Origin of the sequence: uncultured Clostridium sp., assembly GCF_963527835.1 — a bacterium.
Lineage (GTDB): Bacteria > Bacillota > Clostridia > Clostridiales > Clostridiaceae > Clostridium.
Genome location: NZ_CAURTC010000003.1, coordinates 173,015 through 219,456 on the forward strand (window position 1 = coordinate 173,015; position 46,442 = coordinate 219,456).

Below are 46,442 nucleotides of genomic sequence, written 5' to 3' on the forward strand. Positions count from 1 at the left end.
AAAGAAGAAATGATGAATCTTGTTAAATATTCTTTTGATAACATAGATGAGAATTTAAGATATGAATATGAAACAATGATTGAAAATAAGTTTGCTGAATTAAGAAATTTATTTTTAATGCCAGATGGAAATGCAATATGGGCAAATAGTGTTATTGATAAGATTGAGAAAAAAATTAATATTAATGAGATTGATGTTTTATTCACGACTTCTGCACCTTATTCATCACATTTAATAGGTTTATATTTAAAAGATAAATATGGAATACCATTAGTATGTGATTTCAGAGATGAGTGGACTAATAATCCATATATATCATTAGATAATAAGTCATTACGATATAAGATAGAGAGAAGTTTGGAAGCAAATATTTTAAATAAGGCAGATAGAGTTATAACTATAACATCAATTTCAAGTGAAAATTATATTAAGGATTTTTCAATTGATGAAGAAAAGGTGAATCTAATAACTAATGGGTATGATGAAGAAGATTTTAAGTTTAATAGGAATAATAAATGTAAGTCTAGAAAATTTAAAATTGTTTATAATGGGTCATTGTATACAAGTATAAATCCATATACATTTATTCAAGCTATTATGAATTTGATTAGAGATGATGAACTAAAAACAGAGGATTTGGAAATTATATTTAATGGGAAAATTGAAAGTGAAATATTAAATAATATTTTAAATATGTCTAATAGTATTAATAAGAATGTAATTATTAACGGATATCTTTCTCATGAAGAATCTTTAAAAATATCATCAACTGCAGATGTGTTGTTGTTAATAATTGGAGATGGTGAAAAAGCAAAATCTGTATATACAGGCAAGGTTTTTGAATATCTAAGATTAGGTATACCAATAATAGCACTTTCTCCTAAAAATAGTCTTATAGATAAGTTGCTGGTTGAAACTAATAGTGGAGTTAATGTTGAGTATGATAATATTTTTAATATACAGAAGGAAATAAAAGTTTATTATGAAAAATGGAAAAATGGGTATATTGTGAAAATAAATAGGAATAAAATTAATAAATATGAAAGAAAAGAATTAACTAAAAAGCTTGTAAATATATTTAGGGAGATTAGTTGTTAGTGTTTGGGGTGAATTATGTATAATGTAGTTGTTTTTGGTACAGGAAGTGTTGCTAATGAAGTGACGAAAAATGTTAATAATAATACTAATATTTTATGTTATTTAGATAATGATAAAGAGAAATGGAATAAGATATTACATAATAAAAATATTTGTTCACCTGAGAAGATAGAATGTTTAGATTATGATTTTATAATAATAGCAAGCCAATACACTGAAGAAATTTACAATCAGTTAATAAAACTTGATATTAATTCAGAAAAAATATTTGAGTATATTAATTTTTTCAATATGGCTAATGATAGATTTGAACATAAAATGATTAATTACAAAAGCCATTCATTAGATTATGATACCATAATAACAGGAATATCTTATTTTGTAAGTGGTATTTCAGAAGATAATTTAAATAGAAGGGGAATAAATTTTTCATATGATAGTCAGGATTTATATTATGATTATTATATTGTAAAATACATATTAGAAAATTGTAATAATAATTTAAAATATTGTATTATTGGATTGAATTATTACAGCTTTGAATATGATTTATCATTATCTGCTATGAAAAATAATGTATATCTTTATTTAAAAAAATTAAAGAAAAGTCATCATTTAGAAATTGATAAATATTTTGAAAAGAGGATAGATATAAATAAAAAAATAGCTAATAAGATATTAAATTTAATTAAAGGTAAGTCGACTTATGGGGTTGATCAAAAGGAAAAACAATTAATTGAAGCAGTTAATAGGAAGGAAATGGGAAGAGTTCAAGCGACTTTGGATTGCAATAAGAATTATCCTGTAACTGTTAGTGAAAATAAGCAAATATTAAAAGAATATTTAGAATTACTTAAGAGCTATAATATTAAACCTATTATAGTAGTATGTCCTACTTCAAAATATTATTATGAAAACTTTTCGGATAGAATAGAAAAAGAATTTTTTTCTATAATAAAAGAAATTTCTCATGAGTATGATTTTCAATATATAGATTATTTTAGAAATGATAGTTTTTATGATGAAGATTTTAAAGATGTTTCTCATTTAAATATTAAAGGGGGAATAAAATTTACTAAAATATTAAATGAAAAGATAAAGTGGTAGAAATACTCGAATATTTCTTTAATAATGTTAATATATAGCTTTGTTTATAATACCATTATATAATAATTTGAGCATACAGAGGAGTAATAAAAAATGTTTTGAATCAAACTTATAGAAAAAATTTTTGTTGATAAAAATTTTAAGTCTGTAAATACATTAAATGAGTGATTGATATAGAGTTGCAATATAGTTATTAATAATATATTGAGGTGGGGTAACTTGGTTAGTATTATAGTACCAACATATAATAATGAGAAATATATAGAAAGTGCATTACAAAGCATCTTTAATCAAACATATAAAGATATAGAAATAATAGTTGTAGATGATGGGTCAACAGACAATACCTCAGAAGTTCTTAAGAAATACACAAATAAAATTATATATATAAAAAAAGAAAATGGAGGGGTAGCTTCTGCAAGAAATTTGGGGTTAAATATTGCAAATGGAGAATATATTGCTTTTTTAGATGCTGATGATTTATATGATAAAAATAAAATTGAAAAGCAAGTAAAAATACTGAAAAAATGTAGAGATATTGATGTAATATATAATAATGCTGATGTTATAGATGAAAACTCTAAGTATATTAACACTTTAAGAAGTGAAGGAGTTTATAAAAATAAAAATAATTTTTTATGTATGATGCTTACAAGACAATTAATACCGGCACCAGCTTCTATTATGTTAAGAAAAAAATGTTTAGAAGATGGAATTAGGTATAATGATAATTATTTAAATGCAGAAGACTATGATTTTATATTAAAGCTTGCAGAGAGATATAAATATGAATATATAGATGAATCGCTTTATTTATATAGAAGACATAAGAAAAATCTTACTAATAATCATAATAATCAGTTAAAAAGTGAAATAGATATAATTAAAGCATTAGGTATAGAAAAAATTAAATTTTTTATTAATTCATCTACTTTTAGAAAAACAGAAAAAAAAATAATATTGGCTAAAATTTATATGAAGATGGAAATGTGGAATGAAGCTAAGAAAGTTTTAGAAATTATAAAATTGAAGAGAAAAAATAAGCTTATATATTTCTATTTAGGAAACTGTTGCTATGTATTGCAAAAATATAATACTGCAAGATATAATTATCTAAAAGCTATAAGATTAGATTATAGAATGGCTGAGGCACATAATAATTTAGGGTGCACTTATGGTATTTTAGGAAATATTAAGAAAGCCAAAAATGAGTTTAATAAAGCAGCTAATATAAGAAAGAATTATAATGATGCTAGAGTAAATATTGAGTTCATTAATAATCTTACTAATTTTAAGTTGACAACTAGAGAATTAAGAAAAGAATTAACAATTTATTAGTACATTAAATTGTTTAAAGTAGGAGGCTATCATGAAAATAGCTATAATAGGAGGTTCCATAACAGAAGGAGCAGGTGCAAGCAAGTATAAAAATTCTTATGTATATAAATTCGAACAGTATTTTAATGAAAAATACAAACATTCTGTAATTAAAAATTTAGGAGCTGGAGGCACAGCTTCTCAATTTGGATTATTTAGATTAAAAAGAGATTTAAATGATTTTAAACCAGATTTAATTTTTATTGAGTTTGCAGTAAATGATAGAATTTATAGTGTTGATGATATAGGAATATATTTTGAAGGGTTAATTAGAGAATGTTGTAAGATAACTAATAAAATAATAATAATTGATTTTCCTACGGGTATGGCAGATAGTTATACAAGTATTCATAAGAAATTTGCTTATTTTTATAATATCCCAGTTATTGATGTTCAAGATGAAATATTTAAAATAATAGGAAACCAAGAGATAACATGGTCAAAAATATCTATTGATAATTTACATCCTAATGATATTGGACATAATATATATTTTAAAATTATAAAAGATAATGTAGAGAAGATTAATTTAGAAGAACTTGATGTTAAGTTAAACAATAAAGTTTTAAGTAAATATAATTTTAGAAATCCTAAAATAAAATCTTATGAAGAATGCACTTTTTATGGACACTGGGAAGAAAAAGAAGTTAGTTTAAATAATAAATTTAAATTTGGAGCTAAGACTAATACAATTGGTGATTGCATGGAAGTAAATTTTAAAGGTAATTATTTAGCCATGATGTGTATATTATCAAATAAATCGGGAATTTTAGAATGTATTTTAGATGATAAATTTACTTTTACTTTAGATTTATATATGGATAATGATGCATGCTTTTCTACTTTAATTAATTTAAAAGACATTGGAAATGGTGAACATAGTCTTTTAATAAAATTAAGTCAGAATAAAAATGAAAAATCTTTAGGTAATGAAGTTATAATAGGTGGTTTTCTAGTTGATGAAGATTAGTTTTAAATTAAAGCTAATCTTTTTTGTTTAAAGAATTTATAATAAAACACGATAAATATAACATTGATACATAAAAATATATTTAAGAAAAAGTTATAATCGTATTTTATTAGTTAAAAAGTATTTTTTAGAAGGAGATAATAATGAATAAATCATTTAAAATAGATAATATAAAAATAGGCGAAAATGAAAAAACTTTTATAATAGCCGAAATGTCAGCTAATCATCTTCAAAATTATGATAGAGCAGTGGAGATTATAAAAAAAGCTAAATGGGCAGGTGCAGATGCAATTAAGCTTCAAACATACACTCCAGATACAATAACAATTGATTGTGATAATGAATATTTTCAAATAAAACAAGGGACAATTTGGGATGGAACTACTTTACATAAACTTTATCAAACAGCATATACTCCTTGGGAATGGCAGCCAAAATTAAAAAAAGTAGCTGAAGAAGAAGGGTTAATATTTTTTTCATCACCATTTGATTTTACATCAGTTGATTTTTTAGAAGAAATAGATGTTCAAGCCTATAAAATAGCTTCATTTGAAATTAATGATATTCCGTTTATTGAGTATATTGCATCAAAAGGTAAACCTATAATTATGTCTACTGGAATTGCAAGAATGAAGGATATTGAAGGAGCATTAGATGCATGTAAAAGGATGGGAAATGAAAAAGTCGCATTACTTAAGTGTACGTCATCATATCCAGCACCGGTAGAGGAAGCTAATTTGAATACTATACCTAATATGAAGGAAACATTTAATGTAATTGCAGGTCTTTCAGATCATACTATGGGCAATGCAGTGTCCGTTGGAGGAGTAGCTCTTGGTGCAAAAATAATTGAAAAGCATATGACTCTTAGAAGAAGTGATGGAGGGGCAGATAGTAAGTTTTCAATGGAACCAGAAGAGTTTAAAGAAATGGTAGATAATATAAGAATTGTAGAAAAAGCTTTAGGTAAAGTTACTTATGATTTAACAGATAAGCAAAAAAAATCCAGAGAACATTCTAGGAGTCTATTTATAGTTAAAGATATAAAAAAAGGTGAAGTATTTGATTGTAATAATATAAAAAGTATCAGACCGGGATTTGGAATTGAGACAAAAAATATAAATAATATATTAGGAAAAAAAGCTAGTAAGGATATAGAAAAAGGTACTCCAATGAATTGGGAATTAGTTGATTAGAAAGTTGGTGAAAAGTATAAAAATTTTTATCAGGGCTGATGGCGGAAAAGATATAGGTCTAGGTCATATAATGAGAATGATTGTATTAGCTAAGGCATTAAATAAAGAGCATAATGTAATTTTTATATGTAAAAAATCAAGAAATGATATTACAAAGTTTCAATCTGGAATTGAAAAAATAAAAGCAAGTGATTTTAATGTTTTGTTAATAAATGAGGATAATGTTGTAGCTAAAATAATAAGTTTACAAAAAATATATAATGCAGATATGTTAATTACTGATAGTTATGATGTCGATAAAGAATATTTTGAAAAATTAAAACCTTATTTTAAATTGACAGGATATATGTATGATATTAATAAATGCAAAATGAATGTTGATTTTATAATTAATCAAAATTTTAATGCCGAATATATGGATTATTCTAAAAATGTAAATAAAGAAACTAAACTTTTTTTAGGAAGCAAATATTGTTTATTGAGAGATGAATTTAAAAATATAAAGAGTAAGACTATAAAGAGTAAGGTTTTTGATATAATTATAACTTTAGGTGGATCAGATCCTAATGGTATTATGAATATATTATGTGATTATATAAAAAAACTAGATTTTATATTTCACATAGTAATAGGGCCTTCTTTTAATATGAAAAACATAAAAGCGATAAAGAAATTAAATGAAACCCAAGAAAACATTAATTTATATTTTAATGCTAATATGCTTGAATTAATGAAAAAATGTGATATGGCTATATCATCATGTGGAAGTACTTTATATGAATTATCAGCATGTGGTGTTCCGACTATAGGAGTAATAATTGCTGACAATCAAAGAGATATTGCTATAAATCTAGATAATAAAGGAATTATAAAAAACTTGGGCTGGTACAGTAGTATTAATGAAAAAGATTTATGCAAGTCAATTTTAGAATTAGATGAGGATATTTATAAAAGAATAGAAATGAGCAAAAAATCAGTATCTTTGATAGATGGAAGGGGTGCTGAACGAATATTAAATGTTTTAACAAACATTTAATAATATTGAGTTAAAACATAAAGTTTTTCACAAAAACTTCGATAACTTTATTAGAATGTTTAAATAAAAACGGTGGTGATAAAATGAGATTAAGTCATAATATGTTTTCGGCAAATATATATAGTAACTATAAAAAACAACTTACTAGTAATTCTTCAGCTATCAATAATATAAGTTCAGGTCTTAAGCTTAATTCAGCAAAAGATAATCCTAATAAAATAACTCAAAGTCAAATGCTTAAGATACAAGTTCTTAGCAATTCTGCAGCTAGAAGGAATATTGAGGATACTAATTCTATGCTTCAAACATTTGATGGGGCAATGCAAGAGATGAATGATAGTTTGTGTAGGATTAAAGAATTAACTGTTCAAGCAGGTGGTGGAAGTCTAACTGATGAAGATAGAAATGTAATTCAAAATGAAATTGATCAGTTAACAGAACATTTGGATCATATGTCTAAAAATACTGAATTTAATGGCGTTAAGCTTATAAATGGTGTTAAAGATGGAGAAGCAAAAGTAGTAACTTCTATGACAGGAAGTTTACAAGATGAACTTACAGTGCTTCCTAAGTTTGATCTTACTGCTGTAGGCTTAGGATTTAAAAGTGATACTGGAAATAAGATTTTAGATATAACAAGTCAAAATAATATAGGTAATTCTTTAGATATAGTAGATGCTGCTATACAGTCTGTATCAAGTGCTAGAAGCAAGTATGGAGCAATACAATTAAGATTAGAAGATACGGATAATGCTATGTCTGAAAATAACCTTTCGTTAGAGAAATCTCAAAGTAATATTGCTGATGCGGATATTGCATTTGAAATGCTTAAGTTTTCAGAAAGTCAAATATTAATACAATCATCTATTTCGCTAATTGCTCAAAGTAATAATTTCCCTCAAGATGCGTTGAACGTTTTAAAGAATATTAGATAAGTAAATATTTTATTTGTGTGCTTTACTTAATAGTAAATCTAATTTTATGTTGATTTTAATATTAAGTAAGGCATTTTTAATTAAAATTAAAAAGAAAATGTTATTGTTGGAAAATTTATTAAAAATTTTTTAAAAAAATTTTGTTTTATTTTGACAAAACATGGGAAATAGATTATAATATAGTTATAATATGTAAGATAACTGAATAGGCAAAACTAACTAAAGTTAGTGACGCAAAGCTATAGGGGCTAAGGAGCAATCTAAGCCAGCCAGTTGCCGAAGGGTATAATATACTTTTTGTTTTAATTAATTATATTTAAAAGCAATTAATTTAATTAATGTGTTTTTTTGTATGCAATTAATTTGATGATGTAACTACTCTTTAGGGGGTAGTTTTTTGTTTTAAATGAATTAATTAAATACTAGATAAAAAATCTAAATTATATGTCTTATATTAAGTAAAAATAGATGTGACAAAAAAAGTGAAAAATAATATATATTTTTTAAAAAAACATAGTACAATATAAGATTTTTATAAAACGTTTAATTGTTTCAAAAAAATAGTTAAAAACAATTGGATATATAGTATAATAAAATATGGATTTATTGAGATATAAGAGATATATAATAAAACAATACATTAAATGTAATTATTTGGATAAAAAATAGAAAATTTGTAGCATAAACATAGTTATTATTTTATAATTATATTATAAATTAATTTATATATTTAATTCGCTAAAATATAACTTTTTATATTATTAAAGAAATTATTATGGGGGGAAACATATGCCTATAAATTCAATTAAATCATATGATACATATAGTTTACTTAAAGATGGACTTAAAGCATCAAATGCAAGATCAAAAGCCATAGCTAATAATATGGCAAATATAAACACAAAGGGATATAAAAAATTCAATGTAATTTTTGAAGAAAATTTAAAAAATAACTCAGATACAAAGGATTTATCACTAAAAACTACAAATTCTAGACATTTAAGAGGAAATAACGATTTAAATGGAGATATAGAAGTTGTAAGAGAACAAAATACTAGTATGAGAACTGATGATAACAATGTAGATTTAGAGCTTGAAAAAGTTAACCAGGCTGCTAACACATTAAAATATAATGCTTTAATTACTAAATTAAATGGAAAATTTAATAATCTAAAAACTGTTATAAAATAAAGGAGGGATAATTTATGAACGCATTTACATCTATGCAAATAAGTGCTACAGGTATTTCGGCAGAAAGATTACGAATGGATACAATAACATCTAATATGACTAATGCAAGTACAACAAGAAGTGCAGATGGTAGTGGACCTTATGTTAGAAAAATAGCGGTATTTCAAGAAGCGCTTGATGAAAATAGAAAAATGGCAGGAGTTAAACCAGCAAAAATAGTAGAAGATAAATCTCCCCTTAGAAGGGTTTATAATCCTACTCATCCTGATGCGGATGAAACTGGATATGTAACTATGCCTAATGTTAATGTGTTAAATGAAATGGCTGATATGATGGTATCTACAAGATCATATGAAGCTAATGTAGAGACATTAAATGCACTTAAAGGGATGTTTTCAAAAGCTTTAGAAATTGGTAAATAAGGAGTAATTAAAAATGAAGATTATAAATGGGTTTGATGAAAAACAAGTATTATTTAATAATAAATTTGACGCTTTAAATAATAAAGGTGGACAAGATATTACACTTAACAAAGAAAACAATGTGAGCTTTGGTGAAACATTGAAGAATTGTATAGATGAAGTAAATACAAAACAAGTACAATCAGATAATTATACAAATGCTTTTGTTAAAGGCGATGATGTAAATATAGATGAGGTTATGATAAAAGGAGAAGAAGCAAGCTTAGCATTACAATTTTTAGTTAAAACTAGAGATAATTTAGTTGAATCATATAAAGAATTAATAAAAATGCAGTTGTAACTGAAGTGAGGAGTGCTATGATAAATGAATAAACTTTTAGAAAAGGTCAAAGGGCTGTGGGAAAAGTTTAAAACTCAAAGCAAGAAAATAAAAATTGCTATATTTATATCCTGTGTTGCTGTGATTATTGCTGTTGCAAGTACAGTAATTTACACATCATCAAATAAATATCAAGTTTTGTTTTCAAATCTTGATCCCAAAGATGCACAGACTATACTCGCTAAGTTAAATGAACAAAAAGTTACAACCAAAATACAAGGTGATACTATTTTAGTACCTAATGATAAGGTAGATCAATTAAGATTGGAGCTAGCTCCTGAATTGAAATCAGGAAGTAGTGGATATGAATTAATGGATAGTGGAAGTTCTTTTGGAATGACGGACGAGGAGTTTAAAGTTAAAAAATTAAGAATGCAAGAAGGAGAACTTGAAAAAACAATAAAAAGTTTTTCTCAAATAGAAAGTGCAAGGGTTCATATTACACCATCTACAGACTCAGTTTTTGTTAAGGAAAGTACGCCAGGAAAGGCTGCTGTATATTTGGAATTAAAAACAGGAAGTGAAATTACTAAAGATCAAGTAAAATCAATAGTTGCACTTGTTTCAGGTAGTACAGAAAATGTTCCTAAAGAGAATATTGAGGTTATAGATGATAAGATGAATTTACTTACTGCTAATTTAAATGATGATGAAAATGAGATGATGAGTTCAGAATCATTAGATAAGCAATATTCTTTAGAAAAGAATTATGAAAGTAAATTACAAAAGGAAATAGTAAGCTTATTAGAACCTGTTATTGGTAAAGATAAGGTTAAGGCCACTGTTAATGTGGATTTAGATTTTGATTCTAAACAACAAACACAAACAGTTCTTGATCCTAATAAAGTAGTTGTAAGTCAACAAACAATTAAAGAAGTTAATAATACTGGTGCTGATGGGAATATTAGTGAGAGTCCTGTTGACAATAATATAAGTAACACTATAGACGATACAAATAATACAAATTCTAATTCATCAAGAGAAGAACAAAAAAATAACTATGAAATTGGAAAGACTGAAACTAAGGTAATTAGTGCACCAGGAGAAGTTAAGAGAATGACAGCTTCAGTTGTAGTTGATGGCAATTTAGATGCAGCAACTCAACAAGCTATTGAAAATGCAGTATCAAATGCCATAGGATTTAATTCTGTTAGAGGAGATCAAATTTCTGTATTAGGTATGAATTTTGATCCAAGTCTAAAAGAAGATGCTCAAAATCAAACAGATGAATTTAATGCAGAAGCTAAACAAAAAGAAATGCAAAAATATATAATCATGGGTGCTATAGCATTACTAGCTTTAATTATAATAATAGTTATTTTAGTCAAAAAGAGAAGAAAAAATGCTAAAGATGAATATGATGATGACACTCAATTATTAGATGTAGTAGTTGGGGATGAAAAAGAACCAGAAATATTTGAACCAATAGAATTTGAGACTAAAAATGAAAAGACTCATATGGAAAACGAAATTAAAAAATATGCCACAGATAAGCCAGAGCAAGTAGTTGAAATTATAAAATCTTGGCTTTCAGAGGATGAGAGGTGATAGCCTGTGGGTAAAGAACCTAAAAAATTAACAGGAGTTCAAAAAGCAGCAATACTTTTTATAACACTTGGACCGGAAGCTTCATCAGGAATATTAAAAAAATTACCGGAGCAAGAGATACAAAAAATATCATATGAAATTGCTAATATAACTTCTGTCACATCAGAACAAAGAGAAGAAATTTTAGATGAATTTTTAGAAATAAATAAAGCAAGAGATTATATAATCGAGGGTGGAATGGATTATGCTAAAGTTTTATTATCAAAAGCTTTAGGAGCACAAAGAGCAAATGAAATTTTAGAAAAAGTTTCTGAAGCTACATCACAATATAGACCATTTGCTATTGCTAGAAAAGCTGATGCACATCAGCTTTTAAATGCAATAACTTATGAACATCCTCAAACTATAGCTTTAATTTTATGTTATTTACAAGCTGATAAAGCAGCTCAAGTTATGGCAGACCTTCCGGAAGAAACTCAATCAGAGGTTGCATTCAGAATTGCAACTATGAGTACTACATCTCCAATGGTTATAAAAGAGATAGAAGCCGTACTTGAGAATAAGTTATCTTCTGTAGTAAAGACAGAGATGACAAGTTTAGGTGGAGTTCAAACATTAGTTGATATTTTAAATCAAGTTGATAGAACAACTGAAAAGAATATTACAGAAGGCCTTGAAAGAGAAGATGCAGAACTTGCAGATAAGATCAAGAGTTCTATGTTCGTATTCGAAGATATTATTACCCTTGATGATGTATCTATTCAAAGAATTCTTAGAGAGGTTGAAGTTAGTGATTTATCACTTGCACTTAAGGGCTGTTCGGAAGAGGTTGCCAATGCAATTTATAGAAATCAATCTAAGAGAGCAGCAGCTTCTTTAAAGGAAGATATGGAATTCCTAGGACCTGTAAGACTTATGGATGTTGAAAAGGCACAACAAAAGATTGTTTCTGTAATTAGAAGATTAGATGAATCAAATGAAATAATAATTTCAAGAGGTGGAGAAGATGCAATCATCGTATAGTATTATAAAAAAGAACTGTGCTTTGGATGCAGAAAAAAAGAAAATTTCTACTGAATATATATCTAAAAAAAAGAAGTTAGAGATTGAAGAAAATTTTGAAAAAGAAATTCAACAAGAAGTTTATTCAAAAGAAGAAGTTGATGGTTTAATTGCAAAGTATGAAGAAATAGGAAAAAGAATAATACAAGATGCTAACAATGAAAAGCAAGGAATTATATTAAGAGGAACTATGCAAGCTCAAAACTTAGAAAAAGAAGCTTATGAAAAAGGATATGAAGAGGGGCTTCAAAATGGTTATGACGATGGATACAAAAAAGCTTATGATGAAAATATAGACTTAGCTAAAGCAAAATCTCAAGAAATTATTGATAAAGCAGAAGGAGTTCTAAGATCTGCTAATGAAAATTATGCTGAATATTTAGAAGATAAGAAATCTGATATTATAAAATTATCTTTAGAGATTGCTAAAAATATCTTGAGAAAAGAATTAAGTCATGAAGATTCAATGAATTCATTAGTTGAAGAAGCCATTTCATTATCTAAGGGTGAAGAAAATTTAATAATAAAATGCAATTCTCTTCATGTTGAAGAACTTAAAGCTCAAGTTAATAGATGGAAGGTATCTTATTCAATAAAAGATGAAATTTTTATATTGAATGATGATTTTATAGAGATTGGAAATGCTACTATAGAAAAGCCTAATGGTAAAGTAATTGTTGGATTTGATATCGGTATGGAAGCAATAAAAAAAGAAATATTAGGACAAGATTAGGAGTATTAAACATGATAGATATTGATTTTAATAACTTAATCAAGAAGGCTAACAATACTAGTTCAATATATACTGAAGGTGTGGTTAATAAAGTAATTGGTCTTACAGTTGAAGTAAAAGGCATAAAGGCATTCGTTGGAGAATTGTGTATTATATATAATGAAAAAAATACTCCTGTTAATTGTGAAGTCGTTGGATTCAAAGATGGTTTTGTTGTTTTAATGCCTTTAGATGAATTAATAGGAATTTCTCCAGGATGTAGAGTAGTTCCAATGCGTAAGCCCCTAAGTGTAAAATGTTCTGATAAATTGTTAGGTGAAATTATTGATGGACTAGGAAAGCCATTAAGGGGTGAAGAACTTGTTGAAGGAGAAGACTACCCACTAGAAAATAATCCACCAGATCCTTTGAAAAGAAAAAGAATTAAAGAAATAATGCCAACAGGTATTAGAGCTATAGATGGATTCTTAACTTGTGGCGATGGTCAAAGAATAGGTATTTTTGCAGGTAGTGGAGTTGGTAAGAGTACTACTCTTGGAATGATAGCAAGAGAAGCAAAGGCAGATGTTAATGTTATTGCTTTAATTGGAGAAAGAGGTAGAGAGGTTCTGGAATTTATAGAGAAAGATCTAGGACCAGAAGGTATGAAAAAATCAGTTGTAGTTTGTGCTACTTCTGATAAACCAGCATTAATAAGATTAAAAGGTGCTCTTACGGCTACTGCAATAGCAGAATATTTTAGAGATAAAGGTAAAAAAGTAATTTTAATGATGGATTCTGTTACAAGATTTGCAATGGCTCAAAGAGAAGTAGGTCTTGCAATAGGAGAGCCTCCTGCAACAAAAGGATATACACCATCGGTATTTGCTAAGTTACCTAAGCTTATGGAAAGGTCTGGAACATCAGAAGATGGATCAATCACTGCTTTTTATACAGTTTTAGTTGATGGAGATGATTTTAATGAACCAATAGCAGATGCGGTTAGAGGTATTTTGGATGGCCATATTGTATTATCAAGATCTCTTGCTCATAAAAATCATTACCCTGCTATTGATATATTAAATAGTGTAAGTAGACTTATGAATTCAATAGCTCCACCACAGCATATACAAGCAGCTTCTATCGCAAGAGATCTTTTAGCAACATATAAAGAGTCTGAGGATTTAATTAATATAGGAGCATATGTAAAAGGTAGTAATAAAAAAATAGATTTAGCAATTTCTTATCATGATAAAATAGAAGAGTTTCTGCGTCAGACTGTTAATGAAAAATCAAATTTTGATGAGAGTATAAGTTATTTAGTGTCAATGTTTGAATAGTAAATATCACACATTAGTGGTGGAGGTATGGTAAGTGGCAGAAAAATTTAAGTTTAGTTTAGATAAGCTTCTTGAAATAAGACAAGATAAAGAAGAAGAGAGCAAAAGAATTTTTACTGAAACACAAAGACAAAAGCAAAATACTGAGAAAAAATTAAATCAATTAAAGTTTAATTATGATAAATATAATGGAATTGTTCCAGGTGAAGATGTAGTATATCAAAAATTAAAGAGGTATTATCTTCAAGGACTTGAAACTGGAATTAAAGAAACTGAAAAAGATTTAGTTTTGAAGGATAAAAAAGTGAATGAAGCTAGAACTGATTTGGTATCTAAACAGGTTGATAGGAAAACCGTTGAAATATTAAAAGAAAAAAAACTTTTAGAGCACATTAAAGAGGAAGAAAGGGTTGAACAAGTTAACCTTGATGAAATAGCCCTTTATTCATATATGAGAAACATCAATGAAGGGAGGTGAGAATAAATGAAAATGAATATAAGTTCTAATTTAAACTTAACATCATTAAATGCAGAACCTAAAAAGACATCATCTAGAGTTAATAGTGCATCGTCTAGTAATGATAAAAATTACACTACAAAAAGTAAAGATGATACAAGCTTTAAAGATGTACTAAATGAAAAATCAAGTACAAAAGTAGAAAGTAAAAAAGATGATAGTAAAAATATAAAAGATAAAGTTGAAGTTGTAAATGAAAATGTTAATGACAAAGATGTTAATGTAGAAGATAAAATTAATGAAATAGAAGAGAAAATCGATAATGCATCAAAGGATGAAATTATTGAAATGTTAAATTCAATTTTTAATATGTTATCTTCTGTTAAAGATGAAAATATTGACATGAAAGATTTAAATTCTGATATATTGAATTCAATAATTAACAACTTAGGTAAAGAAAATAGTGCTTTGCCTAAACTTCTTGAAAATTTATTGACTGCGTCAGAAAGTCCATTAACTAATTTATTAAATTCTGATAATAAAGATTTATTAAATAAGTTATTGAGCAAGTTAGGAAATAAACTTGATGAAGATACAGATGTGTCAAATAAAGTTAAAGATTTAATGAGTCAAATATCAAGTTCATTAGAAAATAAGGAAAATAAAACTTCTAACTTTAATACTGCATTTAAAAATTTTGAGCAAAATGCCAATTCTCAAATGAATAATCAAAATATTGAAGAAGAAAAAGTACCTACAAGCACTTCAGATGAAGATGATTTTTTAAATAAGCTTTTAAACAATAATAAAGATGATAGCGTATTAAATAAAATCAATTTACTTTCTTCGAGAAATGAGATTAATTCAAATAATGTAGCTGTTCCAACTGAATCAGTAACAATTAATAAAGCAACTATGGGCGATGATTTAATTAAAAATGTTAAGCTTATGATTACAAACTCTATGAAGGAACTAACAGTAAAAATAAATCCAAAAGATTTAGGTCAAGTTACTATTAGTTTGATTCAAGAAAATGGAATCATGAAAGCAAACATAAAAGCAAATTCCAAAGAAACATTTGAACTTCTTTCTCAAAATTTAGTTGAAATGAAGAAAGCCATAGGTGAACAAAATATAAAAGTTGCTGATGTAAATGTAGAGTTATATCAAGAAGATACCACATTCTTTAAGGATGAAGGTTTTGGAAGAGGATTAGCAAAAGAAAATCAAAAACAAAATAGTAATAATAGAGAAGCATCTGAAATTGATTCAATTGAATTAGAAGATGATGTTACAGAAGATTTAAATAGTAATTTAGACTTTTTTGCTTAGGAGGTGAAGTTATGACTTATTCTATGAGTGATGTAAATGCAGCTCTTGGGAAAACTGATGCTAAGAATGCAGCAAATAGTAAGACTAATTCTACTCAAGGAAAAATGACAACTGATAGAGGAACACCAATATCTAAATCAGGTCAAGAATTTGATAAAAATTCATTTTTAAAGCTTTTATCAGCTCAGTTAGCTAATTTAGACCCAACGTCTGATCAAGATTCAACTGCATATGTTACTCAAATGGCACAATTTGCAGCTATGGAACAAATGTACAACTTAAATGATACGATGAGTACATTTGCACATCAACAGTTAGTTGGAAAAGGTGTAACGATGAATGTTGTAAATGCTGATGGTGAGTATTATACAGGGGTTGTAAGAGGTGTATCTAAAGATAATTATGGTACCTATGTTTCTGTAGAAGTCTATGAAAATGGTAAAAACATATATAAAGTATTTGATGTAAAAAATATACAAACTATATTAGATATACCAGAACAAAATGGTAATATGTTAATTAATTCAGACTTTTTAGCAGCTTCATCCTTAAAGGACCAAAAAGTAGTTATTTCTACTTATGATAAAGATGGCAAAAACATTATAACAAAAGGAACTGTAAAAAGTGCTTTTATAGATATGGGTGTTGTTAAAATAAGAGTTGAGACTGATAAACTGGATGAAGATGGGAAACCAATTATAGAAGATCATGAGTATTCAAACATAATAAAAGCAGGGGATTTAACAGAAGAAGATATGGATGTTAAACCAGAAGAACCAGAAGAGCCAGAAGAACCAGGTGAACCGGATGAACCAGATGAACCAGAAGACAATTCAAAAGTAGAAAATACAGATAAGTTGGATTCACAAAGTCGAATAAAAGAAGAAAAAGTAAGTGAAGTTTTAGGAATGGTAGATAATAAAGATAAGGCAGGATACAAAGAAAATTATGAAAATGAACTTAAAAAATTGCATAAAATATTAGGATAATAATTGAGTTATAGAATAATTAATGGTCAAGTGTATCCAGTTGGTGCTTTTGAACCTATTAAAAATACCAATCCAAAATCAATAATACAAACAGAAGAAAAGAACAGTTTTAAAGATGTATTAAATAATGTTATCAATAAGAATGAAGGTTTTATTGTATCGAAACATGCAGCAGAAAGACTAGATGAAATTAACTTTACAGATAAAGATATGCAAGAAATTGAAAAAGGATTCCAAATCGCAAAAGATAAAAACTCAAAAAACTCTGTTATTTTGTACAAAGATACTGCGTTAATTGCAAGTATAGAAAATAGAACATTAATAACAGCTGTTGAGAAAGAGAGAGCAAAAGATAATATATTTACCAATATAGATAGTGTGGTAATTTTATAGGCTGGACCTAAATTAAGGAAGCCTAAACTTGTTGAATGAAAGAGACAAGTTAACAAATTATGATTTGGAGGCATTAAATATGTTAAGATCAATGTATTCTGGAATAAGTGGAATGAAAACTAATCAAGTTAAGTTAGATGTTATAGGTAATAATATAGCCAATGTAAGTACAACAGGATTTAAATCATCAAGTGCAAGATTTTCTGATATGCTTTATCAAAATGCTGGAGAGGCAACAGCACCAACTTCAACAAAAGGTGGTACAAATGCTAAACAAGTAGGACTTGGATCACAACTTTCAAGTATAAATAAAGTTATGGGACAAGGTAATGCATTATCAACAGGAAGAAGTCTAGATGTATGTGTTGATGGTGATGGATATATCATGGTAAGTAAGGGCCCAGAGGTTTATGCAGGTGACAAAACAGATACAAAAAATACTATAGGAATAAGTACGTCAGGAAAATTAACTGGTGGTGGAGAAAATGAAATTCTTTATACACGAGATGGTAATTTTACTCTTGACCATGAAGGAAATCTTTTAACAGCAGATGGATATAGGGTTATGGGATATTTGCTTAAAGATGGAGATGATGGTAAACCAAGTGTGGCTTGGGGAGAAAAGGATGGCGATGATCCAGTAACTAATTATGTGGATGCAGATTCTAAAAATTTACACGCTGTTGGTGAAGGGGCACAATTGAATACTTTAAAGATACCAGATAAAGTTTTAGCACCCAAAAGAGATGCAGATGGAAAACCAACTGATGTATTTGTTGAAGTACCAGTTAGAAGTTTTTCTATAGGAAAAGATGGAGTAATCACTGCTGTACTTGGAGATGGTAGTAGAACTGCTCTTGGTCAAATAGCTATGGCTACCTTTAAAAATCCAGAAGGACTAACATCAATAGGGGGAAACCTATTACAAACATCTCCTAACTCAGGACCAGAAATAATAAAGACTCCAGTAGGAAAGTTAGCAACTGACTTTAGTGATAATAGCAAAGGCTTTGGAGAATTTGTACAAGGTGCTTTAGAATCATCAAATGTAGATTTAACAGAACAATTTACAGATATGATAACAGCAACAAGAGCTTTCCAAGCCTCATCAAAAATGATTACTACAGGTGATGAAATACTTCAAACAATAACTGGCTTAATGAGATAAAATTAGGATAAAACTTATATTCAGAATTTACACTCCGGCTGAATAGTAGCTTTATATGCTATATAATTTGAAGAGATGAATTGATTATTAACAGTTTATAAATAAAACATAAAACTTTAATGATTATTGATAACAAAAGATAAAATTTTAGAATAAATGGAGGAAAATTAAATATGTTAAGATCGATGTACTCAGGAATAAGTGGGATGAAAGCTAACCAAGTTAAATTAGACGTTATAGGTAATAATATAGCCAATGTAAGTACAACAGGATTTAAATCATCAAGTGCAAGATTTACAGATATGCTTTATCAAAATATGTCTTCAGCAACAGCGCCAACTTCAACAAAAGGTGGTACAAATGCTAAGCAAGTAGGTCTTGGAGCACAACTTGCAAGTATAAATAAAGTTATGGGACAAGGCAATGCACTATCAACAGGAAGAAGCTTAGATGTATGTATAGATGGTGATGGATACTTAATAGTTGGAAGTGGTAATACTTCATATGGTGGAGCTGATGGAACAGAAGGTGGTAACCCTATAGATGGAAATCTAGGTTTAGGACCAGGTGGGAATATGGATATATTATATACTAGAGATGGTAATTTAACTTTAGATCATCAAGGAAATTTAATAACAGCAGATGGTTACAGGGTTATGGGATATTATCTTACAGGAACTGATGCTGATGGTAATGTGATAAATAGTGTTGGTGTAGATGCAGATGGAAATCCCATAGCAAACTTTGTAGATGCTGATGGAAAACCAAAAGCTATAGGAGCTGAAGATGGAAATGTTAAATTACAACCATTGGTTATACCTGACAAAGTTGTAACTGGAAAAACTGATGATGGTAAAGATATAACACAACCTGTTAAAAGTTTTAGCATAGGTAAAGATGGAGTAATTACAGCAGTTCTTGGTGATGGTAGTAGAGCTGCACTTGGACAAGTAGCTATGGCTAGTTTTAAAAATCCAGAAGGCTTAACAAGTGTTGGTGGAAATCTTCTACAATCATCACCTAACTCAGGAGAAGTAATAATAAAAACACCAACTGGTGGAATTGGCGCTGATGATAGTTTATTAGACAACAGTAAAGGCTTTGGAGATTTTATTCAAGGAGCGCTTGAAGCATCAAATGTAGATTTAACAGAACAATTTACAGATATGATAACAGCAACAAGAGCTTTCCAAGCTTCATCAAAAATGATTTCAACAGCTGATGAAATCCTTCAAACAATTACAGGATTAATGAGATAAGATAATTTAATGATTAGGGAGTAAAGTGTTTTCTCTCTAATCATTTAAATAAATAATATGAGAGTATAAAATTTATGCTTTATGGGAGGAAGTCAATGATTGAATTAACAGGAATGAATAATAAATCATTTATATTAAATGATGACCATATTGAAAAAATAGAAGAAGTTCCAGAAACTTTAATTACACTAAGTAATGGAAAAAAGTACATAGTTATCGAAAGTGTAGATGAAATTAAATTTAAAATTCTAAAATATAAAAGAGAAATGTTTATGCAGGGAAGATAGAGGAGGCATTTAGTAATGAAGAAAACTGATATAATGACTGCTGCTGGATTAATAATGGGTTTAGGATTAATGATTTATGGAATGGCAAGTGGAGGTTCAGGTGCAAGTAACTTAAAGCTTTTTTGGGATGTACCTTCAATAGCTATAACATGTGGGGGATCTATTGCAGCAGTAATGATTGTATATCCACTAGATGAAATAAGAAAAGCAGGAATATTATTTCTCCAATCATTTAAAGAACCAAAGTCGTCTACAATGGAAACAATAAGTCAGTTTACAGAACTTTCAAGAAAAGCTAGAAGAGACGGGTTATTATCTTTAGAAGATACAATATCTCAATTAGAAGATAAATTTTTAAAAAAAGGCTTACAAATGGTTGTTGATGGAATAGAACCGGAATCTATAAAAGAAATATTAGAACTAGATATATCAGAAATGGAAGTAAGACATAAATCAGGAGCAGGAATTTTTTCAGCTTGGGGAGCATTTGCACCAGGATTTGGTATGTTAGGTACACTTATAGGATTAATACAAATGCTTGCAAATTTAACTGATTCTAGTACAATAGCATCAGGAATGGGTAAAGCTCTTATAACAACATATTATGGTTCACTTATAGCTAATATTTTTGCATCACCAATAGCACAAAATTTAAATAATAAAAGTCAAAAAGAAGTTGCTATAAAAGAAATGATGCTTGAAGGTATACTTTCAATTCAATCAGGAGTAAATCCTAGAATTGTTGAGGATAAATTAATATCTTATTTATCACCACAAGAAAGAATAGTTTATACTCAAAATAATTCAGAAAACAATGAAGGGGTTGCATAGAAATGGCTAGGAAAAAAAAGTCGGATGATGGTGGTGGCTTAAGAGGAGATGAGTGGCTAGCAACTTATTCGGATTGTGTTACATTACTTTTAACCTTTTTTATTTTACTTTATTCCATGTCAAGTGTTGATGCACAAAAAGTACAATCAATATCTCAGGCTTTTGTATCAGTTATGACAGGCCAGTCAGGTGACACATTTCTTCAGTATAACCAATATGATGGAAAGGTCCCTATAATTGGAGGAGAATCAGATACTGAAGGTGTAATTGATGCAGAATCTTTAGGAAAAGAAAGTATGTATCAAGATGTAAAAGATTATGTTGAAAAAACTAATTTATCTGGAGCTATGGATATTATTCAAGACCAACGTGGAGTTATTCTAGAATTAAAAGACAGTGTTTTATTTGAATCAGGTCAAGCAGATTTAATTCCTGGAAGTAAAGAAGTTTTAGATAAAGTTGATACATTGATTTCGGCATTACCAAATTCAGTTATAGTAGAAGGTCATACTGATAATGTACCTATAAGCAATTATAGATATGCAAGTAACTGGGAATTATCAACTCAAAGAGCTGTAAATGTAGTTAAATATTTTGTTGAGGCAAAAAGCAATGATCCAATGAAATTTAGTGCAGCAGGTTATGGAGAGTACAGACCAATAGTTTATAATAATTCAGAAGAAAATAAAGCTAAAAATAGAAGGGTTAATATATTAATAATTAATGAAAAAGATAATGAGGAGTGATAATAATGGCTGATAAAGATAAGGGTAAGGATAAAGAATCAAAGGGCAAATCAGGCAATATGAAAACTGTTATAATATTTGTGGTAGCTTTACTGCTTGTTGGTGGAGGCGTATTTGCTGGAACTTATATATTCATGCAAAAAAATGCTACTACAGTTGTTAAGGAACGATCTCTTGATATAACTTATGTAGATATGGGAGAAATCACTGCAAACTTAGCAGATGAAGGCGGAAAAAGATATTTTAAAGGTCAAATATCAATAGGGTATGATAAGACAGATAAAGATGCTGCAACTGAACTAGAAGAAAAAAAAGTTGTAGTAAGAGATTCAATAATATTTTATCTAAAGTCTTTAAAGATTGATTATATTAATGATACTAATAATGAAAAAGAAATAAAAGATCAACTTATGGATAAAATAAATAAGCAATTAACAAAGAGTAAAATAGTCGATGTTAGATTTGATAGCATAATAACTCAATAGAAAGAAGAAAAAATATGGAATTTAGTTTTTTTAAGATGATTCTAAATTTAATAATGTCTTTATTAGTTGTCTTTTCACTTATGTTTTTAACATTTAAGATATTAGGGAGCAAGGTAAAAGAAGTTAATGACAATAAGTATGTAAAAGTTATAGATAGAACTCAAATAACGAAGGAAAATTCTATAGTAGTAATCAAAGTAGGTAATAAAGGATATTTACTTACAAATACACAAACAGGTATGGAAAAACTAGAAGATTTATCTGAAGAAGAAATTAATAAGATTGAAGAAGATAAAATAAATAATATGTATCTTATAAATGAGTCATATATAAAGAAATATGAAAATATGAAGAAAAAAGTTTTAAATGTATTTAAGAATTATACATCAAAGGAAGATAAATATGAAGAAAAATAAAAATAAAGTTATGTTTGTGTTGATTTTAGCTTTTGCTATTATAACATTTTGTGGAATCAAAGCATATGCAGTTCCTGAAGGCATAGATTTGCCACAAGTAAATGTAGCTATTGGAGATGGTGAAAGTAGTCCAAATGATTATGTTAATAACATAAAAATACTAATATTTTTCACGATTCTTGCAGTACTACCATCTATAGTTATAATGTTAACATCTTTTACAAGAATAGTAATTGTATTTTCATTTATTAAAAGTGCTATGGGTGTACAACAAGCGATACCTAATCAAATTCTAACAGGATTGGCATTGTTTCTTACTATATTTATTATGTCACCAGTATATAATGAAGTTAATACAAAGGCTTTTAAGCCGTATATTGAGCAGAGTATAACGCAGGAAGAAGCTATTGAAATAGGTTCAAAACCAATAAAAGATTTTATGCTGAAACAAACTAGGGAAAAAGACTTAGAGTTATTTGTAGAGATTAACAATGTAAATAAAGAGGAATTAACTAGAGAAAACATTCCATTTACAACTTTAATTCCTGCATTTGCAATAAGTGAGTTAAAGACAGCATTTCAAATAGGATTTTTAATATATTTACCATTTATAGTAATTGATATGGTTGTAGCAAGTGTACTGATGTCCATGGGTATGATGATGTTACCCCCGGCTATGGTATCATTGCCATTTAAATTATTATTATTTGTAATGGTAGATGGATGGTACTTACTCGTAAAATCGTTAATTATGAGCTTTTCGTGAGGTGAAAATTTATGAGTCAAGCTTTATTAAATGGTGTTGTTAAAGATACTATAATAGTTGCGGCAAAACTAGCAGCTCCAATACTACTTGTAGTATTAATTGTTGGATTGCTTATAAGTATTATACAAGCAACAACTCAAATTCAAGAACAAACTTTAACTTTTGTTCCTAAATTAATTGCTGGAGCTATTATTGGAATATTTTTAGGAAGCTGGATGCTTCAAACCTTAATGTCTTTTACAACAAGAATATTTGAATTAATTACAAAAGTTACAGCGTAAAGGGGAGGTAGTGCATTGTGATTGAAACGGCCTACTTTCTTGCATTATTTTTTATATTTTTAAGATTAACATCTTATTTTGTTACTGTTAATGCATTTTTTCAAACAGGAACACCACATATATTAAAAGGAACATTAAGTTTAATAATATCTATTGCAGTATTAGCTGGGGTAGATTATTCAACTGTGAATGAAATAAATAATGTATATTATTTAATTATTTATGGATTAAATGAAGTTATGACCGGATTAGTGTTAGGTTTCATAACTAATATGATTTTTGAAGTAGTAAAATTTGCGGGAAGCTGGATGGATATTCATGCGGGATTTTCTATGGTGTCAGTATTAGATCCAACTTCACACTCTCAAACTACTTTACTTGGAAATCTTTCTTATATGATAGCCACAGTTATTTTCTTTATTGTGGATGGTCATCACATAGTAATAAAATTATTAATTGAAAGTTTTAGAATAGTACCTATTGGTCAAACATTAGTTTATCAAGAAACTATGATGGCTGTAATATCTACTATTACTGAATACTTTGTATTAGGAGTGAAAATAGCAGTACCAATAGTGCTGATAATTGTTATAACTGATTTATGTTTAGGATTGATATCAAGAACTGTACCGACAATTCCAATAATGATATTTGGTTTACCAATTAAAAATTTATTAGGACTTATTACATTTGTAATTTTACTACCACTTATATTTAAAATAGTTAGTAATGCAGTTTATAATTTATCAGATGTTTTTGAACATATTTTCAAAGCAATTCCTGCAATTCCTATAGCACTGATATTTGCAGATGAAAAAACAGAAGAAGCAACTCCAAAGAAAAAATCGGATTCAAAGAAAAAAGGACAAGTGGCTCGAAGTAAAGATGTAAGTGTTGCCATTACTATGGCTGCATGTACACTGGCGATTTCTATGTTATGGGGAAGTTTAGTAAATACCTTTAAAGGTGTTTTAACTTATTTTTTAACATTCCCAAGTTTAAAAGATTTTAATGAATTAACAGCTACTAATTTTGTTACTTTTAGCCTTTTAAAAGTAGCTACTGTATTTTTACCATTTGCATTAGCAATAATGATAGCAGGAGTAGCATCAAGTATAATTCAAACAGGTTTTATGATAACAGGAGAACCGTTAAAACCATCATTAGGTAAATTAAACCCGTTGAAGGGTTTAAAAAATATGTTTTCTAAAAGAAGTTTAGTTGGTTTAATTAAAAATGTGGTAGTAGTAACAATAATATCTATATTAGCTTATAAGTATGTTAAGGATAATTATGTTGATATAATAAATATTTCGAATTTATATTTACCTTCTTTAGGGAATGAAATAAAAAATTTAGTAATAGGAATATTTAAGCAGATAACATTAGCATTAGTTATTATTGGTGCAACTGATTATTTTGTACAATTTAGACTTCATAATAAAGAATTGAAAATGACTAAACAAGAAATTAAGGATGAATATAAGCAAGCAGAGGGAGATCCTCAATTAAAAGCGAAAATAAAGCAAAAGCAAAGAGAAATGGGAATGAGAAGAATGATGCAATCTGTTTCAGATGCTACAGTTGTAATTACAAATCCTACTCACTTAGCTATTGCATTAAAATATGAAGAAGGTGGAAACATGGAAGCACCTAAAGTTGTTGCTAAGGGTGCAGACAATGTTGCACTTAGATTAAAAACAATTGCTAAAGATAATGATGTTCCTATTGTTGAGAACAAGCCATTAGCAAGGTTAATGTATGATAGGGTAGAAATAGATCAAGATATACCTCAAGATTTATATCAGGGGGTAGCAGAAGTACTAGCAATAGTATTGAAGTTAAAGAAGAAATCTTAGTTTTATATTAAATAAAGGGTGGGATAAGGTTGGGACTTGGAAATAAAAGACTCGATATGAAAAACAACTTAGATGTACTTGTAGCAGCTGGAGTTATATGTATAGTACTTATGATGATAATACCATTGCCAAAAACATTATTAGATGTACTTTTAGCATTTAACATAACGTTATCTGTTGTCATTATAATCATAACAATGTTTACTACAAATGTATTACAACTATCAGTATTTCCAACATTGCTATTAATTACTACATTATTTAGATTAGGTCTTAATATATCGTCAACTAGACTTATATTAAGCGAAGGTGATGCAGGAAAGATAATTCAAGCATTTGGAGATTTTGTTATCGGGGGAAACTATGTAGTTGGTATAATTATATTCTTAATTATAATTATAATACAATTCATGGTTATTACAGCCGGTGCTGGTAGAGTTTCTGAGGTATCAGCAAGATTCACACTTGATGCTATGCCAGGAAAACAAATGAGTATAGATGCTGACCTAAATTCAGGACTTATAGATGAAACAATGGCTAAACAAAGAAGACAAGATTTGCAATCAGAAGCAGATTTTTATGGATCTATGGATGGTGCATCTAAGTTCGTAAAAGGTGATGCTATTGCAGGGATAATAATAACTGTAATAAATATAATTGCAGGTATAATAATTGGAGTTATGCAAAAGGATTTAAGTGTTGGAGATGCCGCACTTAAGTATGTTCAACTTACTGTAGGAGATGGACTTGTAAGTCAGGTGCCAGCGCTATTAATATCAACAGCATCAGGTATTTTAGTTACACGTTCAGGAAATGCTGAAAACTTTGGTAAATCTTTATCAAGGCAATTAACAGGATTCCCTATAGCAACATCTATTGCAAGTGCTGCTATGTTCTTTTTAGCATTAGTTCCTAATATGCCTAAAGTTCCATTTTTAATTGCAGCGGCTTCAATGGCAGTACTTTCTTATATGCTTTACAAGGAAGAGACCAAGCAATTAGAGCAAGAATTTGTTTCAGAAGAAGAAGAAATTATTGAAGCAGAACGTAAGGAACCAGAAAATGTAATGAATTTAATTTCAGTAGAACCAATGGAAGTTGAAATTGGTTATGGATTAATTCCACTTGCAGATGAAAGTTCAGGCGGTGACTTACTTCAAAGAATTGCATCTGTTAGAAGACAATGTGCAATTGAGATGGGGATTGTAGTACAACCAATAAGAATTAGAGATAATCTTCAATTAAAAACCAATGAATATGTTATAAAAATAAGAGGAACAACAGTAGCTTCATCTGAATTAATGCCAAGTATGTTACTTTGTATGGATCCTACAGGTGATGGTTTAGAAATACCAGGTATAAAGACTTTAGAACCAACATTTAAATTGCCAGCTGTATGGATTAATAAAGATCAGAGAGAAGAAGCTGAAATAAAAGGATTTACAGTAGTAGATCCAACCACAGTTATGGTAACACATTTAACAGAAACTATAAAATCTCATTCTTATGAGTTACTTGGTAGACAAGAGGTTAAACTTATTGTTGATAATTTAAGAGATAAATATAGTGCTGTTGTAGAAGAACTTATTCCAGATTTAATGACTATAGGTGAACTTCAAAAAGTATTACAAAGTCTTTTAAAAGAAAAAGTTCCTATAAAAGATATGGTTACTATAATGGAATCTTTGGCTGATAATTCAAGAAATACACGAGATATTGAAGTACTTACAGAATATGTCAGATTTTCTTTATCAAGAACAATTTGTAATCAGTTAATAAATGAAGATAGGGCAGTTACAGTTGTAACACTAGATCCTAATGTAGAAGAAATAATAGGATCAAGTATTCAAAAGACAATGCAGGGATCTTTTCCAACTGTAGATCCAGATACAACAACTAGATTACTTGGAGGTATAAAAAATATACTTGAAACAACTTACTTTAATAATAATCAACCAGTTATATTAGTATCTCCTAATATAAGAGCAGTATTTAAAAAATTAATAGAAATGGTATTTCCACATGTTATGGTAATTTCATTAAATGAAGTACCAAATGATATAGAAATTAATAGTGGAGGAGTTGTTAGTATTTAATGATTATAAAAAGATATCTTGTAAGTAATATGAATGAAGCATTAACTAGGATTAGATATGAACTAGGTAAAGATGCTATTATAATAAGCCAAAGAAAAGTAAGAAAGTCTGGAATTAAAGGATTTTTTTCAGGGAAGTTAATAGAAGTTACAGCAGCAGTAGAAAATGCAGTTGATTTAAACAAAAATAATAATAAAAAAGACGATAAAATAGAAGATTCATTAAGTAATATAAAGAGATTATTAGAAACTTCTGATAAAAATACAATAATAGAAAAAGATGAAAATACAACAAGACCTGCTTTAAATTTAATTACTAACTTAAAAGTGAAAGAAAAAGCAAATTCATATAAACATCCAGAATTAGTTAAAGATTCTATGTATAAAGAAGTAAGTGAAATGAAGGAACTTTTGAACAGAGTTATAGAAAATACATCAAAAGATGAAATTAAAAAATTTGATAAAATTGAAGAGAAGCTTATTGAGATAGATGTAGATGAGGAATTTCATGAAGAAATACTTAGTAAAATAAATAATGTTGATGATGAAAATATAGATAAATATGAACTTCTTAGAAATGTCTTTGAAGATGTATTTGCAGAGTGTAGTAAAAATATTTCCGGGAAAATAGCTTTAGTTGGACCAACTGGTGTTGGAAAAACAACTACTATAGCAAAGCTAGCAGGAAAATTATCACTTGTAGACAAGAAAAAGGTTGGATTAATAACTGTTGATACATATAGAATAGGCGCAATAGAACAGTTAAAAACTTATGCTGAAATAATGAATATACCTTTTAAAGTTGTAATTACTATAAAAGAAATGGAAGAAGCAATAAATTCAATGAATGACTGTGATGTTATTCTTATTGATACTACAGGTAGAAGTAGTAAAAATACGATGCAGATTTCAGAGTTAAGAGCATTTGTTGAAAAAGCTAATCCAGATTATGTGAGCATGGTAATTAGCGCGACAACTAAAAATAGAGATATAGTAAGTATATTAAATGGTTATTCTGATTTATCTTATGATAATGTGATAATTACTAAATTAGATGAAACAACTGTATATGGATCATTATATAATATAATGAAGAGATCAAATAAACCTGTTAAGTATATAACAACAGGACAAAATGTACCTAATGATATAATAGTACCAACCAGAGAAGAAATGGCTAGATTTATGTTAGGGGAGGAAACTTTATGCTAGATCAAGCTGAAGCTTTAAGAAAACTTGTTGATAAAAGTGAAAATACTAATAGTAAATCAAATGCTAAGATGATTACAGTTACATCTGGTAAAGGTGGAGTAGGAAAAAGTAATTTTGTTGTTAACTTAGGAATTTCTTTACAAAATAAAGGAAAAAAAGTTTTGATCTTTGATGCTGATTTAGGTATGGGAAATGATGATGTTCTAATGGGCATTTATCCTAAGTATAATATATTTGATATTATATTTACTGAGAAAAAGATAGAGGATATAATTGTACTAGGACCTAATGGAGTAAGTTTATTACCAGCTGGATCTGGATTAAACAAAGTAGATGAATTACAAGAAAATGAAAGAAATTTATTTTTAAAAAAATTAGAATCTCTTAATGAATTTGATTATATACTTATGGATACTGGTGCTGGAATTAATAAAAGTATTTTATCTTTCATGGCTGTATCAGAAGATTTAATAATAATAACAACACCTGAACCTACATCACTTACTGATGCATATAGTTTAATAAAAGCAGCTGATCATTTTAGAATAAAGAATCATGCAATGGTTGTAGTTAATAGAGCCATTAACTCGTCAGAAGGATTAGATGTATATAACAAACTTCAAAGAGCAGCAAATAAATTTTTAAAATTGAATTTGGAATATTTAGGCTATGTTATAGATGACAAAAAAGTTGTTCAAAGTGTTAAAATGCAAAAGCCTTTTGTAATATCATATCCTACATGTGAAGCATCGCAATCCGTAGATAATATTGCATTAAAGATTTTAGGACAAGATGTGAAGACTTCAAGTGGACCTAGAGAATTATTTAAAAAATTATTTAGAATATTTTCATAGGAGGCTAGGAATGTCAAAATTTATATTAAAAGTTAATGATAGAGTAGAGATTTTAGTAGAAGATAAAGCTTTTAAAAGCTTAGTACAAGATATTGAGGATGATAGTATTAAGATAAATATTCCAGTATATGATGGGGAGTATTTAGCTTTAAAAATAGAGAGTAAGATAGAATTGAATTCTTATGCAAAAGGTGGAAAATGCTTTAATTTTCATTGTGATGTTATAGAACGTGGAAAAGAAAACAATATAATTTATTATAAATTAAGTGAGCCTTATGATGTAAGAGAAATACAAAGACGAGATTTTGTAAGAGTGGATTTCATGAATATTGTTAAATTTAAAAAAATAACGAAATCAGAAGATGAAGAAGTGAGTAGTTTTAAAGATGCATTAATGATAGATTTAAGCGGTGGCGGAATGAGATTTAAAACTAAAGAAAAATTAGAGAAATATGATAAGTTATTATTAGAATTTGCATTAAATGATAAATTAAATTATTTGAAAGCACAAATTATGCGTTTAGAAATAACAGAATTTAATGAATATATTTATGGAGTTAAATTTATTGAAATTAGTGAAAATCAAAGAGATAAAGTTATACGTGAAATTTTTAATATAATGAGAAAACAAAGAGAACGATTATAATCATTACTCTATTTAACAAAAGATAAAATTTTCTCCTATATTATAAAAAAGTTAAGAATAGTAAGAGTGTAAAGAGTTAAAAGAGGAGGGATTGAGAGGAATGTGTAATTTACAAGATAACGATGTAAAAGAACAAATAGTAAAAGAATATATCCCTTTAGTTAAATATATAGCTTCTAGGATTATGATTGGTAAAAATAAATATATGGAGTATGAGGATTTAGTTAGTTATGGGATAATAGGACTTATGGATGCTATTAGTAAATTTAATCCTGAAAAGGGAATGAAATTTTCATCATATGCTTCTATTAGAATAAAAGGAGCTATAATAGATCAAATACGTAAGAATAGACCTATAACTAAAGGTGCCATGGACAAACTAAATAGATATAATAGTGCTATTGAAGCTTTACAAAATAAATTATTGAGAGAACCTAACATTTTAGAAATAACACAATATTTAGAATTATCTTTGGAAGAAGTTTCTCAAATAGAAAATTATATCAATCATATATCTATGGTATCTTTAGAAAATATAATTTTTTCAGATGATGAGGAAGTTAATCTTCTAGGAATAATAGAAGATAAGAATAGCCCTAGTCCCGAGGGCGAATTAGAAGAAAAAGAAAAGTTAGAAGTATTATCGGATGCAATTAAATTATTAAAAGAAAAAGAGCAATTAATACTTAATTTATATTATTATGAAAAATTAACTCTTAAGGAAATAGGATCTATATTGTCAGTATCTGAATCGAGAGTATGTCAATTACATGCAAGATCTATTAGTAACTTAAGAGAAGCTATGAAAAAATTACATTACATTGATTAAAGAGGCGATTCGATGATACCATTAATATTGATTGCAATTGGAATTATTTTAATTGTACATAATTATAATAAAATTAATAAGGGATTAACATCATTTGAATTTACTTTGAATGAAGAAAAAGAAAATTTAAATGATTATAAATTAGAACTTGGAATTTTAAGAAGAGATATAGGTGAAAGCCTTACAGAACTTCAACAAGAAATTAAAACTATAAAAATCAACATGAATATGGTTAATGATATTGAAAAAGAGTACGATAATATATTAGATAGAAATATTGAAAAATTAGAATTTAATGCTGAAGAAGAGGTTATGACTAAAAAAGAAAGTAATATTAGAGATAATACTAACTCAGAAAAAGTTAATGTTCAAGAAGAGATTGCTAAAGAACAAAGTGAGCATAAGGAAGTAGGTAGCGGAGTTATTTCAGAAATAAATTTTAAAAATCGGGAAGTGTTTGATGACATTATTGATGATTCTGAATTTTTAAATCAATCTACTGATAAAAATAATGAAGTTTCAAATAAATTTAGCAAGCAACAGAGGATAACTGATTTAATAAAGCAAGATTTAACTGACGAAGAGATTTGTAAAGCTTTGTCTATAAGTAAGGGGGAAGTATTATTAGTAAGAAACTTATTCAAAAGCTAAAAGACATAATATTTTTCTTAAATGATAGTAAAATATTATTTGGTATTGGTATAGGATTAGTTATAGGAGTAACCCTTATGTTTGGATATAAGAGTAGTTCAAATCTTTCTGACAGTAAAATAGAAGAAAAAGCTAGAGGTTTAGGCATGCACTATAACGATGAATGTAAAGCTATTATTAAAGAGGGAGCTGATAAATAAGTGATAAGAGGTTTTTATACTGCTGTATCAGGACTTATAACATTAGAAAATGAACAACAAACTGTTACTAATAATATTGTCAATGTTAATAATAATGGTTATAAAAAAAATACTTTAACAAAACAAAGTTTTGAAGATGTTTTGATAACTAACAGACAAAATAAAGTTGGAGATAGACACGTTCCAAATAAACTTGGTAACTTGAATTTAGGCGTAAAAGTTAATGATGTAAGCACTATATATACGCAAGGTGCTTTTAAAGCTACAGATAGCTATACTGATTTTGGTATTGATGGTAGAGGATTTTTTACAGTACAAAGAGGAAATGAACGTTTATTTACAAGAAGTGGTGATTTTAAAATAGATCAACAAGGGTATTTAATAACAGGTAATGGAGACTATGCACTAGGAAGAAATAATGCAAACGGTGCAGAAGAACCTATATATGTAGGAAAAGATGAATTTTCTTTAGATGGAAATAATAATCTTCAAAGTGCTACAGGAGAATCAACACATACATTATTGACAGCAGATTTTGCAGAGTATGCACCACTAGAAAAGGTTGGAGATAATTATTATAAAGGTAATAATCCAGTATATAATGCAGTGGTAAATATAAAACAAGGTGTACTTGAAACTTCAAATGTTAATCCAACTGAAGAACTAGTAAAACTTATGGAAATAAAACGTCAATTTGAAACTAACCAAAAATTTGTTAGCATGCAAGATGAAACTGTTCAAAAAGCTGCAAATGAAATTGGATCTGTAAGATAGGGAGGATTAAATTATGTTTAATATATTTGCAAATGCTCAAAGTGGTATGAATGCATATCAAGAAAAGTTAGATTATCTTTCAAATGATTTAGTTAATACATCAACAACTGGATATAAATCAACAGATGTTCAATTTAGTGATCTTTTAACTGAGTCATTAGATAGAAAAGGAACTCCTCTTGTGAATAAAGATGCCATTAATGGTACTGGTGTTAAATTAGGTATGGATTATAGAAAAGATACTCAAGGTAATCTTTTAACTACTGGTGTTAAAACTGATGTAGCTATAGATGGAAAAGGATATTTTGCATCTGCTCAAAATGATGGGACTATAGCATATACTAGAGATGGTAACTTAAAGATTGATAGAGATGGTGTATTAGTTGATGCTAGAGGTAATAAAATATACATACAATATGAAGATGGTATGTCAGAAGGAAATCCTAAATTATCTAGTGAAGATATTTCAATAGATAGTGAAGGTGGAGTATCAACAAAAGTTGATGGTGAATATGTAAAAGTAGGACAAATACCAGTGTTTACCGCAGTGGGTGATAAGGCATTTATTGCTATTGGAAATAACTATTTTGTAGCATCTGATGATGCTCAAATAGCCTTAAGTAATGATTATAATATTGAGCAAGGAATGTTAGAAGGTTCTAATGTAGATACCTCTGAGATATTCACAGATATAATAAGTACTCAAAGAGCATTCCAATTAAGTTCTAAAGGTATAACAATTGCTGATGAAGTATGGGGAATGATAAACGGAATGAGAAAATAATTTTTAGAACTAGCAATATTATAGTATAAAGCTCGTGGACCGAATGTAAAAAGGAAACTCGACTTCGCTGAGTAAGTTCGAGGAGCGAAATGTAAAATTCACTGTGTGAAAGTTCATGTTACCAAATGTAAAATTTGGACATTCACTTTTCGACTCTCACTTAAGAACACTAAAAATAAATACTAGTCTAATTAATGCATGCTCCCAATGAAACATTGTGACAAGCAATTAATTCAACAGGTCTTTATTAAGAGTTCTAAAAAGCAAATTCCAATGTCACTGCGCCATTATACTATAATATTGGTGTTTAAAAATATATAGACGAAAAAATATATAATAAAAAATAGTATCTCAAAAATTTGAGATACTATTTTTTTATTTAATAATTATTTTGCTAATAATGTTGTTGTTAAAGGTGGTACTACTTGTTTCTTTCTTGATAATACCCCAGGTAGGAATGTCATACAATTGTATAATTCTACCTTGAATGCTTTTTCAACAATTTCTGGTTTTGGTCCAGCAACTAAAATTTGAGAACCTTCATTTAATATATCAGTTAAAAGTAACATAACTACATCAAAGTTGTTTTCTTCAGCTTGTTTGCTCATATAATTTAACATTTCATCTTTTAATGGCATAAATCCATCGATGTCCATTGTATTAACTTGAGCAACTCCTATTTTATAATTAGCTATACTGAAAGGTTTAAAATCTTGATTAAATATTTCAGCAACAGATTTTCCTTTTAAAGAAGTACCTGCTTTAAACATTTCTTTAGCGAATTCATCAATGTGTACTCCAGCTATTTCAGCTAATCTAAGACAAATAATTTTATCTTGTTCAGTACAAGTTGGGCTTCTAAATAATAGAGTATCTGAAATTATAGCTCCACATAAAAGTCCAGCAACTTCCCTAGAAGGCTCAATATCACTTTCAAAATAACATTTAGCAACTATGCTTGAAGTACTACCAATTGGTTCATTTCTAAAGTATATAGGATTACTTGTTTGAATATCAGCAACTCTATGGTGATCTATTATTTCTATTATTTCAGCATCATCTAAGCCATTAACTGATTGGCCTTTTTCATTATGGTCAACTTGAATAACTTTTTTCTTATGATCAGAAATAAGATGGTATCTTGAAATTGTACCAAGTACTTTACCTTCCATATTAGTTACAGGGTAGCAATGGTATTTAGTTTCTGCCATAACACCTTTAATGTCATCTACTAAATCATCAGTAGAGAATGATATTAAGTTTTCTTTAGCCATTACATATTCAACTGGTATACTTTGAACTATTAATCTTGATGTTGTGAATGAATCATGAGGTGTACTTATAACAGTAACTCCATTTTCTCTAGCTTTAAAGATTAATTCAGATGGCAAAGTGTTTGATCCAGTTATAATTATTAAAGAAGTTCCTATATTTAATAGTTCTTCTTGAACATCATGCCTATCTCCAACTATTGCAATATCACCTTGATTTATCATCTCTCTTAAACTATTAGGTTGCATTGCAGTTACAGTTATTTTCCCAGGAAATGTTTTAATATTTTCATCTATGTATATTGCTTTGGCATCAAGAGTTTCTATTATATTTTCTATAGATGTATTACTCTTTGCGAGGATGTTATTATCCCAAATATCCATATAGGCTGATGTTAAATTAGAAATAGAAATAACTCCAATTAAGCTACCATTTTTATCAGCTATTGGTAAAGCTTTAAGATGATTATCTCTCATTATGTTCCAAGCACCTCTTAAAGGGAATGTTGGTGGAATTGGATCAAGATTATCTATTTTTAAATCTTCTACTTTAAGCTTTACTGTTTCTAAATACTTAGGTGCTTCAACACCAAAATAATCTAGTATGAATTGAGTTTCTTGATTTACATTACCTAGTCTTACAGGTATAGCTTCAAGATTACTAATTTTATTTTTCAAAGCTGCATATCCATAAGCAGCACAGATTGAATCTGAATCAGGATTTTTATGTCCAGTTACATAAACTATATTCTTCAAAATAGCTCCTCCTTATTTGTATAAAATCACAGTATATATTTTACTTGTAAATTTCAATAATGTAAAGTTTATTAAAAAATCATCATAACTTTTGTAAAGGAAAATATATATATTTATATGAGGAGAAAAAAAGGGAGGAGAAATTGTGGTACAAGAAAAAGAACTTTTAAAAGGACTTAGTACAAAGGAAGCCGAAAAAAGAATTAAGAATTTTGGGCTTAATGAACTTCAGCATAAGAAAAAGACATCAGCCTTAAAAATATTTCTTTCACAATTTAATGATTTTATTGTATGGGTACTTATAGCAGCAACAATAATTTCAGGAATTATAGGTGATAAAGCTGATGCAATTACTATATTAATAATTGTATTTGTAAATGCAATATTAGGATTTGTTCAAGAATTTAGAACAGAAAAGTCATTAGAGGCTCTAAAAGATTTAGCAGCACCAACATGTAAAGTATTAAGAGATGGAAGCATACAAATTCTTAATTCTATATATTTAACCATCGGTGATGTAGTTATTTTAGAAGCTGGTGACAGAGTGCCCGCAGATGGTGCATTTATTGAGGGATTAGGTATTGTTGTGGATGAATCACTACTTACTGGTGAATCAGTAGGAGTTGATAAAGATGTTAATGGAAAAAATAATAGATGCTATATGGGAACAACTATTGTAAAAGGAAAAGGATTATTTAAAGTTGACACAATAGGTATGAAGACTGAAATGGGAAAAATAGCAGATTTAATTCAAAACATAGACGAAGAAAGATCTCCTTTAAATAAAAAATTAGATTCACTTGGTAAAGTATTGGTAGTTATTTGTTTAATTGTATGCATAATAGTAACTGTAATGGGTGTAATAAGAGGTAATGATGTAACAGAAATGTTTTTACTTGGAGTAAGCTTAGCAGTAGCAGCCATTCCAGAAGGACTTGCTGCCATTGTAACAGTAGCATTAGCACTTGGTGTATCAAGAATGTTAAAGCGAAATGCACTAGTCAGAAAATTACCAGCAGTTGAAACTCTAGGATGTACTTCTGTTATATGTTCTGATAAGACAGGTACATTAACTCAAAATAAGATGACAGCTAAAGAAGTTTATTTAAATGGAAGAATATACGAATTAGAAAAAGAAGAATTAAAAGATTATAATAAAATGATGAAAGCTTTAGTTTATTGTAATGATTGTAATTATGATTTTACTAAGGATGTAATGCCAGAAGTGCTTCATGGAGAACCAACAGAAACTGCATTAATAGAAATGTTTTTTAAGAAAGTTGAACCGTTAAAAGCATATGTATCTAATATAAATAGAGTATATGATATTCCCTTTGATTCAACAAGAAAGATGATGTCTGTAATAGTTAATGAAAATGGTAAAGAAGCTTGTTATGCTAAAGGTGCTCCAGAAAGACTTATAGAAAAATGTTCTTATATATTAGAAAATAATAAAATAAAGCCTTTAACATATCAAAAGAAACAACAAGTTGCAAAATTTATTGAAGCTATGTCATCTAGAGCACTAAGGTGTATAGCATGCGCATATAAAGAAGAAGGAATAAGTAAAAATAATCATTTAGAAGAAAATCTTATATTTATAGGTGTTGTTGGAAGCATTGATCCACCAAGAAAAGAAGCGAGGGATGCAGTTTTAAAATGTAAGCTTGCAGGAATAAAGCCTGTTATGATAACAGGAGACCATAAAAATACTGCACTTGCAATAGCTAAATCTTTAAATATTTGTAATACTGAAGAACAAGTATTAACTGGGGAAGAGATAGAGAAGATTAGTGATGATGAATTATATAATAAAGTAAATAAAGTTAGAGTATTTGCTAGGGTTTCACCAAACCATAAGTTAAGAATTGTAAAAGTATTTAAGAAAAAAGGAAATATAGTTGCAATGACTGGCGACGGAGTAAATGATGCCCCAGCAATAAAAGAAGCAGATATAGGAATTTCAATGGGAATTTCAGGAACTGATGTTACTAAAGAAGCATCATCAATGATATTAATGGATGATAATTTTTCAACTATAGTAGCAGCAGTAGAAGAGGGAAGAATAATTTATGACAATATAAGAAAATTCATAAGATATTTATTGTCTTGTAATTTGGGTGAAGTTTTAACTATGTTTTTAGCAACATTATTTTATCTTCCCAATCCATTAAGTCCAATACAAATTTTACTTGTTAATTTAGCTACTGATGGATTACCAGCTATTGCTCTTGGTATTGATCCAGCTGATAGTGATATTATGAGACAAACTCCAAGAGCAAAAAATGAAAGTATTTTTGCTAGGGGACTAGTTGAGAAGATTGTAGTAAGGGGGTCATTAATAGGAATATGTACCTTACTATCATTTATGATAGGAAGATATTATGGTATGAATTTAGAAACTTGTAGAACTTTAGCTTTATGTACGCTTGTAATGTCTCAATTAATACATGTTTTTGAATGTAGATCAGAAAGACATTCAATATTTGAAATAAAACTATTTACTAATCCATATTTAGTAGGTGCTGTTTTAATTTCAATAATAATGATAACATCTGTACTTTATATACCATTCTTCAGAGGAATATTCCATACTGTTGCATTGTCATTTAACCAATGGTTAATAGTTATGTTCTTCTCAGGAATAATAGCATTAATAAATAGTGTGTATTTATTAATAAAATCAAAATAGGATGTTAATCTTCTACTGTAATGCTCGCGCGGACTGGATTAAGAAGGAAACTTGGCTCTTATATAGTCGCTGAGTAAGTTTGAGAAAGAAAATATAAAATTGTACTGTGTGAAAGTTCGTGTTTTCAAATATAAAATTTAGACACTTGCTTTTGGACATTCACTTTACAGTTTTTAAAGTCCAATTACAATGCAGCTTTATTAATTGCATATGCTAACACTTATTAAGACATAGTTACGTAATAAATAGTAGATTATAATTTAATAAAGATAAAATGTTATGTTTAATTTAATAGTAATATTTTAGTATTCTTAAAGTAAATTTCTCTAGCCACGAGCTTTATACTACAATATTACCATTGTTCAAATATAATAAAAAAGTACCAATTGATATTTTCAATTGGTACTTTTGTTTTCATTTGTGAATTAATAAAGTATTATTAATTTTATAAAATTATCTTCTCATCATTTTAGTAGCTTGTTGACGTGATTTTTTTAATTCACTATGATCAACAGGTATTAAGTCTTTTTTAGTTGTAAGATTTAATACATTCATTATTTGGATAGCTTCTGTAGTATCCTTTTTCTTTATTTTTTCGCCTTTAACGCCCATTATTATTACTTTATGTCCTTGAGATACAGTAATAAATTCAGGTTTCTTAAACCATTTATTTTGTTTATAAAAACATTTAACAACAGATCTACCAACTTCAGGCTTAACTACCATTTCAACTAATATCTTGTGAAATATAAAGTAACTTTTTTCAAAAACCTTTACTGATAAAACAGTTCCAGATGTGCTTGTAATTCTATCTCCATATTTTTCAAGATATGCGTCTTGAAAATATTTATTAAATTTTCCAGAAAATTTTTCTTTTAAACCCATTTATGACTCTCCTTTTTAATAACAATGTATTTATCAATTAAAATAAAAAACCTATTATATCTAGATTATTATATCATAATACTTTATTAAGCACCATACATATTAGTATTTCATTGTATTTTAAAAGTGCATATAAAATTTAGTTTATGAATATATTATTTGCTAATATTACAATAATATAATTGGAAGTAACCTTTATAAATAAAATAATAAGTTGAAATAAACATCTTATTTAGGTTATCCCCCTTAGAAAGATTATTTTTAAGGTTTAAGGTATTTAAAAGCATCGAGTTTTATTTTACTCGATGTTTTTTTAGTATCTAGAATTTGTGATTTATAGTGTAAATTATATCTGTTTTTTCTTTTTTAAAATTTGAAATTACTAATGTGATTATAAAAGATCCATATGCGAAATAAGTAGTGTGATGGTTTCTATAGAAATTTGTGAATTTCAAAATTATCTGTGCTTGTAATTGTAAAGTTTAAGTAACAATCATTGGATTTATATAGAATATTTAGGCGTATAAAGTATAATTTTTATAATGATATTTATCAAATATAGGAATATTATATTTGTTTTTGTAGAATTTTGTTTGAATAAAAATACATAAATTGAAAAAATAGGTTTACATATTTTTTATATTTTTACTTTTAGTAGGTATATAAAACTCTGGTCATAGAGTTAGTACAACTTAAGGAGTGGTCGTATGCCTACAGATTTATTAAAAAAAATAAAACTATTTCAAGAACAATCTAATAATTTTATGGATATCTTATCTTATTTTAATTCTAAAATTAATTATTTGAGTTATAAGTTGAAATATCCTGAAGCATCTACAGATTTAATCATATATTTGTATGAACTTACTTTACAATTAGAGGTGAAAAAATTTAATAATGATGAAGAAATATTAAAATATATGAGAAGATGTCTTAATAATAAGTCAATAAATTTATATTATAAAATAAATTCTTATAAAAATTTTATAACTTATAATTCTGATGAAGAACTTTTAAATGTGTTAGATAAAAATATTAATAATGATGAATATTCAAACGTAGTATTTAAGGATTTAATTTCATCATTAAAGCCAAAACAAAAGAAAATAATTTTTTTAAAGTTTTATTTACAGCTATCAGATGCGGAAATTGCAGAAAGATTAAAAATATCAAGACAAGCAGTAAATAAATCTAAAAGACAAGCTTTGAAATTTTTAAAGAATATATTATATAGGGAGGCAATTTATGTTTGATCAATTAATAAAAATAGCTACAACTCAAGGAGTTTGGACAATGTTAAGTTGTGTTCTTATAGTTTACATATTAAAAACACAAGAAAATAGAGACTTAAGACAAGAAGAGAGAGAAAAAAACTATCAAGATATAATAAAACAACTTACTGAAAAATTAAATACGCTAGATTCAATAAGTTCAACTATTAATGAAATAAGAAGCAAAATTAGCTAGATATAACAGCATAAAGTAATATTATTAGCATCCCCTAAAAACGTATTAATCATATATATAATAATAAAGACATTATTTATTAATAATTAAATAATAAATTTAGACATAAATATGTCATAAAGATATTATATAATTGAACAAAGAAAGTAATTAATAGATTAGTAAAAAACTAGGGGGAGATCATAATAGATACGAATACCAAAATAGTTTGTGATACTACAGTGAATAACTATCTTAATGCCAAAGAAACATTAAGATATGATGGAGATTATATTAATCATTTTTCTTCTTTACTTAATGGATATTATAATAAAGAAATTAAATTTGACGAAATTAAATATATAAGAAAATTTATTAAAAATAAAACATCTAGAATGTCTTCATTTAGAGGAGATATGTTATATATATTATCGTTTTTAATATCAGTGGTGAATGAGAACATAGATAAAGTAAAGTTAATTGATGAAATAATGGATGTATTCGATTCACTATTAGAAGAAAACTTAAAAGAGTGCGGATATTTAGTTTTATCAGCATTTTCAATAGTAAAATATGTAGATAAAGAAAATAGGCAAGATATAATTTATAAAACTAAAGAAATATTTAAAATAATAAAATCTAAATATGGAAATGTAACAAAAGAGGATGATTATTTATTTTGTACCTTATTAGCAATAAATTGTAATGAATTTAACTCCATAACTGAATATATGGAACAAGTTTTTAATTATGTTTTAGATTTGGATTTATTCTCTAATAACAGCGTACAAGGTTTGACTAATACAATAATGTTAAATGGTTATGAAGATGCAACCTGCAAGGCTGAAGAGCTATTAAAATCATTAGAAAAAAATGATTTCAAGATAAGTAATCAATTTTTAAGTGTATTAGGAGTTTTGGTAAAAAAACAAGATGTAGATGAAATTATAAGGAAGATGAAAGAAGTTGTAGAATATTTATGTGATGAAGAACTTGAATATGAATTTTATATAGATAAAGGGTTTAGAAATATACTTGTTCTAGTTATTGTATTTATGAGTATGGAAGAGGAAAATATAAAATATTTGGACGAATTATTGGCATTTAGTACATATTCGTTCTTAATAAGTAAAAATCAAGGAGTTTTTAATGAAGTTTTAGCTTAATTATAAAAAATTAGTAGTAAATAATATATTAAAATGTGTAGAAAAGATAAAAAACTATCTCTATTTTCTTAGTTGAAGAATATTAATATTAATATACTACTAATTTAAGGAGGAAACTACTTTTGAAGATTTAATCTAAGTTTAAGTTATAGAAAAAAACTTCGAAGTGGATATGGTTTATGAAAAACGAATTAACTCCAAGTGAAGTTATATTTAAATGTTCTTTTAAAGAATTATCTGATAAGGAACGTCTTGCAGAATTGCCACAAGTTACTTCAAGATTAAATGATATAAAAAGAGCCTTAAAAATTAAGAAAAATGGATACAACTTATATTATATTGATTCATTTGCAATGGATAAATTAAGTGACTTGAAGGATTATATTTCAGAGATATACGAAGAAGAAAGAGCACCTAAAGATATATGCTATGTTACTACTGAAGATATATTAAATCCTAAAGTTTTATTTTTACCAAGTGGAAAAGGCACACTATTAAAAGAACAAATTGATGATGTGAAAAGTCAATATTTTGATTGTGTAATAGAATTTTATAACGGCTCATCTGATAAAGAAAAAGAGAATTTGCTTGAAAAAACCAAAGATCAAAGAAATGAGTATATTTCTAAATTAATGAAAAAAGCGAAGGAAAATAACTTTGATGTAAAAGCAACAAATGGAGGTTTTGTATTCATACCATTAAAATCTCAAGGAAATGAGATGACAGAAGATGAATATGATGAATTAGAAAATGAAGAACGAGGAGAGATCAAGGAACAAGTATCAGAACTTAAAAAAGAAGCACAAGTAGTACTAGATAAATTAACTGCTCTTGAAATTAAATCTATTAATGAATTAAGAGCTGTTTATGAAAAGTATCTTAAAAAAGAAATGAAAGAAATAAAGGAAGACTTGTTATTTGAATTTGTAACTGACAAATTTACTTGTATGCATCTTTCTCAAATGTTTGATTGGATTGAAGAGCAAATAGTTGAATGCTATACAGTAAGTTTAGAAGAGGATCAACAATATATAGATGATATTTTTGCAAAATTTAAAGTTAGAGTTCTTGTGGATAATAAAAATACACCACATCCAAGAGTTATTTTTGAAGAAGATCCCACAATAAATAATTTGATTGGAAATATTGAATATAAGAATAGTAATGCGGGATATTTGCCAGACATAGAGTTAATACATCCTGGAAGCTTATTAAAGGCTAATGAAGGTTGTTTAATTTTAAATCTTAATTCATTGTTAGCTAGTGGGTATAGTTATTATTATTTAAAGAAAATACTAATGTTTGGGAAAATAGACTATAGTTATACAAAAAATTATTTAGATGTTCTATCTTTAGAAGGATTGAAACCTGAGTCTATACCAATTAATGTGAAAGTTATTTTAATAGGTGATTATGAAGCATTTAGTATACTTCATGAGAGAGACGAAGAATTTAAAAGAATATTTCCATTAAAAGTTGAAATGGAAAATCAATTGAAATGTAATGATGCATCAAGAAGCTTAGTTGCAGATTATATAAAAAATAAAGTGAAAAACGAAAATCTTTTAGATATGGATCAAGAATCAGTAGAAGAAATTTTTAAATATTTATCTAGAATTATAGGGGATAGAAATAAGATTTCTGTTGATAATTACTATATTGACAGAATATTATATCTAGCTAATGATAAAGCAAGTAGTGAGGGTAGATTTTCTATAATTAGAGATGATATTATTAGTAGCTATCATTGTGATGATAAAGATATTAAAGAAGAAATGTTAGAAAGTTATAAGAATAATAAAGTATTAATATCTATTAAAGGTGAAAAGATTGGATCTATTAATGGATTAGCTGTTATTGGTACAAGTTTATTTAGCTTTGGAAGACCTATGAGAATAACTTGTTTAACATTTCAAGGCAGTGGTAGAATAATTGATGTTCATAATGAATGCAAATTAAGTGGAAATATCCATGAAAAATCTATTGTAATTTTAAGAGGCTTAATAAATACGTTATTAAGCCCTTATGAAAGCTTACCAGTTGATTTTCAGTTGAGTTTTGAACAAACGTATTCGCTAATTGAAGGTGATAGTGCTTCTGTTGCAGAAATAATATGTATGCTTTCAGCCCTTAGTAAAAGACCAATAAAACAAAATATTGCAGTAACAGGATCAATAAACCAATTTGGAGAAGTACAGCCAATAGGAATGGTTAATGAGAAAATTGAAGGTTTTTATACTGTTTGTAAGACTTTAGATAATGTTAGTGGTAAAGGTGTACTGATTCCTAGTATGAATCAAGATGAATTGATCTTAGAAAAAGAAGTAGAAGAGAGTATTAGTAGTGGCGATTTTCATATTTATACAATGGATACTCTTGAAGATGCAATAGAAGTTCTTATACTAAATGAAGGTGAAAATGTTAAAACATTTTTTAAGATTATAGAAGAAGAGATTGCAAAATATAAACCGAGTAAAAAGAAGAAGTAAAAAAATAAGTACTAAGTTAAAAGAAGCTTAGTACTTATTTTTTTGTTTTTTTTAGAAAAGTGCTAATGCATGAATAAGTAAAACTGGACTAAGTGATTGAACTTAGGAATAATATTTAAGAATTTAAATCTTAATTACGATGTGATTTTAAATAACGCATATTAAAAATAGAGCATAAGAAAAAAGTATAAAGTTTTTAATTTTAACTATTAACTATTATCTTTACATTTTAATTAAATTGTACTTAAGATATTTTTAATTATCATATAAATTTCAATAAATAGGATAAAATGTAATAAAACAAATTGACGATGCATAAAATAGTATGTTAAAATATGGTAAAGAAACTAAGGAGGTGAATTACTCTAAGAAAAATTTTAGAGTATTTTTATATGGATTTAAAGTTTGATAAGTATGATGAAATTTTAATAGTCACTATGATTGGGGAGTTAGATCATCATAGTGCAGAAGAAGTTCGAGTTAGAATTGACGATAGAATCGATAGGGATAATATACAAAAATTAATTTTAAACTTTTCTGGAGTGAGCTTTATGGACAGTTCGGGAATAGGAGTAGTAGTTGCAAGAAATAAAAAGCTTAGCAATAAAGGTGGCGGTCTTTGTATTTGTAATATAAAGGAAAGCGTAAATAAAGTATTTGAATTAACAGGATTATATAAAATCATTAAACATTATGAAACTGTAGATGAGGCAGTAAGATGCATTTAAGATGGAGGGATTTATTGTGTATGAAAATAAAATGAATTTGGAGTTTGTAAGTAAATCTCAAAATGAAGCTTTTGCAAGAGTAGCTGTAGCTGCATTTATCGCTCAATTAGATCCAACTATAGATGAGATAAGTGACGTAAAAACAGCAGTATCAGAAGCGGTAACTAATTCTATAATACACGGATATGAAAATAAGGAAGATGGAATTATTAAAATTGAAGTTGAAATTTGTGATGGAGAAGTTACCATTGAGATTATGGATCATGGAAAAGGTATTGAAGATATACCAAAAGTGATGGAGCCATTATATACATCACGTCCTGATTTGGAGAGATCAGGAATGGGCTTTACTGTTATGGAGACATTTATGGATGGGTTATTAGTTGAGAGTGAAAAGGAAAAGGGTACAAGGGTTAGAATGAAGAAAAAATTTAACATATTAAGTTAGGGGAAAAATATGGGAACAGAGAATTTTAATAGAGAGGAATTTAATTATAATGATAACTCACAATTATTGCCTTTAGCTAAAGATGGCGATACAGAAGCTATGAATAGATTAATAGAAATGAATTTACCATTAGTAGCTTCTATAAGCAAGAAATTTTTAAATAGAGGATACGACTATGAGGATATATTTCAAATAGGATCTATTGGACTCGTAAAGGCTATAAATAATTTTGATTTAAGTTACAATGTTAAATTTTCAACTTATGCAGTACCTATGATTATTGGAGAGATAAAAAGATTTTTAAGAGACGATGGGATGATAAAAGTCAGTCGTAATGTGAAAAGCTTAGCAAAGCGTATACACTTTACAAAAGAAGAACTAACTAAAAAATTAAATCGTAGTCCTACAATAGAAGAACTTGCAGAATATTCTGGAGTAGACAAAGAAGAAATAATATTTGCTATGGAGTCAGCTACTAGTTTACAATACCTTTATGATACAATTCATCAAGATGATGGAGCTCCTGTATTACTTATAGATAAGTTAAGTGAAAAAGGTGAAGATGATATTGGTATGATAAATAAAATAGCACTAAAAGAGGCATTAAGAAGCTTAGATGAAAAAGCCCGACAGATTATAGTGTTAAGATATTTTAAAGACAAGACTCAAGTTCAAGTAGCTAAATTACTTGGTATAAGTCAAGTTCAGGTATCGAGGATTGAAAAAAAGGTGCTTTTAAGAATGCGAGAGAAATTAGAGGAATAAAAATTAAAATGTTGATTTTTATAAAAAATATCAAAAACAGATGAGTGAATCATCTGTTTTTTTATTGTGTGCCCAGCATGGGCACGTACTAATCGGTGAAAGTCCGTAA

General features: G+C 27.7%; 47 protein-coding genes and 1 riboswitch (1 of these 48 cut by a window edge). Of the genes, 45 read left to right on the plus strand and 2 right to left on the minus strand.

Translation table 11 applies throughout. From position 1 onward, the window contains the following. The 37 genes from RYM86_RS03195 to RYM86_RS03375 form a co-directional block, all read left to right on the plus strand. Nucleotides 1–1,098: the 3' portion of a glycosyltransferase gene (locus RYM86_RS03195; RefSeq protein ID WP_315077728.1), read on the plus strand. Its footprint begins 234 nt before the window's first position; only the last 1,098 of its 1,332 coding nucleotides appear in the window; the start codon falls outside the window, past its left edge; it ends in the stop codon at nucleotides 1,096–1,098. Between the two features lie 15 nt (nucleotides 1,099–1,113). Further along, nucleotides 1,114–2,205, plus strand: a complete 1,092-nt coding sequence (locus RYM86_RS03200) for a chemotaxis protein (RefSeq protein ID WP_315077729.1) — start codon at nucleotides 1,114–1,116, stop codon at nucleotides 2,203–2,205. Between the two features lie 219 nt (nucleotides 2,206–2,424). Then, nucleotides 2,425–3,543, plus strand: a complete 1,119-nt coding sequence (locus RYM86_RS03205) for a glycosyltransferase (RefSeq protein WP_315077731.1) — start codon at nucleotides 2,425–2,427, stop codon at nucleotides 3,541–3,543. 31 nt (nucleotides 3,544–3,574) lie between these two features. Then, nucleotides 3,575–4,552, plus strand: a complete 978-nt coding sequence (locus RYM86_RS03210) for an SGNH/GDSL hydrolase family protein (protein WP_315077732.1) — start codon at nucleotides 3,575–3,577, stop codon at nucleotides 4,550–4,552. Between the two features lie 143 nt (nucleotides 4,553–4,695). Beyond that, nucleotides 4,696–5,748 (plus strand): pseudaminic acid synthase, encoded by a 1,053-nt coding sequence (gene pseI, locus RYM86_RS03215; protein WP_315077733.1) that lies wholly within the window; start codon nucleotides 4,696–4,698, stop codon nucleotides 5,746–5,748. Nucleotides 5,749–5,755: 7 nt separating this feature from the next. Continuing rightward, on the plus strand, nucleotides 5,756–6,784 hold the full coding sequence (gene pseG / locus RYM86_RS03220; RefSeq protein ID WP_315077734.1) for a UDP-2,4-diacetamido-2,4,6-trideoxy-beta-L-altropyranose hydrolase: 1,029 nt from the start codon (nucleotides 5,756–5,758) through the stop codon (nucleotides 6,782–6,784). A gap of 83 nt (nucleotides 6,785–6,867) precedes the next feature. Further along, complete coding sequence (locus RYM86_RS03225; protein ID WP_315077736.1) at nucleotides 6,868–7,719, plus strand: flagellin; 852 nt, start codon at nucleotides 6,868–6,870, stop codon at nucleotides 7,717–7,719. Between the two features lie 198 nt (nucleotides 7,720–7,917). Beyond that, a riboswitch (cyclic di-GMP riboswitch) is annotated at nucleotides 7,918–8,000 on the plus strand. A 508-nt stretch (nucleotides 8,001–8,508) separates the two neighbouring features. Then, on the plus strand, nucleotides 8,509–8,910 hold the full coding sequence (gene flgB, locus RYM86_RS03230; protein ID WP_315077737.1) for a flagellar basal body rod protein FlgB: 402 nt from the start codon (nucleotides 8,509–8,511) through the stop codon (nucleotides 8,908–8,910). Nucleotides 8,911–8,924: 14 nt separating this feature from the next. Next, the gene (gene flgC / locus RYM86_RS03235; protein WP_315077738.1) at nucleotides 8,925–9,332 is read left to right on the plus strand and encodes a flagellar basal body rod protein FlgC; all 408 of its coding nucleotides are present in this window, start codon (nucleotides 8,925–8,927) and stop codon (nucleotides 9,330–9,332) included. Between the two features lie 13 nt (nucleotides 9,333–9,345). Continuing rightward, nucleotides 9,346–9,672, plus strand: coding sequence for a flagellar hook-basal body complex protein FliE (fliE, locus tag RYM86_RS03240; protein WP_315077739.1), 327 nt, complete (start codon nucleotides 9,346–9,348; stop codon nucleotides 9,670–9,672). Nucleotides 9,673–9,696: 24 nt separating this feature from the next. After that, nucleotides 9,697–11,259 (plus strand): flagellar basal-body MS-ring/collar protein FliF, encoded by a 1,563-nt coding sequence (gene fliF / locus RYM86_RS03245; protein ID WP_315077740.1) that lies wholly within the window; start codon nucleotides 9,697–9,699, stop codon nucleotides 11,257–11,259. 6 nt (nucleotides 11,260–11,265) lie between these two features. After that, a complete protein-coding gene (fliG, locus tag RYM86_RS03250) occupies nucleotides 11,266–12,282 on the plus strand; it encodes a flagellar motor switch protein FliG (RefSeq protein ID WP_012424342.1) in 1,017 nt (338 codons plus the stop codon). Next, nucleotides 12,266–13,054, plus strand: coding sequence for a FliH/SctL family protein (locus RYM86_RS03255; RefSeq protein ID WP_315077743.1), 789 nt, complete (start codon nucleotides 12,266–12,268; stop codon nucleotides 13,052–13,054). Before fliG ends, RYM86_RS03255 begins: the two co-directional genes overlap by 17 nt. Nucleotides 13,055–13,065: 11 nt before the next feature. Continuing rightward, nucleotides 13,066–14,373 (plus strand): flagellar protein export ATPase FliI, encoded by a 1,308-nt coding sequence (fliI, locus tag RYM86_RS03260; RefSeq protein WP_315077744.1) that lies wholly within the window; start codon nucleotides 13,066–13,068, stop codon nucleotides 14,371–14,373. Nucleotides 14,374–14,407: 34 nt separating this feature from the next. Then, nucleotides 14,408–14,851, plus strand: a complete 444-nt coding sequence (fliJ, locus tag RYM86_RS03265; protein ID WP_315077745.1) for a flagellar export protein FliJ — start codon at nucleotides 14,408–14,410, stop codon at nucleotides 14,849–14,851. Nucleotides 14,852–14,857: 6 nt separating this feature from the next. Further along, nucleotides 14,858–16,162, plus strand: coding sequence for a flagellar hook-length control protein FliK (locus RYM86_RS03270; protein WP_315077747.1), 1,305 nt, complete (start codon nucleotides 14,858–14,860; stop codon nucleotides 16,160–16,162). Nucleotides 16,163–16,173: 11 nt separating this feature from the next. Further along, the gene (locus RYM86_RS03275) at nucleotides 16,174–17,151 is read left to right on the plus strand and encodes a flagellar hook capping FlgD N-terminal domain-containing protein (protein WP_315077748.1); all 978 of its coding nucleotides are present in this window, start codon (nucleotides 16,174–16,176) and stop codon (nucleotides 17,149–17,151) included. Between the two features lie 3 nt (nucleotides 17,152–17,154). After that, a complete protein-coding gene (locus tag RYM86_RS03280; RefSeq protein WP_315077749.1) occupies nucleotides 17,155–17,544 on the plus strand; it encodes a TIGR02530 family flagellar biosynthesis protein in 390 nt (129 codons plus the stop codon). 79 nt (nucleotides 17,545–17,623) lie between these two features. Beyond that, on the plus strand, nucleotides 17,624–18,712 hold the full coding sequence (locus tag RYM86_RS03285) for a flagellar hook-basal body complex protein (RefSeq protein WP_315077794.1): 1,089 nt from the start codon (nucleotides 17,624–17,626) through the stop codon (nucleotides 18,710–18,712). A 173-nt stretch (nucleotides 18,713–18,885) separates the two neighbouring features. Then, nucleotides 18,886–19,971, plus strand: coding sequence for a flagellar hook-basal body complex protein (locus RYM86_RS03290; protein ID WP_315077750.1), 1,086 nt, complete (start codon nucleotides 18,886–18,888; stop codon nucleotides 19,969–19,971). Between the two features lie 95 nt (nucleotides 19,972–20,066). Continuing rightward, nucleotides 20,067–20,258: a flagellar FlbD family protein gene (locus tag RYM86_RS03295; RefSeq protein ID WP_315077752.1), complete on the plus strand. Its 192-nt coding sequence runs from the start codon at nucleotides 20,067–20,069 to the stop codon at nucleotides 20,256–20,258. A gap of 15 nt (nucleotides 20,259–20,273) precedes the next feature. Then, on the plus strand, nucleotides 20,274–21,089 hold the full coding sequence (locus tag RYM86_RS03300; RefSeq protein WP_315077753.1) for a motility protein A: 816 nt from the start codon (nucleotides 20,274–20,276) through the stop codon (nucleotides 21,087–21,089). A gap of 2 nt (nucleotides 21,090–21,091) precedes the next feature. After that, entirely contained in the window at nucleotides 21,092–21,835 is a 744-nt protein-coding gene (locus RYM86_RS03305; RefSeq protein ID WP_315077755.1) for a flagellar motor protein MotB, read from the plus strand. 5 nt (nucleotides 21,836–21,840) lie between these two features. Further along, nucleotides 21,841–22,320 carry a flagellar basal body-associated FliL family protein gene (gene fliL / locus RYM86_RS03310; RefSeq protein WP_315077756.1) on the plus strand — a complete coding sequence of 160 codons (480 nt, stop codon included), beginning with the start codon at nucleotides 21,841–21,843 and terminating at the stop codon, nucleotides 22,318–22,320. A gap of 14 nt (nucleotides 22,321–22,334) precedes the next feature. Further along, nucleotides 22,335–22,736, plus strand: a complete 402-nt coding sequence (locus RYM86_RS03315; RefSeq protein WP_315077758.1) for a flagellar biosynthetic protein FliO — start codon at nucleotides 22,335–22,337, stop codon at nucleotides 22,734–22,736. Next, a complete protein-coding gene (fliP, locus tag RYM86_RS03320; protein WP_315077759.1) occupies nucleotides 22,723–23,502 on the plus strand; it encodes a flagellar type III secretion system pore protein FliP in 780 nt (259 codons plus the stop codon). The genes RYM86_RS03315 and fliP overlap by 14 nt, the downstream gene beginning before the upstream one ends. 11 nt (nucleotides 23,503–23,513) lie before the next feature. After that, the gene (locus RYM86_RS03325; protein WP_003373041.1) at nucleotides 23,514–23,783 is read left to right on the plus strand and encodes a flagellar biosynthetic protein FliQ; all 270 of its coding nucleotides are present in this window, start codon (nucleotides 23,514–23,516) and stop codon (nucleotides 23,781–23,783) included. Nucleotides 23,784–23,800: 17 nt separating this feature from the next. After that, nucleotides 23,801–25,642 (plus strand): fused FliR family export protein/FlhB family type III secretion system protein, encoded by a 1,842-nt coding sequence (locus tag RYM86_RS03330; protein WP_315077761.1) that lies wholly within the window; start codon nucleotides 23,801–23,803, stop codon nucleotides 25,640–25,642. A gap of 56 nt (nucleotides 25,643–25,698) precedes the next feature. After that, on the plus strand, nucleotides 25,699–27,738 hold the full coding sequence (gene flhA, locus RYM86_RS03335) for a flagellar biosynthesis protein FlhA (protein ID WP_399547170.1): 2,040 nt from the start codon (nucleotides 25,699–25,701) through the stop codon (nucleotides 27,736–27,738). Further along, nucleotides 27,738–28,949 carry a flagellar biosynthesis protein FlhF gene (flhF, locus tag RYM86_RS03340; protein WP_315077765.1) on the plus strand — a complete coding sequence of 404 codons (1,212 nt, stop codon included), beginning with the start codon at nucleotides 27,738–27,740 and terminating at the stop codon, nucleotides 28,947–28,949. Before flhA ends, flhF begins: the two co-directional genes overlap by 1 nt. Continuing rightward, the gene (locus tag RYM86_RS03345) at nucleotides 28,943–29,803 is read left to right on the plus strand and encodes a MinD/ParA family protein (RefSeq protein WP_315077767.1); all 861 of its coding nucleotides are present in this window, start codon (nucleotides 28,943–28,945) and stop codon (nucleotides 29,801–29,803) included. Before flhF ends, RYM86_RS03345 begins: the two co-directional genes overlap by 7 nt. Nucleotides 29,804–29,813: 10 nt before the next feature. Beyond that, nucleotides 29,814–30,449, plus strand: coding sequence for a PilZ domain-containing protein (locus RYM86_RS03350; protein ID WP_315077769.1), 636 nt, complete (start codon nucleotides 29,814–29,816; stop codon nucleotides 30,447–30,449). 100 nt (nucleotides 30,450–30,549) lie between these two features. After that, the gene (locus tag RYM86_RS03355; protein ID WP_315077771.1) at nucleotides 30,550–31,278 is read left to right on the plus strand and encodes a FliA/WhiG family RNA polymerase sigma factor; all 729 of its coding nucleotides are present in this window, start codon (nucleotides 30,550–30,552) and stop codon (nucleotides 31,276–31,278) included. Between the two features lie 12 nt (nucleotides 31,279–31,290). Then, nucleotides 31,291–31,929, plus strand: a complete 639-nt coding sequence (locus RYM86_RS03360) for a hypothetical protein (protein WP_315077772.1) — start codon at nucleotides 31,291–31,293, stop codon at nucleotides 31,927–31,929. A gap of 77 nt (nucleotides 31,930–32,006) precedes the next feature. Beyond that, nucleotides 32,007–32,129 carry a hypothetical protein gene (locus RYM86_RS03365; protein ID WP_315077773.1) on the plus strand — a complete coding sequence of 41 codons (123 nt, stop codon included), beginning with the start codon at nucleotides 32,007–32,009 and terminating at the stop codon, nucleotides 32,127–32,129. Continuing rightward, nucleotides 32,130–32,903, plus strand: coding sequence for a flagellar basal-body rod protein FlgG (locus tag RYM86_RS03370; protein ID WP_315077774.1), 774 nt, complete (start codon nucleotides 32,130–32,132; stop codon nucleotides 32,901–32,903). 13 nt (nucleotides 32,904–32,916) lie between these two features. Then, complete coding sequence (locus tag RYM86_RS03375) at nucleotides 32,917–33,687, plus strand: flagellar basal-body rod protein FlgG (RefSeq protein ID WP_315077775.1); 771 nt, start codon at nucleotides 32,917–32,919, stop codon at nucleotides 33,685–33,687. Nucleotides 33,688–34,073: 386 nt separating this feature from the next. Here RYM86_RS03375 and RYM86_RS03380 read toward each other — a convergent pair whose 3' ends face one another. Next, complete coding sequence (locus RYM86_RS03380) at nucleotides 34,074–35,714, minus strand: putative manganese-dependent inorganic diphosphatase (RefSeq protein ID WP_315077776.1); 1,641 nt, start codon at nucleotides 35,712–35,714, stop codon at nucleotides 34,074–34,076. 145 nt (nucleotides 35,715–35,859) lie between these two features. On the opposite strand from RYM86_RS03380, the gene RYM86_RS03385 reads away from it, so the two are divergent. Continuing rightward, nucleotides 35,860–38,406 (plus strand): calcium-translocating P-type ATPase, PMCA-type, encoded by a 2,547-nt coding sequence (locus tag RYM86_RS03385; protein ID WP_315077777.1) that lies wholly within the window; start codon nucleotides 35,860–35,862, stop codon nucleotides 38,404–38,406. A 453-nt stretch (nucleotides 38,407–38,859) separates the two neighbouring features. Here the strand turns inward: RYM86_RS03385 and RYM86_RS03390 are convergent, their stop codons facing one another. Continuing rightward, nucleotides 38,860–39,291, minus strand: coding sequence for a hypothetical protein (locus tag RYM86_RS03390; RefSeq protein ID WP_035783958.1), 432 nt, complete (start codon nucleotides 39,289–39,291; stop codon nucleotides 38,860–38,862). 707 nt (nucleotides 39,292–39,998) lie between these two features. Between RYM86_RS03390 and RYM86_RS03395 the strand changes: the two genes are divergently transcribed. The 7 genes from RYM86_RS03395 (at nucleotide 39,999) to sigF (ending at nucleotide 46,333) form a co-directional block, all read left to right on the plus strand. Next, nucleotides 39,999–40,544: a sigma-70 family RNA polymerase sigma factor gene (locus tag RYM86_RS03395; RefSeq protein WP_315077780.1), complete on the plus strand. Its 546-nt coding sequence runs from the start codon at nucleotides 39,999–40,001 to the stop codon at nucleotides 40,542–40,544. Next, nucleotides 40,537–40,758 (plus strand): BhlA/UviB family holin-like peptide, encoded by a 222-nt coding sequence (locus RYM86_RS03400; protein WP_315077782.1) that lies wholly within the window; start codon nucleotides 40,537–40,539, stop codon nucleotides 40,756–40,758. Before RYM86_RS03395 ends, RYM86_RS03400 begins: the two co-directional genes overlap by 8 nt. Nucleotides 40,759–40,979: 221 nt before the next feature. Further along, a complete protein-coding gene (locus RYM86_RS03405) occupies nucleotides 40,980–41,903 on the plus strand; it encodes a DUF4003 family protein (RefSeq protein ID WP_315077784.1) in 924 nt (307 codons plus the stop codon). Nucleotides 41,904–42,082: 179 nt separating this feature from the next. Continuing rightward, nucleotides 42,083–44,392 (plus strand): AAA family ATPase, encoded by a 2,310-nt coding sequence (locus RYM86_RS03410; protein ID WP_315077786.1) that lies wholly within the window; start codon nucleotides 42,083–42,085, stop codon nucleotides 44,390–44,392. A gap of 392 nt (nucleotides 44,393–44,784) precedes the next feature. Then, the gene (spoIIAA, locus tag RYM86_RS03415) at nucleotides 44,785–45,120 is read left to right on the plus strand and encodes an anti-sigma F factor antagonist (protein WP_315077788.1); all 336 of its coding nucleotides are present in this window, start codon (nucleotides 44,785–44,787) and stop codon (nucleotides 45,118–45,120) included. Between the two features lie 16 nt (nucleotides 45,121–45,136). After that, entirely contained in the window at nucleotides 45,137–45,568 is a 432-nt protein-coding gene (gene spoIIAB / locus RYM86_RS03420; protein WP_315077790.1) for an anti-sigma F factor, read from the plus strand. A 9-nt stretch (nucleotides 45,569–45,577) separates the two neighbouring features. Next, entirely contained in the window at nucleotides 45,578–46,333 is a 756-nt protein-coding gene (gene sigF / locus RYM86_RS03425) for an RNA polymerase sporulation sigma factor SigF (RefSeq protein WP_315077792.1), read from the plus strand. Nucleotides 46,334–46,442 lie beyond the last annotated feature (109 nt).

Bases quoted from the DNA above. Each gene is read 5' to 3' on its own strand.
- RYM86_RS03315 (WP_315077758.1), top strand. From the start codon at position 22,335: ATGGAATTTAGTTTTTTTAAGATGATTCTAAATTTAATAATGTCTTTA.
- RYM86_RS03285 (WP_315077794.1), top strand. From the start codon at position 17,624: ATGTTAAGATCAATGTATTCTGGAATAAGTGGAATGAAAACTAATCAA.
- flhF (WP_315077765.1), top strand. From the start codon at position 27,738: ATGATTATAAAAAGATATCTTGTAAGTAATATGAATGAAGCATTAACT.
- RYM86_RS03400 (WP_315077782.1), top strand. From the start codon at position 40,537: ATGTTTGATCAATTAATAAAAATAGCTACAACTCAAGGAGTTTGGACA.
- RYM86_RS03365 (WP_315077773.1), top strand. From the start codon at position 32,007: ATGTTTGGATATAAGAGTAGTTCAAATCTTTCTGACAGTAAAATAGAA.
- RYM86_RS03200 (WP_315077729.1), top strand. From the start codon at position 1,114: ATGTATAATGTAGTTGTTTTTGGTACAGGAAGTGTTGCTAATGAAGTG.
- RYM86_RS03375 (WP_315077775.1), top strand. From the start codon at position 32,917: ATGTTTAATATATTTGCAAATGCTCAAAGTGGTATGAATGCATATCAA.
- fliF (WP_315077740.1), top strand. From the start codon at position 9,697: ATGAATAAACTTTTAGAAAAGGTCAAAGGGCTGTGGGAAAAGTTTAAA.
- RYM86_RS03300 (WP_315077753.1), top strand. From the start codon at position 20,274: ATGAAGAAAACTGATATAATGACTGCTGCTGGATTAATAATGGGTTTA.
- RYM86_RS03350 (WP_315077769.1), top strand. From the start codon at position 29,814: ATGTCAAAATTTATATTAAAAGTTAATGATAGAGTAGAGATTTTAGTA.
- RYM86_RS03275 (WP_315077748.1), top strand. From the start codon at position 16,174: ATGACTTATTCTATGAGTGATGTAAATGCAGCTCTTGGGAAAACTGAT.
- fliI (WP_315077744.1), top strand. From the start codon at position 13,066: ATGATAGATATTGATTTTAATAACTTAATCAAGAAGGCTAACAATACT.
- RYM86_RS03210 (WP_315077732.1), top strand. From the start codon at position 3,575: ATGAAAATAGCTATAATAGGAGGTTCCATAACAGAAGGAGCAGGTGCA.
- RYM86_RS03255 (WP_315077743.1), top strand. From the start codon at position 12,266: ATGCAATCATCGTATAGTATTATAAAAAAGAACTGTGCTTTGGATGCA.
- RYM86_RS03410 (WP_315077786.1), top strand. From the start codon at position 42,083: ATGAAAAACGAATTAACTCCAAGTGAAGTTATATTTAAATGTTCTTTT.
- pseI (WP_315077733.1), top strand. From the start codon at position 4,696: ATGAATAAATCATTTAAAATAGATAATATAAAAATAGGCGAAAATGAA.
- flhA (WP_399547170.1), top strand. From the start codon at position 25,699: ATGAAAAACAACTTAGATGTACTTGTAGCAGCTGGAGTTATATGTATA.
- RYM86_RS03295 (WP_315077752.1), top strand. From the start codon at position 20,067: ATGATTGAATTAACAGGAATGAATAATAAATCATTTATATTAAATGAT.
- flgB (WP_315077737.1), top strand. From the start codon at position 8,509: ATGCCTATAAATTCAATTAAATCATATGATACATATAGTTTACTTAAA.
- RYM86_RS03345 (WP_315077767.1), top strand. From the start codon at position 28,943: ATGCTAGATCAAGCTGAAGCTTTAAGAAAACTTGTTGATAAAAGTGAA.
- RYM86_RS03290 (WP_315077750.1), top strand. From the start codon at position 18,886: ATGTTAAGATCGATGTACTCAGGAATAAGTGGGATGAAAGCTAACCAA.
- RYM86_RS03395 (WP_315077780.1), top strand. From the start codon at position 39,999: ATGCCTACAGATTTATTAAAAAAAATAAAACTATTTCAAGAACAATCT.
- RYM86_RS03360 (WP_315077772.1), top strand. From the start codon at position 31,291: ATGATACCATTAATATTGATTGCAATTGGAATTATTTTAATTGTACAT.
- fliP (WP_315077759.1), top strand. From the start codon at position 22,723: ATGAAGAAAAATAAAAATAAAGTTATGTTTGTGTTGATTTTAGCTTTT.
- sigF (WP_315077792.1), top strand. From the start codon at position 45,578: ATGGGAACAGAGAATTTTAATAGAGAGGAATTTAATTATAATGATAAC.
- RYM86_RS03225 (WP_315077736.1), top strand. From the start codon at position 6,868: ATGAGATTAAGTCATAATATGTTTTCGGCAAATATATATAGTAACTAT.
- flgC (WP_315077738.1), top strand. From the start codon at position 8,925: ATGAACGCATTTACATCTATGCAAATAAGTGCTACAGGTATTTCGGCA.
- spoIIAA (WP_315077788.1), top strand. From the start codon at position 44,785: ATGGATTTAAAGTTTGATAAGTATGATGAAATTTTAATAGTCACTATG.
- RYM86_RS03305 (WP_315077755.1), top strand. From the start codon at position 21,092: ATGGCTAGGAAAAAAAAGTCGGATGATGGTGGTGGCTTAAGAGGAGAT.
- RYM86_RS03390 (WP_035783958.1), bottom strand. From the start codon at position 39,291: ATGGGTTTAAAAGAAAAATTTTCTGGAAAATTTAATAAATATTTTCAA.
- RYM86_RS03270 (WP_315077747.1), top strand. From the start codon at position 14,858: ATGAAAATGAATATAAGTTCTAATTTAAACTTAACATCATTAAATGCA.
- RYM86_RS03325 (WP_003373041.1), top strand. From the start codon at position 23,514: ATGAGTCAAGCTTTATTAAATGGTGTTGTTAAAGATACTATAATAGTT.
- fliE (WP_315077739.1), top strand. From the start codon at position 9,346: ATGAAGATTATAAATGGGTTTGATGAAAAACAAGTATTATTTAATAAT.
- fliL (WP_315077756.1), top strand. From the start codon at position 21,841: ATGGCTGATAAAGATAAGGGTAAGGATAAAGAATCAAAGGGCAAATCA.
- RYM86_RS03355 (WP_315077771.1), top strand. From the start codon at position 30,550: ATGTGTAATTTACAAGATAACGATGTAAAAGAACAAATAGTAAAAGAA.